General features: G+C 55.5%; 46 protein-coding genes, 1 tRNA gene and 1 pseudogene (2 of these 48 running past the window's edge). 24 read left to right on the top strand and 24 right to left on the bottom strand.

Translation table 11 applies throughout. The features are described 5' to 3' along the window. Nucleotides 1-2,551: the 5' portion of a TonB-dependent receptor gene (locus tag HDF14_RS22645; RefSeq protein ID WP_183981033.1), read on the bottom strand. Its footprint begins 743 nt before the window's first position; 2,551 of the gene's 3,294 nt are visible here — the first part of the coding sequence; the start codon lies at nt 2,549-2,551; its stop codon lies beyond the left edge, outside the window. 686 nt (nt 2,552-3,237) lie between these two features. Between HDF14_RS22645 and HDF14_RS22640 the strand changes: the two genes are divergently transcribed. Further along, complete coding sequence (locus tag HDF14_RS22640) at nt 3,238-3,414, top strand: hypothetical protein (RefSeq protein WP_183981032.1); 177 nt, start codon at nt 3,238-3,240, stop codon at nt 3,412-3,414. A gap of 1,180 nt (nt 3,415-4,594) precedes the next feature. On the opposite strand, the gene HDF14_RS22635 is transcribed toward HDF14_RS22640, so the two are convergent. The 4 genes from HDF14_RS22635 to HDF14_RS22620 all read right to left on the bottom strand — a co-directional run bounded on the left by HDF14_RS22635 (nt 4,595) and on the right by HDF14_RS22620 (nt 11,876). Further along, a complete protein-coding gene (locus HDF14_RS22635) occupies nt 4,595-5,119 on the bottom strand; it encodes a hypothetical protein (RefSeq protein ID WP_183981031.1) in 525 nt (174 codons plus the stop codon). Nucleotides 5,120-5,394: 275 nt separating this feature from the next. Continuing rightward, nucleotides 5,395-6,945: a TolB family protein gene (locus HDF14_RS22630; protein ID WP_221304831.1), complete on the bottom strand. Its 1,551-nt coding sequence runs from the start codon at nt 6,943-6,945 to the stop codon at nt 5,395-5,397. Between the two features lie 137 nt (nt 6,946-7,082). After that, complete coding sequence (locus HDF14_RS22625; protein WP_183981030.1) at nt 7,083-10,526, bottom strand: glycosyl hydrolase 2 galactose-binding domain-containing protein; 3,444 nt, start codon at nt 10,524-10,526, stop codon at nt 7,083-7,085. A 273-nt stretch (nt 10,527-10,799) separates the two neighbouring features. Beyond that, nucleotides 10,800-11,876, bottom strand: coding sequence for a LacI family DNA-binding transcriptional regulator (locus HDF14_RS22620; RefSeq protein ID WP_183981029.1), 1,077 nt, complete (start codon nt 11,874-11,876; stop codon nt 10,800-10,802). Between the two features lie 619 nt (nt 11,877-12,495). Between HDF14_RS22620 and HDF14_RS22615 the strand changes: the two genes are divergently transcribed. Both HDF14_RS22615 and HDF14_RS22610 read left to right on the top strand, forming a co-directional pair. After that, entirely contained in the window at nt 12,496-15,912 is a 3,417-nt protein-coding gene (locus HDF14_RS22615) for a TonB-dependent receptor (RefSeq protein WP_183981028.1), read from the top strand. Between the two features lie 364 nt (nt 15,913-16,276). Next, nucleotides 16,277-19,336 carry a beta-galactosidase gene (locus tag HDF14_RS22610; RefSeq protein ID WP_183981027.1) on the top strand — a complete coding sequence of 1,020 codons (3,060 nt, stop codon included), beginning with the start codon at nt 16,277-16,279 and terminating at the stop codon, nt 19,334-19,336. 847 nt (nt 19,337-20,183) lie between these two features. Here the strand turns inward: HDF14_RS22610 and HDF14_RS22605 are convergent. The 4 genes from HDF14_RS22605 to HDF14_RS22590 all read right to left on the bottom strand — a co-directional run bounded on the left by HDF14_RS22605 (nt 20,184) and on the right by HDF14_RS22590 (nt 24,013). Continuing rightward, on the bottom strand, nt 20,184-21,224 hold the full coding sequence (locus HDF14_RS22605) for an SLAC1 anion channel family protein (RefSeq protein ID WP_183981026.1): 1,041 nt from the start codon (nt 21,222-21,224) through the stop codon (nt 20,184-20,186). An 83-nt stretch (nt 21,225-21,307) separates the two neighbouring features. Next, nucleotides 21,308-21,946 (bottom strand): FMN-dependent NADH-azoreductase, encoded by a 639-nt coding sequence (locus tag HDF14_RS22600; RefSeq protein ID WP_183981025.1) that lies wholly within the window; start codon nt 21,944-21,946, stop codon nt 21,308-21,310. A gap of 39 nt (nt 21,947-21,985) precedes the next feature. Beyond that, complete coding sequence (locus HDF14_RS22595) at nt 21,986-22,759, bottom strand: alpha/beta hydrolase (RefSeq protein ID WP_183981024.1); 774 nt, start codon at nt 22,757-22,759, stop codon at nt 21,986-21,988. Nucleotides 22,760-23,125: 366 nt separating this feature from the next. Next, nucleotides 23,126-24,013, bottom strand: a complete 888-nt coding sequence (locus tag HDF14_RS22590; RefSeq protein ID WP_183981023.1) for a LysR family transcriptional regulator — start codon at nt 24,011-24,013, stop codon at nt 23,126-23,128. 106 nt (nt 24,014-24,119) lie between these two features. Between HDF14_RS22590 and mdcA the strand changes: the two genes are divergently transcribed. The 8 genes from mdcA to mdcH are packed head-to-tail and all read left to right on the top strand — an operon-like array spanning nt 24,120 to nt 30,721. Beyond that, nucleotides 24,120-25,778, top strand: a complete 1,659-nt coding sequence (gene mdcA, locus HDF14_RS22585) for a malonate decarboxylase subunit alpha (RefSeq protein ID WP_260698504.1) — start codon at nt 24,120-24,122, stop codon at nt 25,776-25,778. After that, complete coding sequence (locus tag HDF14_RS22580) at nt 25,778-26,695, top strand: triphosphoribosyl-dephospho-CoA synthase (protein WP_183981022.1); 918 nt, start codon at nt 25,778-25,780, stop codon at nt 26,693-26,695. Before mdcA ends, HDF14_RS22580 begins: the two co-directional genes overlap by 1 nt. Next, entirely contained in the window at nt 26,682-26,978 is a 297-nt protein-coding gene (locus tag HDF14_RS22575; RefSeq protein WP_183981021.1) for a malonate decarboxylase subunit delta, read from the top strand. Before HDF14_RS22580 ends, HDF14_RS22575 begins: the two co-directional genes overlap by 14 nt. Further along, nucleotides 26,975-27,844 (top strand): biotin-independent malonate decarboxylase subunit beta, encoded by an 870-nt coding sequence (locus tag HDF14_RS22570; protein ID WP_221304830.1) that lies wholly within the window; start codon nt 26,975-26,977, stop codon nt 27,842-27,844. Before HDF14_RS22575 ends, HDF14_RS22570 begins: the two co-directional genes overlap by 4 nt. Beyond that, a complete protein-coding gene (mdcE, locus tag HDF14_RS22565) occupies nt 27,841-28,674 on the top strand; it encodes a biotin-independent malonate decarboxylase subunit gamma (RefSeq protein WP_183981020.1) in 834 nt (277 codons plus the stop codon). Before HDF14_RS22570 ends, mdcE begins: the two co-directional genes overlap by 4 nt. A gap of 9 nt (nt 28,675-28,683) precedes the next feature. Next, complete coding sequence (locus tag HDF14_RS22560; RefSeq protein ID WP_183981019.1) at nt 28,684-29,151, top strand: AEC family transporter; 468 nt, start codon at nt 28,684-28,686, stop codon at nt 29,149-29,151. A gap of 9 nt (nt 29,152-29,160) precedes the next feature. Further along, nucleotides 29,161-29,802, top strand: a complete 642-nt coding sequence (locus HDF14_RS22555; RefSeq protein WP_183981018.1) for a malonate decarboxylase holo-ACP synthase — start codon at nt 29,161-29,163, stop codon at nt 29,800-29,802. Between the two features lies 1 nt (nt 29,803). Then, nucleotides 29,804-30,721 (top strand): malonate decarboxylase subunit epsilon, encoded by a 918-nt coding sequence (mdcH, locus tag HDF14_RS22550; protein ID WP_183981017.1) that lies wholly within the window; start codon nt 29,804-29,806, stop codon nt 30,719-30,721. Nucleotides 30,722-30,840: 119 nt separating this feature from the next. Here mdcH and HDF14_RS22545 read toward each other — a convergent pair whose 3' ends face one another. From HDF14_RS22545 to HDF14_RS22530, 3 genes and pseudogenes are all read right to left on the bottom strand, one after another. Continuing rightward, nucleotides 30,841-31,089 carry an SDR family oxidoreductase gene (locus tag HDF14_RS22545; protein WP_313899671.1) on the bottom strand — a complete coding sequence of 83 codons (249 nt, stop codon included), beginning with the start codon at nt 31,087-31,089 and terminating at the stop codon, nt 30,841-30,843. Then, nucleotides 31,067-31,632: pseudogene (locus HDF14_RS27740) on the bottom strand (SDR family NAD(P)-dependent oxidoreductase); the annotation flags it as partial. The pseudogene HDF14_RS27740 and the gene HDF14_RS22545, both read right to left, overlap by 23 nt. A gap of 141 nt (nt 31,633-31,773) precedes the next feature. Continuing rightward, the gene (locus HDF14_RS22530; RefSeq protein WP_221304829.1) at nt 31,774-32,346 is read right to left on the bottom strand and encodes a TetR/AcrR family transcriptional regulator; all 573 of its coding nucleotides are present in this window, start codon (nt 32,344-32,346) and stop codon (nt 31,774-31,776) included. A 313-nt stretch (nt 32,347-32,659) separates the two neighbouring features. On the opposite strand from HDF14_RS22530, the gene HDF14_RS22525 reads away from it, so the two are divergent. The 5 genes from HDF14_RS22525 to HDF14_RS22505 all read left to right on the top strand — a co-directional run bounded on the left by HDF14_RS22525 (nt 32,660) and on the right by HDF14_RS22505 (nt 39,329). Beyond that, a complete protein-coding gene (locus HDF14_RS22525; RefSeq protein ID WP_183981087.1) occupies nt 32,660-33,805 on the top strand; it encodes an efflux RND transporter periplasmic adaptor subunit in 1,146 nt (381 codons plus the stop codon). Between the two features lie 14 nt (nt 33,806-33,819). Further along, nucleotides 33,820-36,996, top strand: a complete 3,177-nt coding sequence (locus HDF14_RS22520; RefSeq protein WP_183981013.1) for an efflux RND transporter permease subunit — start codon at nt 33,820-33,822, stop codon at nt 36,994-36,996. Continuing rightward, on the top strand, nt 36,989-38,428 hold the full coding sequence (locus HDF14_RS22515; protein WP_183981012.1) for an efflux transporter outer membrane subunit: 1,440 nt from the start codon (nt 36,989-36,991) through the stop codon (nt 38,426-38,428). Before HDF14_RS22520 ends, HDF14_RS22515 begins: the two co-directional genes overlap by 8 nt. Before the next feature lie 119 nt (nt 38,429-38,547). Beyond that, complete coding sequence (locus tag HDF14_RS22510; protein ID WP_183981011.1) at nt 38,548-39,144, top strand: zinc-dependent alcohol dehydrogenase family protein; 597 nt, start codon at nt 38,548-38,550, stop codon at nt 39,142-39,144. A 5-nt stretch (nt 39,145-39,149) separates the two neighbouring features. Continuing rightward, nucleotides 39,150-39,329, top strand: a complete 180-nt coding sequence (locus tag HDF14_RS22505) for a hypothetical protein (protein WP_183981010.1) — start codon at nt 39,150-39,152, stop codon at nt 39,327-39,329. Nucleotides 39,330-39,353: 24 nt separating this feature from the next. Here HDF14_RS22505 and HDF14_RS22500 read toward each other — a convergent pair. The 9 genes from HDF14_RS22500 to meaB all read right to left on the bottom strand — a co-directional run bounded on the left by HDF14_RS22500 (nt 39,354) and on the right by meaB (nt 45,976). Next, a tRNA-Leu gene (locus HDF14_RS22500) sits at nt 39,354-39,440 on the bottom strand. Nucleotides 39,441-39,575: 135 nt separating this feature from the next. Next, entirely contained in the window at nt 39,576-40,496 is a 921-nt protein-coding gene (gene mak / locus HDF14_RS22495; protein ID WP_221304827.1) for a fructokinase, read from the bottom strand. Nucleotides 40,497-40,547: 51 nt separating this feature from the next. Further along, nucleotides 40,548-41,603, bottom strand: coding sequence for an Asd/ArgC dimerization domain-containing protein (locus HDF14_RS22490; protein WP_183981009.1), 1,056 nt, complete (start codon nt 41,601-41,603; stop codon nt 40,548-40,550). 67 nt (nt 41,604-41,670) lie between these two features. Continuing rightward, on the bottom strand, nt 41,671-42,486 hold the full coding sequence (gene pssA / locus HDF14_RS22485) for a CDP-diacylglycerol--serine O-phosphatidyltransferase (RefSeq protein ID WP_260698501.1): 816 nt from the start codon (nt 42,484-42,486) through the stop codon (nt 41,671-41,673). Nucleotides 42,487-42,518: 32 nt separating this feature from the next. Then, nucleotides 42,519-43,169 carry a phosphatidylserine decarboxylase gene (locus HDF14_RS22480; protein WP_183981008.1) on the bottom strand — a complete coding sequence of 217 codons (651 nt, stop codon included), beginning with the start codon at nt 43,167-43,169 and terminating at the stop codon, nt 42,519-42,521. 97 nt (nt 43,170-43,266) lie between these two features. Continuing rightward, complete coding sequence (locus HDF14_RS27735; protein ID WP_183981007.1) at nt 43,267-43,488, bottom strand: DUF465 domain-containing protein; 222 nt, start codon at nt 43,486-43,488, stop codon at nt 43,267-43,269. Between the two features lie 81 nt (nt 43,489-43,569). Next, on the bottom strand, nt 43,570-44,067 hold the full coding sequence (locus HDF14_RS22470; RefSeq protein ID WP_183981006.1) for a GNAT family N-acetyltransferase: 498 nt from the start codon (nt 44,065-44,067) through the stop codon (nt 43,570-43,572). Continuing rightward, nucleotides 44,064-44,720 carry a tRNA (adenosine(37)-N6)-threonylcarbamoyltransferase complex dimerization subunit type 1 TsaB gene (tsaB, locus tag HDF14_RS22465; protein ID WP_183981005.1) on the bottom strand — a complete coding sequence of 219 codons (657 nt, stop codon included), beginning with the start codon at nt 44,718-44,720 and terminating at the stop codon, nt 44,064-44,066. Before tsaB ends, HDF14_RS22470 begins: the two co-directional genes overlap by 4 nt. 11 nt (nt 44,721-44,731) lie before the next feature. Continuing rightward, nucleotides 44,732-45,976: a methylmalonyl Co-A mutase-associated GTPase MeaB gene (gene meaB, locus HDF14_RS22460; protein WP_313899666.1), complete on the bottom strand. Its 1,245-nt coding sequence runs from the start codon at nt 45,974-45,976 to the stop codon at nt 44,732-44,734. Nucleotides 45,977-46,240: 264 nt separating this feature from the next. On the opposite strand from meaB, the gene HDF14_RS22455 reads away from it, so the two are divergent. The 4 genes from HDF14_RS22455 to HDF14_RS22440 all read left to right on the top strand — a co-directional run bounded on the left by HDF14_RS22455 (nt 46,241) and on the right by HDF14_RS22440 (nt 51,705). Beyond that, the gene (locus HDF14_RS22455; protein WP_183981004.1) at nt 46,241-47,572 is read left to right on the top strand and encodes an MFS transporter; all 1,332 of its coding nucleotides are present in this window, start codon (nt 46,241-46,243) and stop codon (nt 47,570-47,572) included. Between the two features lie 130 nt (nt 47,573-47,702). Continuing rightward, nucleotides 47,703-48,482: a FadR/GntR family transcriptional regulator gene (locus HDF14_RS22450; RefSeq protein ID WP_313899665.1), complete on the top strand. Its 780-nt coding sequence runs from the start codon at nt 47,703-47,705 to the stop codon at nt 48,480-48,482. A gap of 255 nt (nt 48,483-48,737) precedes the next feature. Then, nucleotides 48,738-51,047 carry a methionine--tRNA ligase gene (gene metG / locus HDF14_RS22445; protein WP_183981003.1) on the top strand — a complete coding sequence of 770 codons (2,310 nt, stop codon included), beginning with the start codon at nt 48,738-48,740 and terminating at the stop codon, nt 51,045-51,047. Nucleotides 51,048-51,141: 94 nt separating this feature from the next. Continuing rightward, the gene (locus HDF14_RS22440) at nt 51,142-51,705 is read left to right on the top strand and encodes a PEP-CTERM sorting domain-containing protein (RefSeq protein WP_183981002.1); all 564 of its coding nucleotides are present in this window, start codon (nt 51,142-51,144) and stop codon (nt 51,703-51,705) included. Nucleotides 51,706-51,723: 18 nt separating this feature from the next. Here the strand turns inward: HDF14_RS22440 and HDF14_RS22435 are convergent, their stop codons facing one another. After that, nucleotides 51,724-52,188, bottom strand: coding sequence for a cupin domain-containing protein (locus tag HDF14_RS22435; RefSeq protein WP_183981001.1), 465 nt, complete (start codon nt 52,186-52,188; stop codon nt 51,724-51,726). 99 nt (nt 52,189-52,287) lie between these two features. Here HDF14_RS22435 and HDF14_RS22430 point away from each other — a divergent pair, with 99 nt between their 5' ends. The 3 genes from HDF14_RS22430 (at nt 52,288) to HDF14_RS22420 (ending at nt 54,835) form a co-directional block, all read left to right on the top strand. Next, a complete protein-coding gene (locus HDF14_RS22430) occupies nt 52,288-53,139 on the top strand; it encodes a TatD family hydrolase (RefSeq protein WP_183981000.1) in 852 nt (283 codons plus the stop codon). A 57-nt stretch (nt 53,140-53,196) separates the two neighbouring features. Further along, the gene (locus HDF14_RS22425; protein ID WP_158943172.1) at nt 53,197-53,697 is read left to right on the top strand and encodes a YajQ family cyclic di-GMP-binding protein; all 501 of its coding nucleotides are present in this window, start codon (nt 53,197-53,199) and stop codon (nt 53,695-53,697) included. Between the two features lie 133 nt (nt 53,698-53,830). Then, nucleotides 53,831-54,835: a polyprenyl synthetase family protein gene (locus HDF14_RS22420; protein WP_183980999.1), complete on the top strand. Its 1,005-nt coding sequence runs from the start codon at nt 53,831-53,833 to the stop codon at nt 54,833-54,835. Between the two features lie 12 nt (nt 54,836-54,847). Here the strand turns inward: HDF14_RS22420 and HDF14_RS22415 are convergent, their stop codons facing one another. Then, the gene (locus HDF14_RS22415) at nt 54,848-55,081 is read right to left on the bottom strand and encodes an exodeoxyribonuclease VII small subunit (RefSeq protein WP_183980998.1); all 234 of its coding nucleotides are present in this window, start codon (nt 55,079-55,081) and stop codon (nt 54,848-54,850) included. Further along, nucleotides 55,081-57,024 (bottom strand): bifunctional homocysteine S-methyltransferase/methylenetetrahydrofolate reductase, encoded by a 1,944-nt coding sequence (locus tag HDF14_RS22410; RefSeq protein WP_183980997.1) that lies wholly within the window; start codon nt 57,022-57,024, stop codon nt 55,081-55,083. The genes HDF14_RS22415 and HDF14_RS22410 overlap by 1 nt, the downstream gene beginning before the upstream one ends. Before the next feature lie 183 nt (nt 57,025-57,207). Between HDF14_RS22410 and HDF14_RS22405 the strand changes: the two genes are divergently transcribed. After that, nucleotides 57,208-57,671, top strand: the beginning of a protein-coding gene (locus HDF14_RS22405; RefSeq protein ID WP_183980996.1) for a hypothetical protein. 1,150 nt of this gene lie beyond the right edge of the window; 464 of the gene's 1,614 nt are visible here — the first part of the coding sequence; its start codon is at nt 57,208-57,210; the stop codon falls past the right edge of the window.

Here is a 57,671-nt window from a genome sequence, read left to right as displayed (position 1 = left end):
TGATGTTAGGTAACGTGCCGTTGAAGGGGCGGACTGACTGGAGTGTCGGCAGCGCGAGGCAGGCAGCGCTATTCGCCGGAGCACAGTTGTCCTGGTATGACTGCGCTGACGGTAGCGGTACGTCAATGTTAGGAATGAACTGCGCCAGATGGCGTCCGATGTCGCTGACGTACGTTATGGTGAGCACATTCGAAGCGATCTGCTGTTCGTACGTCAGACTGGTCTGGTACATGTAGGCATTGCGGAAGTTCGGGTCCATTGCATTGGCGATGGCGCCCTGGGGGTTTGTGATTTGTCCGTTGTCGAGGATCGGAACCGGCAGGCCCTGCGAGATGTTGTACTCGGGAGCTGGCTGAAAATTATAGACGAAGGGCTGATTCTGCCGATCACCTGAGGTGCCGTAGTTGTCTGGAAAGAAACTCATTCCGAAACCACCGCGCAGGACTGCCTTGTGAGGCAGCGTAGCCGCAAAACCGAAACGAGGAGCTAGGTTGCTGTAGTCGGTTTTGACACCTGCTGCGTCATTCACACCGTTTACGCCAGCCAGGATCAACGTTCCTGTCGCCGGATCGAGGTTGGAGAGCCTATTGTGCTTTTCTGTATAAGGCGTGAAGACATCGTAACGAACACCCAGATTGAGTGTCAGCCATGGCAGAGCATGCCAGTTGTCCTGGAAGTAAACGCTCGGCTCCCACGTGCGATAGGAGATGGGAAAGAGTTGGTTGCTTCGTTGAGCGGAAAAGGCTGTTCCTTCAAGCATCGAGATGAGCGTGCAGGTATCCGCCTGTTGATTATTGCATGCACCTAATAGCCCCGCGCTAACCTGGTTCGCCGCAAAGTTATCGTTGAAGGTGAAAGCTCCTGCAGCAAATGCACTCTGAATGTTGGTTGCCTGGCGGCGGATCAGTGTAGCGCCCATTTTCATGCTATGGTTGCCTTTGTTAACCGAGAGCGAACCGTTGTATTGGAAGGTGTTATCAAGATCCTGCAGCGGCAGATACTCTCCATCGCCGACCGATCCATATCCGCTCGGCACAAATGGCGTTAGGAAATGAGACGTCGGATCGCCGTAGTTTGCCCCGGTCAATCCGAACTGGGAAGAAACGGAGCTGCCAAAGTTCAGCGGCAACGATGCATTGTTGATACGGGTGTAACCCGCCTTCAATTCGAGAAGAACAGACGGTGTAAAGACGTGAACATAGTTGAGGGCGATGTTCTGTTCCTGCTGATTCGAGGTTCCGTCTTCGCCGTACACATTGCCGCCCGGTTGGATGCCATTGACAGCGGGAAAGGGTCCTGGGGTGTTAGTGTTGGTCCGATTTATGGAGTAGCGAGCGAAAAAGAGATTGTTCTGATCAAAGTGTTCGTCGAAGCGCACATCGGCGAGTTCCGCGTTTTGTATGTTGTTTGGAGAGCTTACAAAGTTGTTTGAGAAACCTGCTTTATTCGGCGCCGGGTACAGCTTGTAGTAATTGAGCGCAATAGGATCGAGCTGGTTTGGCGTCAAGACCGGGCCACCTGCATCGGAAAAGTTTCCCGGGTTTTGTTCTTCAAAGAGTGTGGGAACAGTCGCAGTACTGGTCGTGCCCTGCACACGGCGCAGCCCTTCAAAGTCAGCGAAAAAGAAGCTCTTGTCGCGGATGATCGGGCCGCCGATGGAACCACCAAACTGGTTCTGACGAAACTCCGGCTTAGAACCTGTCGTGGCAAAGTAATCGCGCGCATCAAGCTTGTCGTTACGCAGGAATTCGTACACCGAGCCGTGGAAGCTATTTGTGCCCGACTTTGTCAGAATATTGACGACTGCGGCGGCCGTGCGGCCCACTTCGGCAGTGTACTGGTTCGTCTCGACGCGGAACTCTTGAATTGCGTCAATCGATGGCCGGATGCCAATGGTTCCGATAATGCGCTCATTGTTGTCGAGGCCGTCGATCTGCTCCGTGTTGACCATCGTGCTCTGGCCGTTCACAGAAACTGCAGAGGTTTCGCGGCGATCGTCAGGGCGTGAGCCGCTGGCGATGGAGTTAGCTGTACCCGAATTGGCACCAGGTACGAGCTGTGCGAGGTTGATAAAGTTGCGACCGTTTGTCGGCAGATTCTGAACAGCATCCTCGCCGATGGTAGTGCCAATTGTTGAATCATCGGTCTGAAGCGAGGGTGGTGCGTCCGTTACGACGATGCGTTCATTCAAAGAGCCTAGCTGCAATTTCGCATCGATGCGTCGGCGGTCTCCTGCCGAGACCGGTATGGGCGACTCGCTAAAAATGGAAAAACCCGATGCCGAAACTCGCAGCGTGTAGGCACCAATCGGCAGCAGAGTGAAGGTATATTCCCCAGTAGAGTTAGTAACGGTCTTTCGGGTTTCGTGTGTGCCCAAATTTTCGATCGCGACTTCCGCATTTGGCACGATGGCACCCGTATTGTCCATGACCGTACCGAGAACGTCAGCGGTGATGTTTTGCGCCTTGGCTAGGCTAGGTATTAGAAGAAGCAGAATGGCGAGGCAGCTGAAAAGTTTCGAAGAAGAATTTCTGCGTGGTATCGTTATCATTTCGGGCCCCAATATCTCGAGATGCCATGCGAAATTGCTGGGATCTCTAGTTGTGATTTAGTTTTTTAAGCGAGCTGAAGATGACAACTGAACCACCGGAAGCGTTCAGCTAAGCCGAAAAGAACGGTGGCAACGGCGCTCGCACTCGGTATTTGGGATCAGAAGGCACAACCTCGGAAATACGTGACTATCAAGTCTTCGTGCGTTCCTTAAATCGAAGACGATAGCTCGTACCAATCTGTTCCAGCCGTTCTCGACAAGACATATGAGCCACGACTTGAGTAATCGGGAAATGGAGTCGAGGGCTGTATCGATCAGTGATCATGATCTCTCGTTTCTCTGATTTTGCATTCAAGGGTTGTGATATCGATATCATGTCATCGTGGACAATATAAAGATGCAAAATAAGAGTTGTCAACTGATGCCCAATTTAGCTTGCCGGGGCTTATACGGCTGCGCGCCCCGAGCACGTGGGGCGCCCGTACTTTCTGATCCGTGCTCGGATGGAAGAAAATGGTGCACCTGCTGCCGCAGGTTTTTCCTGACATCAAACATCAGGATGAAGCCGAACAAAAGCGCCTCGGCGAGATCACCGCTGCCGTCGCTCGGGCACGTCTGCGAAATCACTTTCGCATGATTTTTTACTTGCCCGCGAAGCGCGACGTGTACACGGCCAATATGGCGACTTGGGATATGACCCGGCCGTCGCGGAAGCCGTCTCGAAGGCGACTGCGAGCCTGGACATGATGTCGAAGTATCCCAGCTTTCATTGCTCGACGCTGGTAATCACTGGACATTACGACATGAACGTCGCACCGCTGACTGCGTGGAACATGGCTCACGCCATTCCCGGCGGAAGTTAGTCTACCTTGAATAGAACGGGCACTACCCTCTCATGAAGAGACGGATAAGTATGTGCAGGTTATCGAGGAATTCCTGAAGGGCAAGTAGCCACCTCCTCGACAATGCTGAGGATGACAGGATGTTTAGGATCGTCGTTAAAACCTACCTTATAGCAATGCTGACGATGCAGTTCATATGCTATACCGACATCGGTATGTGAAAAGCACTTCTGTGAATAAGAGGCGGACGGTTCGTCGTATAGATCAAACGTAATTTTGTGTCCCGTCTTACGAATCAATCCCGACCTTTATATTCGGATTATTTCGTGCTTGCCACGGGGCAAGCTATAGAGAAGCTGATCCGCCGACAACTTTGGACCGAGCGACCTTTGAACAGCATCGACAGCCTGTAGTGCCCACTGACGAGCGTTTCGGGTCAGGCTGAAGACTGTGAAGAAGTTTGGACGCTACTCCGCCGATCTTCGCGCGAAGACGACGAAATATCCTGGAGCTGATTGAACTTGGTTGCTCACCTTTTTCCTCCTTGAGGTGTGACCATTTCCATCCTTAGAGGTCTCCCCGTAAAGTGGGCAATAGGCTATTGCACACTTTGTGCGTTTTGAGCCGTTCCCTCCACGGGTTCGGCCAAAGTCCGCTCGGCAATAGACCCCAGATGCCCAAGCTGGTTTCTCGAACAGTCCACACTTGGCTTCCGATTCCGCTAAGCTCTAGAACAACAAACGTTGAGGCGGTAGAGCACGATCCCAACTCGTTGCTGAACTGGCATCGCTCACTCATCACCCTTCAGCGAAGCAATCCGAGCCTTTGCGACGGCCACATGGTTTTCTTGAACCCGGAAGGCCCGAATGTGTTGAGCTTTGTGAAATGCGCCTTCAGGAGGGAAACCGACACCGGTCGCAATGAAACTTGAGTCCAAATACAGCAATGCTTTCGCTCGATCTACATGGCACAGGCATTCGAGCGGCAAACCGAAGACGCTTCTCTCCAATTTGCCAACCCAGTTGGAGTCTACCTTTTGCGTCCGCTAATTTGGCTCCTTTCCAGGTCGATCGGAAGCGTGCAGTGAGGATAGTTTGTGTCTTTGGCTCAGGAGGAACACACACGAGCAGGTAACAGATCTGCCGCACCTAGAGTGTTTGATCGGCTGCCTTATCGAGAACCGCGTCCTTTGCGGCGCGGCTCAGACTGATGCGAAAATCTCCGGCATGACGTAACGCGAACGCAGGCGGTGAAGTTGGGGCGGTAATCGCGAAAAAGTCCGCACGCTCCACATCTCGAGAACGAATGCGGGCCGCCCATCCATTGCCATAGGAGCGATCTCAACATGGCTCATCTCAAGGTGGCGCAGATGTCGCAGGAAAAATCCATGCGCTGGCATGGGACCGAATACACCCGGATCCGGATACTTGTCCACCCCCTCAGGCGGCACGATCTTTCCCTGCTCCGGGCTAATCCCGCCCTTGTGCTGTATGTAGAAGTTTGCGATCTTGATGTCTTCGATCGGGTGGCCCGGAATCCCTGAGAGAATGTTGCCGATGCTCGCGTCTGAGTTATAGGACACGATGTTAGGGACGAGTATGCGACGCAGCGCGCCCACTCCCGTTGAATCTTTCGGTCCGCGAAGTCGCGCACCGAGGCGAAAGAGCAAAGGCCCATAGATCAGGTTGCGCATGCTGATGTTGGAGATGGTAATGTCTTCGCACACAGCTCCATCTTCACTTTCGAGCGAAAGGCTGTTGCAGCCCTCGAAGACGCAGTTTGTGATCGTGATGTTTCTGAATCCGCCATTCGACTCTGTCCCGCACTTGATGCGGCCGGTACGATAGATGTTCTCGCCCGACGGAAAAATTTTGTAGCTTCCGTCGAGTACACTGCCTAACTGGTAGGGGCCCGTGACCGTACACCCTGTGATGATGACGTTGGGCGAGAACGGCTTCTATTGCGTAATCCTTTTGACGCGTCTGAATATCTTTCCTCGGCCTAATGGGTTTTTGAGGTCTGAGATCGGCTCTCTATTCTGATGGATGCAGACCTTGGCAGAAGTTCATAGCTCACGAAGGCGAGCTTCGAGCTATCTGGAGACCAAGATGGCACGTTGATTGTGCCCTGACCACCGAACAGCTTCGCCAACAGATGAACCTTCTTGTCGGCGATCGACATAAGATAGAGCGCTACATCTTTGTTTGGCGGATGACCGTTGACAGTCTTCTCGTAGGCGAGAAAGACCATCCACTTTCCATCGGGTGAGATATGTGGAGACCAGTCATTGGTAGAATCCGAAATCACCTGTTCTTGATTGCTTCCATCTGCGCGCATGCGCCAGATTTGCATCGAACCGGTGCGCTCCGAATTGAAGTAAAGGTATGCCCCATCGGGAGAATATTCAGCCCCATCGTCAAGACCCGGTGCTGTCGTCAGACGAGTCTCAGCTCCACCTTCAACTGGAATTGAGTAAATATCGAATTCGCCGCCGCGCTGCGACGTGAAGGCAAGAGTCTTTCCGTCAGGAGACCATCCATGCCAGTAAGAAGGGCCATCCGAAGTAATTCGCCGAGGCGTGCCGCCATCTATTGGAACGATGTAGATATGAGATTGCTTCCCCTCGCTCTGATCGCTGATTGCGATTAACTTGCCATCAGGAGATAGGCCATGATCGTTATTGCAGCTGTTTTGCGGGGCGGTTGCAATGAGGATGGGTTCGCTCTCGTGAAGGTTCAGCCTGAAAATCTTGCCGTCACGATTGTAGAGAAAATAGCCATCCCTCGACCAGTTCGGCGCTTCAAGGTGCCCCGGAGTGACGTATTCAACATGACGATCGGTGGAGGCAATCGTTACGGTCTCGAGCGTACTAATGAGCGTCGGACTTTCAACTGTCTGCATAAGCTTGCTCAGCTTGACGTTTGAGAAAGTTGCGCGTTCCACGACATCCTTGTCGTGAGCGGAGACGCCGATGCCGATGTAGAACGGTCCGGTGAATCCTAGTTTTGTGGAGGCTCCCGCGGGTTGAAGTTTACCGTCTTTTCCAGAGATGAATGCGTAAAAGTAGTCGCCTCGCTTTTCGAGTCTCACGGTGTGGGGCGCCGACACATTCGATTCCACCTCGTGGGTGTTTCCGCCCGTCTCATCCCGATACTGAAAAGACGTAAGTCCGTCTCCATGTCTCGCAATGTCGACGGCCTTTGAGTTGCCATCGAGACTCTGTCGGATCATCAGAACAGCCTTCCGATGATTGTTACCGGCTGTGCCCAGGAAAGCGATATCCGCCGTGATGGAAATGTCGCCGGATATCTTGGTCCAAACGAAGTGAAAATCGTCTTCGCCGAACCACATGTTCTCTCCGCTTCCCGCAATCGTATAGCTATGGTTCGTGGGATAGTACTCTGCCGACCCAGCATGAAGCACGGTTCCGACATCCTGATGTCCTTCGAATATGCCGAGAGTTTGTGCTTTGGCGAAGACGCGGGAACCCGACAACGCAAGTGCTACAACGCAGCTCGGAAGCATGAACAATCGACGAAACGCTATCTTCATTTCTTCCATCCTATGTGCGGTATCTTCAGCACTGGCTTGTCTTTTGCAGATGAGATCTGGAGCTTAGCAATCTAGCGAGGTGCCAGTTTGTTACAGCGTTTTTCCTGATCCGTTCGCAAACGATGAAACGTCAGATGTTATCCTCTGGCTCTCGCGTGTCTGGCGGACCGATCTGTCTTGTCGTCCGTTACCTTCACCGTCTGTGTAGTGGCGTTCCAACCGCGAATTACAATCTCCGCTTTATCCTTCAAGGCTCCCGCTGGGCACTCGATCTCGACGAGTCTCGTCTCGCCAGGAAGGAGGGAGATATAGTTATCGGAGAAATACGCGGGCAGAATGCGTGTCTTATCTTTGACCGAGATGAGGGTGAGTTTGTTGGCGAGGCTGACGACACTACCTGGATTTGTCAGCTGTACCCTAAACTGTGCCATCTCATCTTTCGTAGCCGAAGTGGCACTCGCCTGCAAAGTAGATTTACTCAAGCGCGTCAACTCGCGATAAGAAGAAGCCTTTTCGCCAAGCCAATAGATATTCTGCGATACCACTTTGCCTGTGGAGTCAGACAACTCCAACTTAACTATCACCATTCCTCGACCGAGCAGAGGAGCGAGATCCAGCTTGAGGCTACCCGCAGATGCATCCACACTCACATCCTTCTTTTCCTTCGCTTGAACGAGAAGAGTGTTTGCCAGGGAATATACCTTTGCGCTAACAGTCATAGCTTTCTGCGAATCTCTGGTCGTGTTGATAACGTCAACCTGGTAGTTCAACAGATTGAGTTGAACGTGCAGCGGTTCGCAGGCTTTCATCGTTCCGTAGAAAGACGCTTGGGTGTCATAATCGGAGCTCAATATCTGCCACATGGTGCTTGGCCAGGCAGGCTGCGTCATCCACAAGAGCCGTCCGCTGTTTGGCGTCCATAGGTTCGCATTCATCCCTTCGAAGATGGCCCGGTGATTGACGTAGTTCAACATCTGCGCCTTACGCTCAAAGTCTTCAAGACTGACGGGAGCGCCGAATTCGGATTGAATCTCCGCCATGAACGATGCGACGTCGCCATTTCCGCTCTGATGCCAATCGTGATAAGCCCATGCATCACCGATGGGCCACTGATCCTCTTTCGCTGTCGTGCTTTCGAAAGATTCAAGGGTAGACATCGAAGGCGTGCCTGTCTCCACCGAAAAGCCGCGATTGAGTGAAGAGAAGTAGAGTGCGGGCGACTGGTAGCTATACGGCCCGCTTCCCTGCAGGTTGACCTGATTAGAGCTAGGCGAATAATACCGGGTTCCATCGAGCGTGCGAACCAACTCGTCAAGACCCATATTGATGATTGGCTGAGGCACTCCTTCATTTCGCCCGCACCACAAGACGATCGAAGGATGATTTCGGAAGCGCTTGATCGTGTCGCTTGCGTTTGCGAGAAAGAGCGCGGGGTCTTCGGCTTCGATGTTGTAGTTCTGAGTCGACTCCCAGAAGTCGTTCCAGACAAGCATGCCGTACTCGTCTGCCAAGTCATAGAATGTCTCTTCTGTACTTTGTCCAACCCAGTTACGAATGATGTTGAGATGAGCATCGCGGTTGAGTCGGAAGAATGGCTCCAGGTGTTCGCGTGAGACGCGCTTGCGCGAATCATCCATTCCCCAGTTTCCACCTCGAGCCGCAATGCGAACTCCGTTCACTTTGAGGACGAGATACGGGCCGGCACCGGTTTCGGCAATGGATTGGATGGAAGGCGAAAGCTCCGATCCCGTTGCAAGCGAAGCTACATGGGACTGATACCTACCAATGTTATCGTCCGGAATATGAAGCGCTGCAGCATCGGCGGAGGGAATCTCCCGCATTCCTTCATGGCTTACGTCGATCATCGGTTTCGCTATTCCGCGAGCAGCGGTCGGCGAAAACTCAACGCGACGAAGATGTCCAGCACTGTCAAGGAGACTAAGTTCGTAGCTTATCTCACGGACGCCAAAACGAACATCTTTGAAATCGGATATGCCGGTGTCTCCAGTATTGCGAAGTGAGAGATTCAAGTGATAGAGGTACGGCTCGCCGTAGCCGTTTGGCCACCACAGGTGAGGATGCTGCATGACAAGTTGAGGAAACTCTGCCGGTAGAAACCGAACTTCGTTTTCACCTGGGGCCAGCGTTACCGTCTTATGAAGATAGATATCTTTGATGGAAGCGTCCACTATCGCCTCTATCGGTTGGCTTAGGCGATTCGTGACGGGTACATCGATCTCGACTGCAGCGTGCGAAATATCGTGATTCTCGAAAGAGGTCACAACCTGAGCATCACCCAACTTCAGACTCCCGGTCACAGTGAGTGTCACAGGCTGCCATATGCCGCTGTTTCGATCCCTGATGGCTGGAATCCAATCCCAGCCTTCAGTCGCCAGAAAGGTTGGACCGTCTAGTTCCATCGTTCCACCGTTTTCGCCGGGGCCGCCCAAAACCGATTGCTCCTGGGGTATACCAGGATGTGGAGGGGGGGAGATCCGAATGACTAAAACATTTTTTGTGCCAGGCTTCAGCAAAGAGGTCACGTCAAATGTGCCGCGGCAAAAAGCTCCCTTCACAGAGCCGAGGAGGGTTCCGTTTAGCCACACCAAAGCTTTGTAGTTGATTCCCTGAAAGGTGAGTTCCACGTGATGGGCGCCGTGGTCTCTTAAGTCACTTAGGGAAGCCGGAAGAATAAATTCGTTGCGATACCAGTAGTCCTGCTTATTAAGTGACTCGGGAATAGCCAGGTTATTGAGGCCGAAGTCAGGGTCGGGATAGATCCCATCGTCGATCATCGTCGTGAGCACGGTGCCCGGCACAGTAGCCCGCATCCAATCGGCCCCATTGTAAGTGGCCTTAGCAAGGGTTGCACCATCGGCTTCAACCTTGGGAGCTTCGCGTAATGTCCACCCATCCGAGAAGGCCCACTGCTGCGAGGCCGTCTGGATGAGAGAGTCGCCTACGGGTGCTCTCAGCTTGACAGTAGGACGAGAAAAAGAAGCACGGCTTCTGGGCAAAGTAGAGGGGTCTTGGGGTGCGCGATATCCCGCCTGGGCGCGAGTCTGGAGCGGCCACGGCTTCGAACCTTCTTCGAAGTTGATCAACGAGAAGTCAGGTGGCATTTCATGAAATTGATGAATTTCGGCATCTAAGAGCGCACGTCGGGCGACGGTGAACGCAGCGATCTCTCCTCCGAAGTGTTTTCCCGAAGACTCTACGGCGAAGGACGGGGCCATCTGCAACAGAGGTTTTACGCTGCCGAGGACCAGATCACCGGTCGCAACCGATTGTCCATCGCTGTAGAGATGAAACTGATGGCCATCAAACGTTGCAGCAATCAGATGCCACTCGCCTACGGTTGCTTTCATCGCTCCCACGAGAAGACTGCCGCTGCCGACGCTTAATGTTACTTTGCCTGCATCTATGCCCAAGTAGCGATACGATTCATCCGTTGTTGCTCCAAGCCCGGCAACAAACTCAGGTCCCTCGACCGGTTCCGCTGTCTTGATCCAGCAGTATAGAGACCAAGGAGAATCCGCAAGCAGGATAGAGTCATGGGTGTTGCTGATTGGCTTTCTCAAGCCAACTCCGTCGGCAAGAAAGACTCCGCTATACGGTCCGTACTGTGGGGGATCGTTTGAGGTTACAGACTGCGCGAGAACATTTCCAGGGAGCACACAAAGAACAACCGCCAAAATGAGAAGCTGCGATCTTCTTCGCGCACAAGCAAGAGAGGAAGGCTTGGATCGAAAGGTTTTAGGAGTGGTACGCATCATTAAGGGTGAACTCCTTAGGCGCGATAACGATATCATAAGTTCTGAGCGCTTTGCTTGGGAACTCACGGCTAAGCTGCACTAAGAGAAAGACGCTGAATTTTTGTGGATCGCACGTGGTTTAGCAATGTCCCGACGGTTGCAGCCGCACGACTGCCGAATCACCAAATCTACCGGCATCACGATTTGTTGTCCGGAGAGAGACACTTCCTTATGTTCCAGTCTCGCAAACAGCAGCTCGGCTGCCACCCGGCCGAGCTCATGTGAGGGCTGGCGAACCACGGTAATAGCAGGCACGAAGATGTCAGCCATTTCCAGATCATCAAAGCCGATGAGAGCAACGTCATCCGGAATCCGGATGTTCAGTTTAGAAAACGCATGCAGTGCATGTCTCATGACAAAGTTATTGCTCACGAAGAACGCTGTAGGCTTTTTGCGTCCCGACATCGCTTTTTGGATGAGGATCCGGGTAGCCTCTTCGGTAACAGCCCCAAAGTACTGATCCGGGGTCAGGTTAAACTGCAACATCGCTTTTTTATAACCTTCGTGGCGTGCCCGGATGGTGTAGAGCTTGTCGGAGAGTCCAAGACAACAGATTCTTTTATGTCCATGATCGATCAGGTGTTTTACCGCCTCAATCGCACCTTGCTGATTTTCCACCAAAACACTATTGAAGCGATGGCCTCGAATTGGCCGATCAAGAGTGACGATATGAGTTGAGTGGAACTCCGGGCGATCAAAACAGGACTTTCCAATCGCTGCGGGGATGACGGCAAGTCCCTCCACATGGTTCAAAACCATCAAGTTGGCTTCTGTAAATTCGATATTAGCGTCCTCATCGGAGGTGCTTACGCTGACGGAGTATTGGTGTTGTTTAGCAACAAGACTGATCGCATGAGCGCACGTCGAGAAAAAGGGGTCGTAAAAGTTCGGAACAATGATGCCGATGGAGTTCGACTTGGCCTGGCGTAGCGAACGCGCAATCGGGTTCGGCTGATAATTAAGCTTTTTGATCGCCTGGTAGACGCGCGTCTTGGTTGCTTCATTGACAGGGGCACTCCCGTTAAGGACGCGAGACACAGTCATCGTGCCCACGCCTGCCAACTTTGCCACATCACTCATCTTTGCTTTTTTGGCGAGCAATCGAACCTCTTTCAAAGTGGCTCCAGACTAACGTGTGTCTGCGCTTCGCGTTAAGAAAAAAAGCTGGGACGCGCTAAAAATCGCAGGCGGCGGTCGACAAACAGCTTGCCGTCCCAGGAAAGCTGTCACGTTTTCTCTCCACCTCCCAATGCGAGTGACCGGTAAGGACCTTGATACAACTCGACTTTGTCAGACTATCGATATCGATATCACGGTCTGGGCTTCTGAGGAGATCTTTACCGACCGAGCCTTGAAATGGAATTCTGGTTATATATTTCGCCTGCGCTGAGGTCGGAAATTCCTCATGAGACAGCTAGTTCGTGTGAAATTCGTCGACTTTGACTTTTTAGGACCAAAGGTTTTCATTGTCCACTAAAAAATAATTAGACATTTTTATTGACAGAAATCTGCTTCAGGTTCTATCGTTCGTCGGTCTCCTGATATCGATATCATGAAAAGTCCTAATCGGATGACGAAGAAAGAACGACGGGACGACCGTTTACTTACTGGCTCCCGCAACAGATGCAACAGAAACTGTGAGGACAGAGATGACAATCAGAAAGCTAGTGCTGTTGAGCGCCTGCTGTGCGCACCGATGTTTGGCCAAAGCCCCACCGGGGCTCTTGAGGGTGTCGTGTCCGATAGCACGGGCGCTGTTATTCCCGACGCGAAAGTGACTGTAACTAATACGGCCACCAACTCTTCCAAAGTGCTCTCCACCGACAGGAGTGGGCGTTTCCAGGTGCCTCTTCTTCCTCCCGGGACATATAGCGTTCAAGTTTCCGCGCCCGGATTCAAACAAGGACGACAAGACAACATCAATGTTGAAGTGTCCGAAAATCATCCCGTTGACTTTGCATTGTCTCCGGGGGGAGCTAACCAGACGGTTGAGGTCAGCACCACTGCGAACCTTGAGATAGACACGTCCTCGACCGGAGCGGTCATCACCGAGAAGAGAATTGTCGATCTGCCCCTTAATGGTCGAAATCCTTTTGATTTTGCTGGACTCGCGCCTGGCGTGAATATCACAGGTAACTCGAATGGCGCTTCGACGCCCCACATCTCGGGTTCACGTAATGCAAACAATGAACAGCTTTTGGACGGACAAACGAATATTCTGCCCGAGAACAACGTCGGCAATAGTTCCAGCGCCTACACGCCTATCGTCGACTCCGTGCAGGAATTCAACGTGCAGACGAGCGTACTACCCGCCGAATATGGGAGATTTTCAGGAGGTGTCATCAGCCTCATCACGAAATCCGGCACCAACCAGCTTCACGGCACGGGCTTCATCTTTGCGAGAAATTCAGTGTTTGATGCCCGGAACTACTACAACAATGGCGACGTGCCGCCAGTAAGTCGCTACCAGGAGGGAGGAACTTTAGGCGGTCCATTGGTTATTCCTCACGTATACAACGGTCATAACCGTACCTTTTTCTTCGTTGCCTACGAAAAATCGAATCTCACTCATGGGGACACTGCGAACTTCCTGGTGCCGACGGAGGCAGAACGCGCTGGCGACTTCTCGGCCTCGGGCTCAACTATCTACGACCCGACCACAGTAACCTCCTCAATCGACCCAAAAACTGGAGCTACGGTCTTCAATCGCACCCCCTTCTCGTATCAAGGCAGGAAGAATGTGATCGATCCGGCTCGATTTAGCAAAGTCGCGATCAGCTCGCTCGCTTACTATCCAAAACCAAATGTGGCCGGGAACGGATACAACTTCACATCCACCGGAACCGACACTGACAGCTACTATCACTTCGACACGAAGATCGATCATAATTGGACGCCCAACTGGCACACCTTCGTTCGCTTTTCTCATTACGCGGACTTCAATGTACCGTTCAGCGACTTTAATAATGTTGCCTCTGAAGGATACGGAGGTCCGACGACTTCAGGCTCTTACAGTCTTTCTTACGACAACACCTTTACCTTCTCGCCCACACTTTTGGGAGAAATTCGCTATGGCTTGAGCCGTTCGTCTTCAGTGCGCTTACCCTTCGGAGGGTCGTTCCCGCTTACCAGCCTCGGTTTCCCGCAAAACCTTGCTGATGTCGCTAACGTTCAGGTCTTTCCTAACTACAACTTCGGCAATGGCTTCTCGAGTCTCGGTTCGAGTGGCTATGTTGCATTGCTCGAAAATCCGCTTGCGCACGATGTGAACGCTAGCATCATCAAGATCACCCATGGCAACTCACTCAAATTTGGCGGCGAGTTTCGCAAACTGTTTCTCAACTTCCACCAGTACGCTCAGCCTTCCGGCAGTTACACCTTTGGACAAAGCTGGACGCAGGCGCAACTCAATAACAATCAGGGCAGTTCCGACGGGAACAGTTTTGCAGACTTCCTGCTTGGGCTGCCGGAGAACGGATATATAACGCATGACATCACGACCGCACAGGCATCCTCGTACTTCGCTCTGTACGCACAAGACGACTATAAAGTGAACAGCCGACTTACGCTCAACGCTGGTCTGCGTTGGGATGTCGAACGTCCTCGAACCGAAAGGCATAATCAGTTCTCTTATTGGGACATCAATGCGCAGTCTCCTATTCAAGGAGCGGTCTCAGCAACCGGAGTGTCGGCTGCCCTTTGTCCGGCATGTTCTAATCTCCGCGGAGCGCTAAACTTCGTTGATCAGCCCGGTTCACCCTATGGACGCAGGCAAGCTCCCACGCAATGGAAGGGATTTGCTCCCCGAGTTGGGGCGTCGTTTTCTGCTAACGAAAAGACTGTCATCCGTGCTGGGTTTGGGATCGTCTATGCTCCTTCTTCTCTGCAGGCGGCAGGCACTACAGGAGATGCGGGCACACAGGGGTTTGCGGGTCAAACTAACTTCTCCTTCACCCACGATCAAGAACAGACCATCAACACGACCCTGGACAATCCAGCCAAAGATGGATTCAGCTTGCCGCAGGGTGTCGCCGGCGGCCCGGGCACTTACCTTGGAAATGCGATAGGGGATTCGTTCTTTAGTTCCGTGCGCAACCCATATTCGATCCAGACGAACTTCAACGTGCAAAGGTCGTTGCCGCTCAACACCGTTCTCGAGGTTGGCTACGTTGGTAATCGCGGCCTCTTCCTTCCCGACGGCGATCCCGGTACGCCCTACGATCAACTCACCACAAACTACCTTACGCTCGGCGATCATCTGTTCGATCAGGTCGCGAACCCCTTCTACGGAATCATCACAACCGCTGGCTCGAACCTTTCGAATCCCACTGTCTCCCGGAATCAATTGCTTCGCCCATTTCCGCAGTACTCCAATGTATCGTCGGTGCGCAAACCGGATAAGCAGTCGAACTATCAGGCTCTCACGGTGAAGGTCGACAAACGGTTCTCACAAGGTCTTACCGTCTTAATCGCATTTACGGGATCGAAGACCCTAGATACCGCTTCGGCAGCTGTAAATTATCTTGGGCCTCAAAGCGCCACCTTCGCAAATCAATACAATCCGAACGGAGAGTACGCGGTATCAGCCTATGATGTATCCCGGCAGCTGGTCTCGAGCTTCTCTTATGAGCTGCCGTTCGGGCGCGGGCGTCACTTCCTCTCAGGGTTGAACGGAATCGGCAACGTGTTGCTCAGCGGATTCCAGGTCGATGGAATTGTCAACTGGAACACTGGTACACCCGTGGTGCTTGGTGCGCTGTCGTCGGATAAGACTGGTCTCCTTGGGGGAGGTCAACGCCCAAATCAGGTGCTCCGGAGTGCTAAGCTCTCTCATCAAACAAATAGTGAGTGGTTCAACACGGCGGCATTTGCACTCCCAGACCAGTTTGTCATTGGCAACGCACCTCGCACGTTGCCGAATGTACGCAATCCGGGCTTTACCAATGCGGATCTCTCGATCTTCAAAAACACTTACATTGGCGGGAAAGAGCATTACAACCTGCAGCTTAGGCTTGAAGCGTTCAACGCGCTCAACCATCCCTACTTCGCAGCTCCGGATGCAACCTTTACAGACGGTTCGAACTTCGGCAAGGTTACAGGCACCAACGGCGATCCACGCGATGTTCAACTTGCAGCGAAATTCATCTTCTGAAACTAGGCAGCAGGCTGGCCCCGATAAAATTTCCCTTGGGGCCAGCCTAATCGCTACTTATCCCAAAGCCACACTCCATACTCGATTCGAGAAACAAAATTCAATCTATGGTCTCAGAAGCATTTCAGTCGCGTTTAGTCAATCATTGCGAGTTTGCTGGTCAGCGATGCAATCTCGATCGCCGTCAAGTCATCTCTTCAGGGCAGCCTTCCGGTCTGCCCTCCTTTTGATAGCCATTACATTTCGCTGCAAGCGGCTATGGTCGCATAAACGACACGCATGCTTCACATGCGCATGTGCGCTGCCATCTCAACTGGCTCGTGAAAGACAGCATCATCGCAGAGCGGTATTCAGGAGGCTGGTGTTGAAGAGCATCTTTCGAGTTTGTGTTCTTGCGTTGTTTTCCAGTGTTCTTCATGCGAAGACCGTTGTATTTTGGCAACCGGGCTTTCCTACTGTGGCCAGCGAACCAGTGGACCAGGCTTCTCTGCGCACGACCCTCAGCGAGATGAGTCCAGTGTTCGCAGACATCTCTGTCCTGAAGGAACCAAGCACTCTATTAAACGCGGACCTGCTCGTTCTACCGTACGGCTCTGCGGTACCGGCAGATGCCTGGAAGACTATTCAGAAGTATCTCGAAACTGGAGGCAACTTGCTGCTTCTGGGGGGAGAACCGCTTCATGTACCGGTGAGCATGACCGCTCAGGGCTATGAGGCATCAAGACCGCAGGATAGCTATGCGCGCGTGCTCGGACTGCGCCATGTCTACGAAGTTCCGATGCCAGTGGAAGCCTTCTTTACCTGGAGATCGGGCTATAATTTTGGATCTCCGCCCCAGGTAAAAGCGAAGCGTTTCTTCGCCGTTGAAGGTCGCCTGAACGGTCTTGGTTACATGAAAGATTCTGCCGGCCAGCTTGTCGCCGCTCCAGTGATCGTGATCGATCATACGAACGGCCCAATGCGCGGAAGCCGAAGTGTTGCATTGGACTTCACTCCGGAGCCCGGCTACTGGTCTAGTACTGACGGGATGGCACTCATTCGACAGTCTGCCGACTACGCGCGTCACGGAGCAACTGATTTCTCCGTGGAATCTCTCTTCTCTCTGCTACGTCCTGGAGAGTCGCCGCAGCTGAGCTTGCATCTTCATCGCCACGCCGCGAACCTAGAAGATGGTGAGGCAAAAGTGGAACTCCTATCGAACGGCAAGGCTATCGAATCTGCTACGCTTCATCTTTCCGAAGCGGACATCATCGAGATGCCCGTCTCCTTTCATACGCCGCTTGCTCCCGGCTTCTATCAAATCTCGGCTACTTACACTCAGCATCAGCAGCTTCGCGAGTTCTACCAGAACGGCGTATGGGTGTCGCCTCCAGATGCGTTGCAAGGCGGTCCCTCCTTGGGAGTGCACGGCGACTTTTTGACAAAAGATGGAGTGCCTTTCTTTCCGGTCGGGACGAACTACTTCACTACAGAAGAGAATGGCTGGGACTTCTCGGGCCCACGAAATGCCGCGGTATGGGAGCGCGACTTCGCAGAGATGGAGGCACACGGTGTTAGTTTCGTAAGAACTGGTGTGTGGATGCCTAATGCCAGGTTTATCGATGGCGATCTCGGAGGCGCAAATGAGCGCTTTCTACGCAATCTTGAAGCGTATCTGCTCTCCGCGCAGCGACACAAGATCGCAGTCAATTTCACATTCTTCGCATTCTCGCCAAAGTCGGGGAACCAGAGGCAGGACAACAGTACCGCTACGGCTCCCAATCCATTCCTCAACACAGATTCCGTGCGCGCTCAGCAAGCGTATGTCCGCTCGGTCGTGGAGCGTTTTCGCGATGTTCCCTGGCTCTCCTGGGATCTGATCAACGAGCCTAGCTTCTCCAATCCAAGCCATATCTTCAAGGGAAACTATCCGAACAACGATCCCGATGAGATCGCCGCATGGCACAGTTGGCTTCGACAACACTATGCAACTCTCTCAGCGCTGGCAGACGCCTGGTCGGTCACACCAGAGCAGCTTGGAGCGTTCGACAATATCCCGCTTCCATCGATAGCAGACACGACCTATGAGAGATACGGAAATCAAGCGCAGGTCCGAGCGCTCGACTACAACCTCTTCGCACAGGACTCCTTCAGCAGTTGGGTAAGATCGCTTGTCTCTACCATTCGAAAAACAGGAAGCACCCAACTGATTGATGTTGGGCAGGACGAAGGTGGCGTCACTGATCGCGTCCTCAATCAGTTCTATGCCGACGCCGGAGTTTCGTTTACGACAAACCATACTTACTGGCGCGATGATGCGTTGCTTTGGGACTCCGTCGTCGCAAAACTTCCCGGCATGCCGAATATCACCGGAGAGACGGGCTATCAGCCGGCGTGGACACCAGATGGAACATGGCGCTACGACGAGCTCACAGGAGTTGGCTTGACGGAGCGCAAGTGGGCACTTGGATTTGCCGACGGTAGCAGCGGAGCCATGCAGTGGGATTGGGCGAGAGAGGTGGACTTTGGCATGCACCGCAGCGACGGATCGGCCAAGATCTGGGAAAACATGATGCGCGATCTGGGACGGTTTAGCGAGGCGGCGTCCCCCCATGCAACCGCCCTAATTCCACCGCAAATCGCGCTCGTCCTTCCCCAATCCATGCAGATGTCCGTTCTGAACTCGTATGCGCTCGAGGCTCAACAAACCGCTGTTCGTGCCCTTTATCAACAGGCTCACGGGCAAGCGTATGCCGTCGGTGAGTATCAGATCGACAAGCTGGGAGATCCAAAACTCATCTTGCTTCCCTCGCCGATGGGTCTCACGGAACAGGCATGGAGCGTCATAGAACAAAAAGTACGGGAAGGGGCAACGTTGCTGGTCACGGGACCGTTTGATGGCGATGCTCATCTTCATCCCACCCATCGTCAAGACGAAGTTGGCTTGCACTACACCACGGAGCCGCTGGGTCTGAGGGAGCAGAGAGTGCGTTGGCCGGGCGGCGACGATCTCTACAGCTTCGGCGGTCAACTAACGACCGTGCTGATGAATGCGAGGCTCGACGATGGACAAGATTGGGACGAGGTGCCGCTCGGAAAGGGGACCATACTCTTCTCTTCCCTTCCGTTGGAGCTTGGCGGAAATCTACAAGCGCTCGGTCGCGTATACTCTTATGCGATGCAGAAGGCGAAGGTTTCGCCGTCCTACACAATTGCTCAGAACGATCCAGGGATTTTGATCTGTCCGACGTCTTATCTGGACGCCACCCTTTATGTTCTTACATCCGAAACACGAGAGCGCGTTGTTGTGTTTCGAGATGTCCGGAGCGGGAAAGAGTTTTCGGGTCAGTTGGCCGCTGGACGGGCGGCTCTCTTTTTGGTGGGAACTGACGGAAAATTGATCGCAAGCTATCACTGGTCACCCGTACCTCCAAACGGGAAATGAGCTACCTAAGATACACCGGCCTGCTTGTTTAACTAGAACCCTCGTTTTAAGCGCAACATATTTTTCGTGAAGCCGATAGTCCGTTGCGCACCCCTTATATTAGCGAGTGGGCGGAAACGCACCAAATTACGCAAGTTATTCAAATAAAAATAAATAAGATGCTGACTGCACCGTATTTGCATCGCGACGAACTCAGTTCGGGTCGCTTCCCTGATCTCAAATCATTGAAAACAAATCGGATACTTGGTGCCGGGATGGGAATCGAACCCCCATGGAATTGCTTTTGACGGATTTTGAGTTCCGGAGATACCGTATGTCTATGATAATAAGCGTAATCGAGCGTAATTAGCGAACCAGCTAAACCCATTCCTACCTGTAATTTAGCGTAGCTTGCCGAAATTAGTGCGAACTGACGTCTGTACCCGAGATATTGGCTACGACGACGAAGCTTCTTCAGAGAAAAGTTCTCCTCGTCATCTTAGCGAGCGAGAAGCTTCCTGCTTGTCGGAGATTTGCCCGCGAGGACGTGTTCCGCGAACCCTGTCACAGCCATACGAGCCATCTCGCGTTCTCCGGCACTCGGGTTGACACTTGCTTGCGCCCCGTATCGCGATTCCAGCTGCTTCGCGACCTCCGATCCCCCAGCCCGATCGTCGCCAGCGCCCCTGCACTTCGCACGATAAATCTTCGTCTGTCCATGCTCTCCTATCCACTGCCATGGGACCAACTCCGCAGCTAAGCTAAATCCCTCAGATCCAAGCACGAACGATCAGCCACAGATTCAAAGACAAGCGTACGGAACCTTACCTTTCTTGAGCTGCCCCCATGCCGGTTGAGCACGGTTTCCTCACTTGCTCGATACAGCGTTAGATGTTCGAGCAGAACCCGGTGGATCTGCTGAATGATCAGGCCGGCCCCGGACCGAAAGCCACAATCTCAGTGAGCAGCTTCTCAATGAAATAAGTCCCACGCCGGCTACAGCGATCGTGGTCAATGCGAGACCGGCCCACGCTAGAAGTCTCTCGCCAACCCCTGGAACATGCTGGCAATAACGAATCAGAGCAGAAGCGAGCGCCGCACTGGGAAAGGTGTAAGCCCACCAGGCGACCGATACAGGAAGTGCTCGCACCGCAAGCTGCCATAAGCGCAACACAAGCAGGGCGAAAAACAGGGCCGTGAACAAGATGAACCGATAGACCGCGTCCACGCGGCCCGTAAGTTGCAGCCAGGACAGACACCCGACCGCGGGCGAGGCGACAAAGATCGCTAAGCTCGGGGAGAGACGCTGCGGCAACTTGTCCTCACAGAAGATAAGCCGGTGAAGCAACAGGGGCAGGAAGGCGATCCAGGAGACAAGTCCAACGGTTAGCAAAAACCAGGACGTCTCGTGAAACCCAAGTGGCACACCCGGCAAAGTAGCAGTCACATTGCCGACGATTGGAACCAGCCAAGCCGGCGTGGCGTGCAGAATTTCAGTAGGCTCAGCAATCCATCGCCCCACGAGGGTCAGGAAGAGCACAAGCTGACCGCCTGTGCCTAATGCCCAAAGGAACAGTGCCGCAGATGGCGCTTGGGGAAGGATGGCAGCAGCAACAATCACGACCGCGACCGTGATACAGGCGAAGTTGCTGGCCGACCTGGGATCCCGAAATTCCGCGACTACAATGCTTGGATCGCGTACTGTCTTGATGCCGTACAAGGCGGAGAGGGCGATGAAGAGCATTACGCCGACCGCGATCAACCACTCGCCAATCGCGCGTGGAGCGCCGAGCACGTGACCTGCCGCGCGCCAGGACAGCCCGAGACCGCAGATACCCATAACTGAGCTAAAAGCGATCGCTGGCGGATTGGTGGGGGCGTGCTCGTCCGGTCTTGTTAATGTTTCCATAAGACTCCTAATTCCACCTGGGTTGGATACGAGTCACGCCGCTCATACAACCTTGAGCCGCCGCGTACGGCTGAGGCCTGCTACTAGCTAAGAAACCACCCAACCAATTGTTCCAGAGTCTCTTTGCCCTTTGCCAGGCTCACTTCTGATTCCTGACGATCTCGATTCCACGCGTTGTCAACAATCACGGTCCGAAGATCTCGAACACCTACAAGCTGCAACCAAAAGTCCAAATAGGTTGCTTGGTGATCGAATCGCGACGGCGGTATCGGAGTACCCTCCAGAAAACGTGAACCGCGTGTATAGACGACGATTGCCTTTTCCACATTCAAGATAGGGCCGTACTGTTTGCCGTCGTAGGTAAACAGATAGTTTCGCTGCGATACGAGATCAATCAATTGTTTGAGCTTGTAAGGCAGGCCGAAGTTCCACATTGGAGTTCCTAAGACGATTCGATCGGCGTTCTGAAAGCGCTGGATCAACGATTGAATACGCTCCCATACGTTGGACTCTGCCTCAGTCATCGTTTCGTGCTTCACTGCTTTGTACTTCGCTCCAATTGCCTCGTAGTCGAACTCTGGTAGCCGTTCATGCCAGACGTTCAACGTATCCACAACGATCGAGGTGTTGTCGAATTTGCATGCCTCGATGAATGATTTGGTGAGGCTGATCGAATCGGAAGATTCGCCTCTTGGTGACGACTGAATTTCGAGAAGTTTCACTTGCTCCCTCCGGGTGTGGGACTCCGTGTGGAGTCCGAGTTACTTCGATATCGCACGTGCTGCTTCTTCGATCACAGCAGCAACTTCCTTCGAATGCGAGACGTAGACTGAATGGCTGGCGCCTGCGACTTCTACCGTGTGGCTATGAGCTCGCTTGGCATAAAACCGTTCGAGGTCGGGGTTGATCTTTCTATCCGCCCCCGCGACGACCATCCAACTCGGTTTTTCTCTCCATGCAGGCGTGGTGATTACTGCCTTGAAATTATCCGCGGCATTCGGTACCTGCGACCGCGCCATGAAAGCGGCCTGCTCCACAGAAAGATCGGCTGCAAAGTACTCATGGAACTGGGTGGGATCGAGGTACGTAAAACCATCTGCCGTCTTCTTTATCGCACCAGACTTGCTGAGGTCGCTCGGGAATCGCTTTCCGTCGTCCGCTTCGTTCTCTCCAGCGTCTGGCATGTGCGCTGCAACATACACCAATCCGGCAACCGATGGATCCGTGCCCGCTTCTGTAATTACGGCTCCCCCATAGCTGTGCGCGACAAGGATGCTCGGTCCGGCTTGCAGTGCGAGGACGCGCTTCACGGCGGTCACACCATCATGGAAGGACGTCTCCGGCTCTTGAACGATGCTGACTTTGAAGCCATCCTTGACAAGGTTGTCGTAAACACCCCTCCAGCCCGAACCGTCCGCCCAGGCACCGTGGACGAGGACGATATTTTTCACTTCGGACTGCTGTGCCTGCAGGTTTTGTGTGCTCGATAGGGCAGCACACAACACTGTGGTAAATACGGCGAATCGATTGAACATACTTAACCGCTGTTTCCTTTCTTGTTAAGTTCTGCGGTGCGTTTCAAAGACCAAGAACCGTCACAGCTGGTTGAGGCTGTCATCCAGAGGATGTGTTTCTGTCCTTACGCAACGTTGGACTCTCGGAGCGCGATTTGCGACGCTGATTTGTTCTTATGACCGTGATAGGTGCCGCTAATCAAGGTTGTGGCGGCCTGCGGGGCAATTGGAATCGAAGACATTGGGTCGTGTCTTGCGAAATGCGCAAGACACCCCCATCTTGAAGAGAACGGAATTAAGTTCGAACGATGTCAATCGCGAGTATCTGACGGAAGAGTGAGGCAGCGAAGACACTATGATTACTGTCGCCACCCGTTCACCTGAACACTAATGCTCCAGCGACGTCCGAGCGAATTCACAAAATCGGCGTACAACTGCTGCACTGTTATGACGTGCGAGGGCCAAGCCAATCTCGGATTCCGGCAGTTGATCCGCAATTGCACACACGGCCACCTTAGAGACGATTCTTTTTGCGGCAGATGCTGGGATAATCGAGACGCCCACACCGGCATCGACGAGGGAGATGAGTGTAGGCATCTCTCCTGCTGTTTGGACCACTTTAGGGACGACTCCAGCGCTGCTCAGAATTCCACTCAAAAGATCATGGAATCCAGGAGCGTGCTCCCGCGCATACATGACAAATGGATTCCCTTTGAGTTCGCGCAGACGAATCTCTTTCTTGGCGGAAAGCGAGTGCCATGAAGGTAAGATCGCGACAAATGGTTCCCTGTGAACCGTTGTCACCTCGATCCCTTTGCGATTTTCAATGGGAAGACGAAGAAAGCCTACGTCTAACAGACCATCGTCGATCATTTCCAGTTGAGCGCCGGTCAAGATGTTTCTTATGGAAAATTCAACATCTGGATAGCTCTTCCGAAAGCGTCGCATCAAGTTCGGGACGATCTCAAAACCGGCAGTTGATATAAAACCGATGCGAATATGGCCGAGTTTGCCTGCTGACGCCCACTGAGCTTTCCTCTTGGCAAATTCAAGTTTTTCCAGAGCGACCGCCGCGTCTTCCCGAAACGCCTGTCCAGCCTCTGTAAGCACCGTGCCCTGTCGGTTCCGACTTAGGAGTCGGATACCCAATTCGTCCTCAAGGGCTTTGATTTGAAGGCTAAGTGCCGGTTGGCTCAAGTTGAGGAGCCGAGCGCTTCGGCCGAAATGCAGAGTGTCGGCGACAGACAAGAATGAGCGGATGTGACGGAATTCCATACGATCTCCTGATTAGCTGACGCTATCACGATTATAAAAACACTTCATCGCCGTAAATGATGAGTCAGTATCAAATCATTTGTGCAGGCAAGAGAGGAGAACAGAGATGATGAGCGAGCAAAGGTTGCAACGGGCATCCTCGTGGACTAGGCGGCGTGACGAGAAAGAAGGCCGAATGCAGGCGGTGATGCGGTGGATGAGCGGGCCCGTACTTCCTACCGACAAGACAGTTGAAGCCCTTGAAGCCCTGGTCGTGGCAGAAGATCGCATTGTCTTGGAAGGAGACAATCAAAAACAGGCGGATTTTCTTTCGCGTTCCCTCGCTAAGGTAAATCCGAAGAAGATTCACGATCTTCATCTCATCATTTCAAGCATCAGCCGCCCGGAGCATTTAACGATCTTTGAACTGGGTATCGCGAAAAAGGTAGATTTCGCATTTGCCGGTCCACAAAGCTTGCGGGTCGCGCAACTTCTCGAAGATGGTGTTCTCGAAATTGGTGCTATTCATACATACGTCGAGCTATACGCCCGCTTACTAGTGGACCTTATCCCGAACGTGGTACTGGTTTGCGCAGAGCAGGCGGATCAGGAAGGCAATCTGTTCACTGGGCCCAACACCGAGGATACCCCGGTGATTGTTGAGGCCGCCGCCTTCCACAACGCAATTGTGATCGTGCAGGTCAACAAGATCGTCGACACATTGCCAAGAGTAGACATCCCCGGTTCCTGGGTCGATATAGTGGTCGAGGCCGACAACCCATACGCGGTCGAACCTCTCTTTACTCGCGATCCTCGCCACATCACCGATCTGCAGATTTTGACCGGGATGATGGTTATCCGCGGCATTTATGAGAGACATCAGGTCCAGTCGCTCAATCACGGAATTGGCTTTGACACGGCTGCCATTGAACTTCTTCTCCCTACCTATGGCGAGGCGCTCGGTCTTCGCGGAAAGATCTGCAAGCACTTTGCGCTCAATCCACACCCCACACTGATTCCGGCCATCGAGAGTGGATGGGTCGAGAGCGTTCACTCGTTCGGAAGCGAAGTAGGAATGGATGAATATATCCGTGCTCGCCCCGATATCTTCTTCACTGGCCGGGATGGAAGCCTGCGCTCTAACCGTGTTCTTTGTCAGCTTGCTGGTCAGTATGCCGTGGACGCCTTCATTGGAGCAACGCTTCAGATGGACGGGGATGCCAATTCCTCCACGGTAACGACCGGACGCCTTGCAGGCTTCGGAGGTGCGCCGAATATGGGGCATGACCCGCATGGGCGTCGCCATTCGTCTCCAGCTTGGTTAGATCTCAAGACCAATGCAGATCCAACCCTTCCGGGCCGCAAGCTTGTGGTTCAGACGCTCGAAACCTTTGCCAAAGGTGGCGAACCGGCTTTCGTCGAAACTCTGGATGCAGTTGAAGTTGGCAAGAAGGCTGGCATGCCGATCGCACCCATCATGATCTATGGTCAGGACGTCAGCCATGTTGTTACGGAAGAGGGGATTGCTTATCTGTACAGGACCGAAGGCATTGAAGAGCGCCGCCGGGCTTTGGCTGCGGTAGCAGGCATCAGTCCCGTCGGTCTTAAGGCAAAAGCCAATGAAACAGCCGAACTTCGTCGTCGCGGCATCGTTGCCTTTCCTGAAGATATTGGAGTACAGCGTCTCCAGGCCACTCGCTCCTTACTCGCTGCACGGAGTATGGAAGACCTTGTCGCATGGTCTGGAGGCCTCTATCAGCCCCCAGCCAAGTTCAGGAGCTGGTAATGGCACAGCTAAATCCAGTCACGAAATCCTCGAGGCAACTCAACACTTTGGCCCGGTCTGAGTGGCTTTCAGAACTCGCCAAACAATCGTTGATTGCCGAAGCAGAACTCACACCTAAACCAGGGCTGGTTGACGGTAGAGGGTCAGGATCGCATACGGACCTCTCCCTCGATCTGATGAGGAGATCTGCGAACACGATTGCCCCGTACTTTACCCGGATGGCTCTGGTATCCGCCGAAGCCCAGATGAATACCAGTCTGCGTGCAGAGGTTGCAAGTATCGGTAGAGAAGCCGAGGCGGCGATGCTTGGCGCGACCTCAGGCAGCAATGCGCACAAAGGTGCAATATGGGTTCTGGGATTGCTGGTTTGCGCTGCAAGTCTGAGCGAGGGCTCCCTTGCGGACTTTGTAGCCGAGGCCGCAGGGTATTTCGCTCGTTTGCCCGATCGTGCAAGACCGCTGGCGGTGTCTCATGGAGATGTCGTCCTTGAACGATATGGGGCCACCGGCGCTCGCGGCGAAGCCTATGTGAACTTTCCGCACGTGGTCAAAATTGGGCTTCCTGCACTGAAGGCAGCTCGCAAGAGCGGCCGAACAGAGCAGGACAGTCGGCTCGCCGCCCTACTTGCGATCATGTCGCACCTCGACGACACCTGTGTTCTCCATCGAGGCGGACCTGAGGCGCAAAGGATCGTGCACGAGGGTGCCGCTCAAGTCATCGAGATTGGCGGCCCGGGAAGCCCAAAGGGAAATGCAGCATTGATTGCACTGGGGCAAGAGCTTGTCGGTCTGCGCATCTCTCCCGGCGGTAGCGCCGATCTTCTCGCGGCCACGCTCTTTTTGGATGCTCTAGAACGCGGCCTCGAACGAGTGGAAAAGGACAACAGTCTAGTGGAGGAAAACGATGGAGAAAATTGAGTTCAACTATCCTGAGGCGAAACGTCTCATCACGAAGAGAGCGCACGTTGGTGTAGTGGGCTCGGGTGACATGGAAGTTCTTCTCGAACCGAATAGTGAGGAAGGAGCCCGTGTCTTCATCACGACCAGCGTCAACGGCTTTGGTAATGCGTGGAAGGCGGTCTTCGATCGTTTCTTCTCGAAGTTCGATGGGGCGGTCCGTATCTACATTAACGATGCCGGCGCAACACCCGGAAGTGTGTTGCTTCGTCTCGAACAGGCAGTGGAGGTGATTGAGCAATGAACACGCCAGTTCTCATTTCCGATTTCGTCAATCGTAAGAGCTTTATCGAGTTGGACGCTCGCGCCCGCGCTCAGAGCCTCTTCGATGAGGGTACTTACAAGGAGCTCGTCGGCCCCTTCGATCGCATCGAGTCTCCATGGCTTGCTAAGCAAGGCATCGCTCCACAATCTGATGATGGCTGCATCGTAATCAAGGGGAAAATCGGCGGATCGCCGGCAGTCGCCATTGCGTTTGAAGGAGCCTTCCAGGGTGGCAGCGTCGGCGAGGTATCGGGTGCCAAGATGACGGCTGCCCTGGATCTCGCCGCGAAAGATTCCGAGGCGGGAAAATCGACAGCTGCAGTTCTTTTGCTCGAAACAGGCGGTGTGCGCCTTCAGGAAGCAAACCTTGGTTTGGCAGCTGTTGCCGAGATTATCTCTTCAGCTCTCGTCCTTCGTCGGCATGCCCCGGTGATCACAATCGTTGCAGGCACTGTCGGCTGTTTCGGAGGCATGTCTCTTGTGGCTGGCGTATCCAGCTACACAATCATGACGCGCGAAGCCCGACTTGGATTGAACGGCCCAGAGGTAATTGAGCAGGAGTCCGGCATCGATGAGTTTGACTCCTCCGATCGAGCACTCATCTGGGCAATTCATGGTGGAGAGCAACGTGTCGGCATGGGACTCGCTGATTCGCTCGTCGAAGATGATGCCGACAAGATAGCCGCGGCCGTACGTGATTCTGTCCACAAGGGCGTGCCAGACAAGCACCGGACCGAGCAGGTGGAACTCTATCGCGCTCGCATCGCGGCGCTCGATACGTCCAGCCAGATTGATCCTGCAACATTACGGCAACAGTGGGCTAACCCCAAGGGAGTTGTGCGATGAGTGAACAAGTTGGATTGCGCGGCAAAGCATGGTTCAAAGCCCTGACCGGAAGCGACACGTCGAATAATGGTGATCCGAACTCCGTGCTAACCACAACTGCAGCTGTTGGAAATGAGTCAGCCCTGTTCCTCTGCGTCGTACGTGACAAGGACAGCCGTTTTCCTTGTGTCCGCGACGGGCAGGTTGGACTCGAAGAAGCATTCACTCTCGCAACCCATGTTCGAGCAGTTATCGCCGAAGATCGCGATAAACCCCGACCCGCGAAGCGTCCCATCATTGCAATCGTTGATGTCAAAAGCCAGGCCTACGGGCGTCGTGAGGAGACGGCCGGTATATTCTTCGCGGCGGCCACGTCGGCAGATGCATACGCATCGGCAAGGATGGCAGGACATCCCGTTATTTCGTTGGTAGCCGGGCATGCATTCAGCGGTGGATTTCTCACTCACGGCTATCAAGCCAATCGCATTCTGGCATTCGATGATGCTGGGATTACGATCCATGCAATGCACAAAGAGGCAGCAGCCAGGATTACGAGAAGGTCTGTTGCGGAACTCGAAAAGCTGGGACACGAGATCGCTCCCATGTCGTATGACGTCCGGGATTATGCGAAACTCGGTCTCCTGTTCAAGCTGTTGCACGCCGACGACCCACGACACCCGACGTCGAATGAGGTTGCCGAAGTGAGGAGAGCAATCACTGAAGCAATTGCCGATGCACGTAAAGGCAAGCTCGATCTGAATAACAGGTGGGAGTCGGACGCCGCAAAGGAAACGCGGAAAGGCACCCTTGCAGTGCGAGCTGCTCTGGAAGCGCAATGGTTCAACGAGTAAGAGGTCGCAATGACTCTGATTCTTCTAAATGCGTTGCTTCCGATTTTCGTCGGCCTGATATTGGGATACATAGCAGGCCGGCGCGGAGTCATGGATAACCTGAATGTTCAAAATCTAATCGTGCTCGTGATGGACTTCGCCATCCCATGTGCGCTATTCTCCACGATCACAAGCACATCATGGCCTGTGCTCCGGGAACAATGGGAAACGGGAGTGATGATCGCTGTGGTATTTGTGGCCTCATATGCTGCCAGCTATATCTGGGCAAGAAAAACTCTCAAAATGTCCATCTCCGATGCTTCTGTACTTGCACGGACAGCGGGCTTTCCAAATTCTGCAGCCGTAGCTTTGCCGTTGCTGACCACCGCGTATGGCCCTAGTACTCCTGAAACCGCCGGCTCAGCGCTGATTGCTTCCTATGGTGTAGGGGCATTTTCTCTGGCTGGCTCGATGCTCGTACTCACGAAGTATTTTTGAGGGAATCCAATGGTTGGCACGCTGCATGTCCACGATCTCATTGTCCTGAGAACAGAGTCGGCGGTGATCTCAACTCAAAGCGATCCAGCGTGCCCATACCTCAATCCCAACCAGCGTCCTTGGGTTGTTGTGCGGAGAGGCCGCATCTCAGATGGATCGATCCTCGTGGGAGTGCGTGGGTCGCAAAGGCACGAACGCTGCGCAGGATTCACAAGATTGAGTGAAGTGGTGGAGACTCGGCGTCCGGACCAGCTGCGGCTGCTGTTCGCGGAGAATTCACGCCGGAAATTGCAGGCTTTCCGAACTTTGTCCTATCTCGAAAGCCACCTCGCAGGGTTGGATATGAGCTGGGGTCCGGGCGGGAGTTTGGGTTATGAACTGGCCTCGGGAATACCTGCTGTCCGCGCTGACAGTGATTTAGACTTCATACTTTTCGCGCCCAGAAAGCTCGAGATTACAGAAGCACAGGATTTGTGGCGCATGATCAGCGGTGCTCCGGGAAAGGTCGATGCATTGGTAGAGACACCGTTCTGTGGTTTTTCGTTACAGGAATTCGTAACAACATCGCCCGGTAAGATTTTGCTCCGCACCAGTGATGGCCGCGTTCTCGGCTCCAAACCATGGGATCTGTCGAAGGGGGAGCATAGCTAGCGTGAACACCGCATTTTTCTTTCCGGGACAAGGAGCACAGAAACCCGGCATGCTTCATGAACTCGTTGATGATCCTGCCGTCCAAGTGACACTAGACGAGATCAGCGACGTTTTGAGGTCCGACGTTCGTCTGTTGGACTCGCCTGAGGCACTGAATTCCACTATATCGGTTCAACTGGCTCTTCTAGCTTCCGGAGTCGCTACGGCCAGAGCTTTGCAAAGACACGGCGTCACCTGTTGTGCAGTTGCAGGTTTATCTGTGGGCGCCTTTGCAGCAGCTGTCGTTGCCGAAGCGATCGCATTAACGGATGCGGTAATTCTGGTTCGTTCCCGCGCAGAGAAAATGGAACAGCTATATCCAGCAGGATACGGATTGGCTGCCATCGTCGGTCTTAACGAGCGACAGGTTACTGCCATTGTCGAGTCAGTTCACAAGCCTGCGACTCCGGTGTTCGTAGGAAACATCAACGCACCAAGGCAGATCGTAATTGCGGGCTCCATAGAAGGGATGCAGAAGGTTTTAGAAGATGCGCGCCGGCACGGCGCCAGAAAGGCTGAGCTCCTGCACGTTTCAGTGCCGTCCCACTGTCCTCTACTTTCATCCGTTGCTGACTCACTTCGGCTTCAGATAAATTCTATGCAGCTAAAAGCGCCAAAATTTCCCTATATTGCGAATGTGAATGCACGAGCTGGGCGCTCCGCGTCGGCAGTAGCAACGGATCTGGCGGACAACATCGCCCACGGAGTCCGCTGGCATGATGCGACGATAGTCGCGGAGGAATTGGGCTGTAACCTCTTTCTTGAAATGCCGCCGGGCCACACCTTGGCGGACCTCGCGGAAGAAAATGTCCCCGGCGTCACCGCTTCTGTCGTCACACCGGACCTTTTCAGACACGTTTTGCAACTCGCCGCCACTTAAGGTCTGATGTGAAGGGTCTGGCTATCCCCACCCTGGATGATTAATACCGGAATAATTCGGCTTAGGACCTAATGGTCAATCGGCTTCGAGATATAGAAGGACGTGGGGTCTAAAAAGATTCAGATGTTTTCAAGGCCCACTCGCCATTTCTCATCGCGGGCATTCTGAGAGAGTTTGTCGCTGGCGGGTTGCGTCACGTACGGGCGCTGCGCCGTGAGACCGCCGTCAAGGGTCAAGGACTGTCCCGTGTAATAAGATGGTCGGTCCGAAAACAGCCATGCAACTGCATCGGCGATCTCCTCCGGGCGTCCAATCCGGCCAATGGGATCCACCGCACTCATTTCCTCAGTGCCTCTTCGGTGCCAAATACGTCGAGCAACATCTCAGTCCTAACCGCGCAGGACTCACTGCGTTCACTCGAATACCATATCGCCCACATTCGATTGCGGCAGTCTTGGTTAAGCCAAGCACGGCGTGTTTGCTGGCCACGTAGGGCCGGCGGTTGGAAATGCTAACCGGCCGCCGACTGAGGCAGTATTGACGAACAAGCCCCCCTGTCCTTTTGTCATCATCTGCCTGACCTCGTCCTGGAGCAGAAGAAACAGGGTTTTTACGTTCACAGCGAAGACGCGGTCAAAAGTTTTCTCAGTCTGATTTGTGAGCAACCGGTTTTCACCGGAGATCCCAGCATTGTTAAATGCGTAGTCGAGCCGTCCGAAGGTTTTGAGAGTGAATGGTACGATCCGCTTCACCTGTTCGGGTTGGCTGAGGTCTGCCTGGATGAACGCCGCAGATCCGCTGTTGCGTTTGGTGTCCTTGACGAGCAGTCGCCCCTCGCTTTGCCGCCTTCCTGTGACGACTACCTGAGCACCTAGCTCAGCTACAGGCTTTGCAGTCGCAGCGCCAATGCCACTGTTTCCACCCGGTCGTCGTGGAAATCAATTGAGCGGATCACCCGGCCATCCGCATTGCGAATGGCCGATCTGCTAGATCGCGTATCCAGAATTTGCTCAAATTAGGCGCTCATCTCCGCCGGCGTGAAGAACCGGCCCCTAGCGTTTAGGCGGCTTGAGCACAGACTCCAGGTAGCGCGCCAGCATTTGATTCAAGGCGTCGATCATTCGCGACCGGTCAGATGTCTTGCGACCTGCCAGGGCGGGCAGGAAACCTATCAAGGCGGTGTGGACAATTTCTGCGCTCCACAAAGCGTCTTGCCTATCGAGTTTTGGATTTCTTATACTTAGCATCTTGGAAACGATGTCGATGAAGGTTTGAACAAGGAGGCGCTTTTGTTCGGCGGTGTCCTTCGAAAGAGGAGCCTCTGCATATAAAGTACGAAATGCAGGATGCCTCCGATGAAACTCAATCACGACTCCGGTGACCTGCCGGATGGCCTCTTCCAAAGACGCTGACGCAAGTTTCTGTGTGTCCGCAGCTCGCTCCTCTTTCGCCAGATCCACCGCGTAGCGGGCCACGAGCGCATTGGCGATAGCTTCCTTATCTGGAAAGAACTGATACAGCGTTGCCGGGGAAACCTTCGCTCCGGCAGCAATGGCGTTCGTGGTTGCCGCGTGGTAGCCAAGCTCTCCGAAAATGCCGCCGGCCACGTCGAGCAGACTTGCCACACGGCGTTCTCCCCGAACGTTTCGCTTCCGATCTGGGACAAAAACTGACATGTATTGATGTTCTCACATTTTCCAACTAAATACTTGCATCCTTTCTAGATTGCAAGTATCTACTTATATGTCGCTGGGGTCGATGCTCCAGAAGAGATAGGCGAGGAGGCAGGCAATGAGCAAGTTGAATGCAAAACAGCAAGGAACCGCGGTCGTGACGGGGATTTCGTCGGGAATTGTCTCCGACACGGCAAGACGACGCCTGGTCGAATGGGGTTTCTTCGCACGTCGAACTCCGTCCAGGCATTTTCTGCTTGTCTGCATGTGTGCGGTGAGTGTGGCGATCTCCCTTGCGGGATGTAGACAATCTCCCGACAAGAGGTCGTTTTCACCGGCAGCAGTAGAAGTTGCGGCGGTTGTGCCCAAACCAATTCATCTGTCTGACGAGTTCAACGGCCGTGTCGCATCCATCAATTCCGTAGATGTGCGAGCCAGGGTAACAGGCTACGTGGATAACGTTGCCTATCGAGAGGGAGACAGCGTAAAGCGCGGTGACCCGCTCTTCGTCATTGATCCGCGGCCTTACCGCGATGCTCTCGATAGTGCAAAGGCAAGCCTGGAACGAGAGAAGGCCGCGGCGGCATTCGCCAATATTCAGGCGAAAAGGGCGCAAACACTGAATGCTTCCAACGCGATTTCGCAGGAAGAATATCAGAATCGTGACTCTGATCTCTCTCAGAGCATTGCTCGCGTGCATGAAGCAGAAGCTGCCGTTGCAACGGCAGAGCTCAATCTGTCCTTTACGGAAGTACGATCACCGGTTGATGGACGAACCAGCCGAGCCCAGCTCACGCGCGGAAATCTTGCACAAGCCGATCAAACGGTGCTGACCACCGTCGTGTCACAAGACCCTGTCTATGTGTACTTCGATTGCGATGAGCAGAGTTATTTGCGCTTTCAGGAGAGAGTTCATCGCGGAAGCGGAGTGAGTTCGGCGAACCCCGTGCGTGTCGCGCTGGCGAATGAGACCGGCTTTCCCCATGTCGGCAGGGTTGATTTTCTCGACAACCAGGTCACTCCATCGACCGGAACAATTCGCGCCCGCGTCGTGCTCCCCAATCCTGATCACCTTCTCGTTCCAGGCCTCTATGCTCGCGTTCAGCTTGAAAGCTCCGGCACCGTGCAGGCGCTTCTGGTGGATGACAGAGCGATTCTTACCGATCAGGAGCAGAAGTATGTGTACGTGGTCGGCCCAGGTAATGTGGCGCAGCGCAAAGATGTCGTAACTGGAAGCATGGCGGACGGCCTGCGCCTGATTCGAACCGGTCTTTCCCCAGGAGACAAAGTGATCGTCAGCGGATTGCAGCAGATCTACTTCCCCGGCGCCCCTGTCGCTCCCACAGAAGTCGCCATGGGATTGGTAACTGCCAGCATTACCCCCACTCCCGCTCAAGAAGCGCAGAAATAAGGAAGAGGCAGATCATGGATTTCTCAAAATTCTTTATCGACCGGCCGATCTTCGCAATCGTCTTGTCCATCATCATCTTTTCTCTCGGATTGATTGTCATTCCTCTCCTTCCATCCGGGGAATATCCCGAAGTGGTCCCTCCGAGCGTGGTCGTCCGTGCCACCTATCCCGGTGCCAATCCGAAAGAGATCGCCGAGTCGGTGGCGGAGCCGCTTGAAGAGGCGATCAACGGTGTGGAAGGTATTATGTACATGAAGTCTGTCGCCGGCTCCGATGGCAGTCTTCAGGTCGTGGTCACCTTCCGGCCTGGGGTCGATCCCGATACTGCGGCCGTACGTGTGCAAAACAGGGTCAGTGAGGCACTGTCTCGGTTACCTGATGAGGTGCGCCAGTTTGGCGTAACCACGCAGAAACAATCGCCCACACCGCTCATGTACGTGAGCTTGTATTCTCCCGACAATCGTTACGACTCACTGTACCTGCGCAACTACGCGGTCCTGCATATCAAGGACGAGTTGTCGCGCCTACCCGGTATTGGTGATGTTCAGTTGATAGGTTCTGGCGATTATGCCATGCGTCTCTGGCTCAACCCGAACCAACTTGCCTCGCGCGGTCTTACCGCCGCCGACGTGGTCAACGCTGTGCGCGAGCAGAACGTGCAAGTGTCAGCAGGACAGCTCGGCGCCGAGCCCTCGCCGAAGACCACCGAGCTTCTAATCCCGATCAACGTGCAAGGACGCCTCCGCAGCGAAAAGGAGTTTGGCGACATTGTGCTCAAAGATGGTGCGGACGGCCAAATCGTACATCTCTCCGATGTTGCACGGGTTGAACTTGGCGCCAGCGACTACACCATGGATATGTACCACGACAACAAAAAGGGTGTGGCAATCGGGATATTTCTTACCCCCGGAGCCAATGCCCTGGGGGTTGCCACTTCGGTGTATGCACAGTTGCACAAGTTGTCTGTAGAGTTCCCTGCCGGCATGGTCTACAAGCCAAACTGGGACCCAACCGTATTCGTGCGCGAATCGATCCGCGCGGTTGAGCATACATTGATCGAGGCCGTAGTGTTGGTGGTGCTGGTAGTGATTCTGTTCTTGCAGACGTGGCGCGCCTCCATCATTCCGCTCGTTGCGGTGCCAGTCTCGGTGGTGGGCACATTCGCGTTTCTGTATCTCTTGGGTTACTCGATTAACACACTGACCTTGTTCGGCCTGGTACTTGCGATCGGCATCGTCGTCGACGACGCCATTGTTGTGGTCGAGAATGTCGAGCGCAATATCCAGGAGGGCTTAAGCCCGCGTGACGCTGCCCACCAGGCGATGAAAGAGGTATCCGGTCCCATCGTTGCGATCGCGCTCGTGCTCTGCGCTGTGTTCGTGCCTATGGCCTTCCTTTCCGGCGTCACCGGCCAGTTCTACAGACAGTTCGCGGTAACCATCGCGATCTCGACCGTGATATCTGCGATCAACTCCCTGACTTTGTCGCCAGCGCTCGCAGCAAAGTTACTCAAAGGGCACGATGCGCCCAAAGATGTACTGGCGCGAGGCATCGAACGCACGTTCGGCTGGCTGTTTCATCCGTTCAATCGCTTCTTTGAGCGTAGTTCGGAGAACTATCACGGTACGGTGGGACGCACTCTACGTCACCGAGGAGTCGTGTACGCGGTCTATGCGGTTCTGCTCGCCGCGACCGCACTGTTGTTCATCAAAGTGCCGGGAGGATTCATTCCAACCCAGGACAAACTCTATCTTTTCGCCGGGGCCAAGCTGCCTGAAGGTGCTTCGCATGCCCGTACCGGCGCGGTCTCACGGAGGCTGATCGACGTGGCGCACAGCGTGGATGGTGTCGATATGGTGGTCGACCTCTCAGGCTTTAATGGCTTGCAGCAAATCAATACGCCCAATAATACAGTTGCCTACGTTATCCTCAAGCCGTTTGATGAGCGCCGTCGCAGTGCAGCGGAGATCAACACAGAACTTAACGCCAAGTTTGCGAACATCAAGGATGGCTACTCCTACGCGTTGATGCCGCCACCGATTCAAGGTCTCGGCAACGGTTCGGGTTATTCGCTTTATTTGGAAGATCGAGCAGGGCTCGGGTATGGTGCTCTGCAGAATGCGTTGAGCGCCTTCCAGGGCGCCGTCGCGCAAACACCAGGAATGACTTTTCCCGTCAGTTCCTACCAGGCCAACATCCCACAACTCGAAGTGAAGGTCGATCGGATTAAGGCTAAGGCGCAGGGGGTTGCGTTATCCGATCTATTCGACACCCTGCAGACCTATCTTGGTTCGGTCTATATCAACGACTTCAATGCTTTCGGACGCGTCTACCGGGTCATGGCGCAGGCCGATAGCACCCATCGCCAGCGAGTGGAGGACATCGGCAATCTGCGTGTGCGCAATGCGCGCGGTGAAATGGTGCCTATAGGCTCGATTGTGACGGTAGTACCGAGCTATGGACCTGATCCGGTTATGCGTTATAACGGCTACCCGGCCGCCGATCTTATCGGCGATTCCGATCCCAAAAAGCTCTCATCTGGACAGGTTGTTACAAAACTGACGGAGATCGCCGACAAGGTGCTGCCCCGTGGCATCGTACTCGAGTGGACAGACTTGAGCTATCAGCAGGCGACACAAAGCCACGCAGCCGCTGTAGTATTTCCACTTGCTGTAATGCTAGCCTTCCTTGTGCTTGCCGCCCTTTATGAGAGCTGGACGCTGCCGCTGGCGGTAATTTTGATTGTGCCCGTGTGCATGTGTGCGGCACTTCTTGGCGTATGGCTCACGGGTGGCGACAACAATGTATTCGTGCAGGTGGGCTTAGTGGTTTTGATGGGCCTGGCCTGCAAGAACGCAATCCTCATCGTCGAGTTTGCTCGAGAATTAGAGCTTCAGGGCAAAAGCATCGTGGAGGCTGCGCTCGAAGCGTGTCGCATGCGTCTGCGTCCGATCGTGATGACCTCGATCGCATTTATCGCCGGTTCGGTTCCATTGCTCCTGGGGCACGGCGCCGGCAGCGAAGTTCGCGCAGCGACTGGCATTACGGTCTTCTCTGGAATGCTCGGTGTGACACTGTTTGGTCTCTTTCTGACTCCAGTGTTCTATGTAGCCCTGCGTACATGGGCGAAGAAAGAGTTTCGCGAAGAATGGGAAGAAGTTGCCGAGGAATTGGAGGAGAAAAATGCTTAATCGCAAATCAATTCTGGCGACGGTGCTCTCTCTTGGGCTTACCGCATGTTCCGTCGGTCCCCATTACAAACAGCCAGCGCTCGGACTTCCGCAGCAGTTCACCGCACCTGATACAACGACCGTTGTCGTCAGCCCCCATGCGGACGCGAGTGATCCGGAGTTCTGGCATAGTTTCAATGACCCAGAACTCAGCTCGCTTGTGCAGCGTGCGCTTACCTCGAATAACGATCTGCGCTCCGCGCTGGCCCATTACGACAGCGCCAATGCCTTATTGCGTGAAGCAAAATTCGACCGCTATCCCACAGTAACGATGAGCACGAGCGTCGGTAGGCAGAAATTCAGTGCAGACCAGGCATTTGGCTATCCGCGAAATAATCGCTTTTTCAACCCAGAGATCAATGCAAGTTGGGAACTCGATTTCTTTGGTCGCGTTCGTCACAACATAGAGGCGCAACGCCAGCTTGCTCTCGCTGATGCAAGTGGCCTTGCTGCGATACAGGTTACCGTAGTTGGAGAAGTGGCTGGCACTTATATAGATCTCCGTGGACGACAGGAACTTCTTCGGATAACGCGGGAGAATGTTAAGAACGAGCAGGAAACGGTACGGCTGGTTGATGCGGCTTACTCAGCCGGTAGAGGTACAGAGTTCGATACGGCGAGAGCACGCGCTCTTCTCGAGACAACGGCCTCGCGTATTCCAGAGCTGCTCTCTACAATCGCGCTCGATGAACATCGCCTTGCTGTATTGTGCGGGCTTCCTCCAGATGCTTTCGTCTCTCAGCTTGAAGTGGCAAGGCCACTACCCGACCTTCCTAATCGTATCGATCCCGGAACACCGGCCGATCTTATACGCCGTCGCCCCGACGTAAGCGCGTCGGAGGAACGCCTGCATGCCGCGACAGAACGAATAGGTATTGCCACCGCTGACCTTTTCCCGCGTGTCAACTACGCGGGCCTTATTGGACTGAACGAGTTTCATGGGGATACGCCATTTGACGGAGTCAGTGCTGTGAACCTGGCGGCATTGAACATCGACTGGTCCTTCCTCGACCGAGGAAGAGTTCGCGCTCGCATCGCAGCCAGCCAGGCCGAAGGCGATGCGCAACTTGCCCAGTATCAGCAGTCGGTTCTCCTGGCTCTCGAGGATGTTGAGAACGCTCTTGTGAGCTATGCGAGGTCGCAGCAACGCGACGTTCAGCTTCAACTCGCCGCCAAGGATGGTAAACGTGCAGCCGATCTCGCCAGCGTTCGTTTTAGGAATGGAGCGACCGGCTTACTGGACCTGCTGGACGCGCAGAGAGTAGAACTGCAGGCCGAAGATGCTTATGCGGAAAGCCATTCCAACAGCGCCCGTTCTGCCGTTCTACTCTACAAATCGCTCGCTGGCGGATGGCCACAACATCCTCCGGCTCCGAAAGGCGGAAGACCTTGAGGCGTGCGCACTCTTTTTATCGCAACCTATGAAACAAACTTCCTCTCTGGGGCAAAGAGTCGAATAGTGCCCCGCGATCAGGAACAATTCGCACGATAACTCAATCATCGGAGAACTGTATGAAGAGCTGGCAGTTGAAGAAAAGCGGAAATGAAAACCTTCACCTTATCGAGAGTCCGACGCCCCAGCCGCAGACTGGCCAAATTCTCGTTCGCACCAAGGCCGTATCGCTGAACTATCGCGATAAGCTCGTGATTGAACACAAATATCCAGTGCCCATGTTGTACCTTCTAGTGCTTGGATCGGACCTGGCGGGCAAAGTTGTCGCAGTCGGTTCCGGGGTATCTCGCCTCAAAGCGGGCGACCAGGTGATTTCCCTCTTTAGACCGAAGTGGCTCCGTGGAGTGCCTTCGCGCGAGGCGATGCGCGAAAACCTCGGTGGCCCACTTCCGGGCGTGTTCGCCGAATATGTCTTGCTCTCTGAACAAGGCGCGCTCGTCTATCCCGATTATCTGACACCAGCAGAAGCATCAACGCTGCCGGTGGCTGCAATTACTGCTTGGGTTGCGTTGTTCAAGCACGACAATCTGAAGCCGGTAGAGACGGTTCTGCTCCAAGGAAGCGGCGGTGTCTCGCTGTTCGCTCTGCAATTGGCGGTGGCACATGGCGCTCGCGTGTTGGTAACTTCCAGAAGCCAGGCAAGATTGCGCGCCTGAAACAATTGGGAGCGGCAGAGGTAATCGATACGAGTACGAACGCAACATGGGATGAGGTCGTACTCGAGCTCACCCATGGACTCGGTGTCGACCACGTCCTCGATGTCATCGGAGGGGACAGTAATTTTCGGGTGGATCGCAGCGAATTCACTGCCACGATCGCTTATCTCAAAGCCATGATTTAAATCGACTTATACTTGCTTTTGTTTTGGTGCCGGGAGGGGGGGTCGAACCCCCACGACCTTGCGATCGGCGGATTTTGAGTCCGCTGCGTCTGCCAGTTCCGCCATCCCGGCTACATTTGCAACTTCTGAGAGACTTTTCTAGCTCTCCAGTACTCAGTGCGACCCCCTAGAGCGCCGAAGATCGGCCTGCTAAATCAGTGCCTCACGCCTCTAGTATCGCATAGCATTTCGTCTACCGACACACTCTCAACCGCGTCGGTTAGGCCAAAGCCACGCAGCCCCACGGACGCCGCTGGAGTCTCCGTACTTTGCCTGAACTATCGGTGTCGAGGCCTCCCCTCCAAACACATATTGCGGCAGCAACTTAGGTAGCACTGCATAAATATGGTCCAGCCTGGATACCCCACCTCCAACCACAATCACATCTGGATCAAGAATGTTGATCACGTTCGACAACCCGCGTGCCAGACGATCTTCGAACCGCTCGATGGTCTCTGAGGCCACCCGATCGCCCGCTGTGAAATCTGCAACAATCTCCCGCGTGGTCTTCGCCGTGCCCGTCACATTTTTATAGTCCCGCGCAATTCCCGTGCCCGAGACCCACATCTCCATACATCCTCGCTTCCCGCAGTAGCATGCAGGCCCAGGAGACTCCTCAGGTTTCGGCCAAGGGAGCGGATTGTGTCCCCACTCACCTGCAACTCCGTTCGGTCCATCGTGGACGCACCCTTCCAAAGCCACTCCGCCTCCGCATCCAGTCCCCAGAATCACGCCATACACAAAACGTACCCCAGCGGCCGCGCCATCCGTCGCCTCTGACACCGCTAGGCAATTTGCATCGTTAGCGACCCGCACCTCACGACCAAGCGCCGCAGTCAGATCTGTGTGAAATGGTTGGCCATTCAGCCACGTTGAATTGGCGTTCTTAACACGCCCTGTAACCCTTGAAATGGTTCCTGGAATTCCTGCTCCCACCGTGCCTGTATTACCAGTCTCCGCTTCCATGCGGTGAACAAGCGCAATGATTGCCTTGATCGTTGCCTCATAATCGTCTCGCGGCGTATCCACGCGGTGCCGAGCCAACTCTGTACCGCGATCGTCGATAGCCAATGCCTCAATTTTCGTCCCACCAAGATCAATCCCGATGCGCATTCCACTCTCTGTCATTGAACCTTCCAATATTCTCACTTGACCTTCTAAAAATGGGGTACAACGAACCTACTGAACCTTGCCAAAGGGACGCAACCGTCGCAGCTCCGTGCCACACGCAATCGCGTTTAGCGCCGCTAGCTTCAGGTTGTCTGCGGCTAGCCAAAGCCAGAAGCGTCTTCCCCGCTCTCCCTCACCGGCGTCGTTACTTACTCGTACCATGACTTCCTCTTGTCCAGCCGCACTTAGGTTGCTAGGCGGGTCAGACTCCTCACTTACGACGTCGACATGTTCCCCGACAAGCACTGCTTCCACCGCTTCCTTCGTACTGTCTGCGGCGAGTTCCACCAGCATCGAAACAACATATCCATGAAACACGGGAGCCTGCACAATCTGCAGCGCAAGTGCCGGAAGCTCAGAGTCAGCCAGTCCCGCGTAGTGTTTGCGAATGCGCCCTTCAGTGGCACGCAACTTCACCTTCGCGGCATCGCCCAGCGAAGGCAGTAGATTGAACGCCACTTGCGCATCATACTGTTCCCGCGGCAGCGTCTGAAACGAAAGCAGCGTGACTGTCTGCTGATGCAATTCATCCATCGCAGCGCGACCATACTCCGACGCTGGCTCCATGACAGTTGCAGCAACACTCGTCAAAGGCAACCTCTCTTGCACCCTTCCCGCAACCAAGGCAAGCATCACGGCAACCGGATGTGCCGTCACAACGGCAGGCGTCTTCAGGTCCGGTTCCGGTCCACCTTGTCGGCTTTTGTTTGCTAAGACCTCCGTCACCCACGGCGCTCGCACCAGTACATCCTTCTCGCCCTCTAAGGCATAGGTCAGGTCGACAATACTAGCCCCTGCACGCCGTGCAGCCTGCCAATATTTCTTCGTCACCTCTGCGCCACCGGCAAAGAAGACAAAGTCCATCCGATCGAAGGAAGACGCCTCCAGCCGCTGTATAAACGCGACCTCATCCCCAGCCGCAGTCACTTGACCCGCCGCCTCCTCTTCGTCGAGCAGCACAAAGTCCGAAGCTCCCAGCAACGACTGACCCAATTCTTCACTCAGCTCTTTACCGGCAAGCGAGGATGCGCCAACAATTCCAATTCGATACGTTCTGTCCGTCATGTTTTCCTGAGATGCGTCTTGATGGCGTCTGGAACGCCAGATGTTTATCTTATCCGCTCAGGGTGCATCACTGAAGGACACCACTGGAGTGCCGTCGCGCTCTGCCCCACGAATACGCCAGCCGAGCCACCACGCCAGATACCAGATACGCCATCGCGATAATAATCAGCATGTATTGGTGATACAGCGCAATCGACGCACCGACCACCGCTATGACCGCAAAGAGCCTGTAGGGATGTCGCGCTCCAACCGTAATCTCCTTTGCGCTCCAGAAGCGCCAGTTGCTCACCATTAAAAAGCTGGTGAACAACAACAGGCAAAGCCACACCACTGAAACCCACGGGTTGTCGATTGGCGATCCGCGCTGAAAGTGAACCACCGAACTGATCACGCCCGCACCCGCTGGAATCGGCATCCCCACAAAATACTTCTTGCCTGGACGCCCCGGGTTGCGCGGCTGCGGATTGATGCTGATGTTGAATCTCGCCAGCCGGCTGGCACCGCAGATCAAAAAAATAAAGCATACAAAGACTCCAATATGCACAATCTGCTGTCGCGCCTCCGGATGCGCCATCGACGGCAACATGCGGAAGCCCCAAATGTAAGCCAGTAAACTCGGTGCGACGCCAAACGTAATCACATCCGCAAGTGAATCGAGTTCCCTGCCAAAATCACTCGTCGTATTCGTCATCCTTGCGATGATGCCGTCCAGCCCATCAAACAGCACCGCAATTCCAAGCGCGAGTGCAGCTCGGTCAAAGTAACTCTGGTCCGCCACCGACCCTTGAATGCTCTGCGTAATCGCATAGTATCCCGCAGCCATGTTGCCCGCCGTAAACAGTGACGGCAACACATACATCCCACGACTGGGCTGACGCCTCATCTTCCCGTCAGTTCCTATCTGTGCATCCTCCATCAAGCCACCACTGCCGATGCTTCATTGAGCGCCTGCTCTGGAAGCACAGCCAGTACGGTCGATCCACCCTTCACGCGAGCTCCCGTCTTCACCTTCAGGTTCGCCGCAGCAGGAATCAGAACATCTACCCGCGACCCAAATTTAATGAGGCCGATTCTCTGTCCGCGCTCCACCCGGTCACCCACCTTCAGATTACAAACTATGCGTCGCGCCAACAGCCCCGCAATCTGTTTAAAGCTGACCTCGTATCCGCCGGCATCGATCGTAATCAAAGTCTGCTCGTTATTGAGCACCGACTCCGGCTTCATCGCATTCATAAATTCGCCTTTGCGAAACTCGCACACCTTCACCACACCGCCTACAGGCGAGCGGTTCACATGCACGTCAAAGACATTCAGAAAGATGCTAAGCCGTAACCGGCTTCCACTAATCGTCTCGATCCACTCAGCTTCCGTAACCACGCCGTCCCCGGGAGACACAATCTGGCCCGGCGCCTGAGGAATCGTTCTGTTCGGATCACGAAAAAACCACAAAAAGAAAGCCGCCAGCACCACCGGCAACGCCACCAGCGCAATCGGCATATTCAAATACCAGAGCACTGCCGCAACAACACCAAGCCCTAAGGCATAGAAGAAACCGTCTCGCACCATAAGTGACTCGATTATAAGGCCACGTACACCTCGGACTTGAGCGCGATTTCGCCCCAGTCGGTAGCCACCGTACACTTGGAGCCTTGTCTCTTGGACCTTAGGATGCCACTCCCAGCCGCCGAAGCCGCTCGATCTCATCCTTCAGTCTAAGCTTCAATTTCTTCAACCGTACCTCTTCCAGTTGTTCCGAATCAGTCAGAAACAACTTGGATCGCAACGTATCCAGCCTGCGATCATACAAACTATGTTCTTGTATCAATTGTTGAATGGAAGGAAACGACGCAGGGTGGGGCAGCTCGGTGAACTTGCCAGTTTGCACGTGAGAATACCTCCAGCTACAAACAACAACGCACTGATGGCCGACAAACTATCACAGCGCAATCAACACGAGCAATGTGGATTACATACCTTCCGCTAACTTCAACTGCATCAGCAACGCGTCCTCGGCCGGATCTCGATAGTATCCAGTACGTTCACCGACGGCAACGAATCCCAGCCCTCTGTAAAGCGCAATCGCCCCCGTACTCCCCGCCCTAACCTCGAGTTCCAACTCCGTCGCGCCCCGCTCCACACACCAGCGAATGACCGCCTCGCAAAGCATCCTGCCAACCCCAGATCGCCTCATCGACACGCCCACCGCTACGCTTTCAAGCTCCCCCAGACTCACAGCCTCTGAAACCAGAACCTTCCCCACGGCAAACCCCAGCAACCCCGCCTCGCCCTCCACAACGAAAAGGCGCCGTCTCACTGCACCATTAGCAAATCCGCCCGAATCCACAATTGCCTCATACTCAGCCGCAGTCCAATGCGGAGCCTCCGCAGTCTCCTGTTCGAGCCGCATCACCCCCACAAGATCCGCAGCGGCACCCTCGCGGACGCGATAGTCAGCAACACTCATCGAGCCGGTCTCGGCAGAGCAGGCTTCGCAAAAATCTCAGCATCCGTCCGCCGTAGATAATTCGCATCCAGCGTAGACGCATCGTCGAACTCCCCCGACGCAACCCGCTCCACCGCAAACGGCAAAGCATCGGCCGCCGACGGCTCCTCCACCAGCCGCAGACGCAACGACGCCAAACTCTCCGCAACCTTCGCCTCACACACCACCACCAACCCACCCGAAGCCGCGGCAATCACATCCTGCGCGCTCATCAAAACCTCCCGCACACATCTTCGCCCGACATACTCTCCGTAATAAAACTCACCCCGCCCCGCATCGAGCACCACGTGCACCTTCTCACCGTCATCACCGACGGAACCGGCAAGCAGCGCCAGACGCGACACCGCGACCAGCGGCACACCGCCCGCCTCGCTCAGCCCCTTCGCCGCGCTCACCCCTACTCTTACCCCAGTAAAAGATCCAGGTCCATGCACCACCACCACGGCCGCCAGTTCACTCAGCTTCCATCCGCTTGCCTGCATCAGACGACGCACTGCCGGGACCAGCCGCTCCGACGAAGTCCTCCCCGGCAACACCTCAGTCGCAACAATCGTCTGCGCCGCGTCTGCATCTCCCAGTGCGACGCTCCCCTCCGCACCAGCTGTATGAATCATCAAAAACCGCATCACTCCCCACCCTGACGCGGCTCAGCATCTCCTACAATCTCCAGCAATACGCCCCCTGTACTCGCGGGATGCACAAAGAAATATCGATGCCCACCTGCCCCTACTCGCACAGCATCGCTCGCCAATCTCACTCCCTGTTGGATCAGCCGGGCAAACATCGCATCGATCGCATCCACATGAACAGCAATGTGATGCAGCCCCTCACCGCGTTTCGCTAAAAATCTCCCAATCGCGGAATCTTCCTCGGTCGCCTCCAGCAGCTCAATCCGGCTCTCGCCAAGCGGCAGCATCGCCGTCTTTACCTGTTCATGTTCCACAGTCTCCTCGTGACTAACCACCAGCCCTAACGCTTCATAAAATTCTCGCGCCCCTGCAATACTCTTCACCGCAACACCCAGATGATCAAGCCGCAATCCATCCTGCCGCACAGCACTCAGCCCCGCAGCGCCGTCGATCCTCACCATTCGCGCTCCCTTCTCCACTGCGCATCGCCTTACCGTCTCCATCAATTCCTGCACCCCTTCCCCTGTCGTCGCAACGGTCCGCACAACCGGTGGCACCCAACCATCTCGGTTCGCTGCCAAACCCTGCATCGCGACAATCTCCTGCTCTACCAGCTCTGCCCCCCCACGGTCGCGCTTATTGACGACGAACACATCCGCAACCTCCATCACCCCGGCCTTAAGACTCTGCACCTCATCCCCCATCCCCGGCACCAGCACGAGCACAGTCACATCTGCGAGCCCGATCACATCTACCTCATCCTGGCCTACCCCCACCGTCTCAATCAGAATCGTCTGCCTCCCGGCCGCCTCCATCACCGCGCAGACATCCGCAGCAGCACGAGTCACACCGCCCATCGCTCCCCGCGAAGCCATACTGCGTATAAACACCCCATCATCGCCGGCAAAGCCCTGCATCCGAATCCTGTCCCCCAGCAGCGCTCCACCCGTGAAGGGGCTCGACGGGTCGACCGCTACCACGCCAACGCTGTGCCCCTGCTGCCTCAGCCATCTCACCATCTGGTCCACCAGCGTGCTCTTCCCTGCCCCCGGCGGCCCGGTCACTCCCACCCGTAGCGAGTTCTCCGCAAACTCACGGCAAGCCTCAATCAACGCATCTGCCGCCCCGCCGCCACCCTCCACGAACGACAACGCCCGAGCCAGGGCGCGCACATCGCCCGACCGCATCCGCGACACCATCTCCGCGACCTTTGTTCCGTCCGTATTGAAAACCTCATTCACGTCAGCGATGATACCGTGCCTCAGGTTCGCCTACCACCGGCCGCACCAAGCGCAAATCTTCTGAGTTCACACACGGCCATGGCCTCGGCGTTCGGCTAGATATTTTGTAACCGAGAATGATCGAAAAAAACGCCATAATGTCGCTTGACACCTACAGCCCGGCACAGACTATCCTCTTCCTCAACACCCCTTGCACCGAATTTGCTGTAACAGGAGCAATCCGGGGCACGGGTCAGACCAACATTTACGCTGGAGTTGCAACTAATGTCGATCAACACTGCCAGCCTGCCTGACTCGGGCTTCTCCGCCTCCACCCCGGACAAATCGAATATCCGCTGGGTCGTCTGTGGACTTCTGTTTCTCGCTACCACCATCAACTATATGGACCGCTCGGTCTTCTCCCTCATCGAGCCGCTCCTCCATCTCGACTTCATGGGCTGGGTTCCCGGCGTCGATGCCGCCCACCAAACCGCCTACAACCTCAACTTCGGCCGCGTCCTCATCTGCTTCCAGATCGCTTACGGCGTCGGATTTCTCTTCGCTGGCCGCATCATCGACAAGCTCGGCACCAAAACCGGCTACGCTCTCGCCATCCTGATCTGGGGATGCGCCTCGATTAGCCACTCCCTTGTCACCAGCGTTGCCGGATTCTGCATCGCCCGTGTCTTCCTCGGTCTCGGCGAGTCCGGCAACTTTCCCGCCGCCATCAAAGCCACCACAGAGTGGTTTCCCTCCGAGGAGCGCGCCCTCGCCACCGGGCTCTTCAACTCAGGCTCGAACGCATCTGCTTTCATCGCCCCCGTCCTCATCGCAGCCGTTGCCGCCCGCTGGGGATGGCACGCCGCCTTTATCTGCACCGGCTCCATGGGACTCGTCTGGGCGATCATCTGGATCATCTTCCCCTACAACAAGCTCCGCCGCGGCGCGACGCAAACCCAAGCCAACCTCGCTCCCGTCACACAGGGCGGCGGCTCCATCTATCCGATTCTGCTCCGCCACCGCGGCTTCTGGGCTTTCTGCATCGCCAAAGGCATCACCGATCCCATATGGTGGTTCTATCTCTTCTATCTGCCGAAGTTTCTGAACGATAACTACGGGCTCAATCTAAGCCACGTAAAGTATCCGCTCATCGTCATCTACACCGCCGCAAGCGTGGGCTCCATCGCCGGCGGCTGGCTCTCCGGATTCCGCATGAAACACGGTCACAGCGTCGACTCCGGGCGCAAGTTCGCTCTTCTGATCTGCGCCATCTGCGTGCTTCCCATCATGCTCGTTCCGCACATGCATACCCTGTTCCCCAACAATGCATGGCCGGCCATTAGCCTGTTCTGCCTCGCCACGGCCGCTCACCAGGGCTGGTCCGCGAACCTCTTCTCCACGCCAACGGACATGTTTCCATCCACCAGCGTCAGCACCGTTGTAGGCATCGGCGGCGCGGCAGGAGCCCTCGGAGGCGCGTGCTTCACCTGGCTGGTCTCTCATTTCTTCTCCCTCCACCCCTTGCTTATCTTCATGATGGCAGGCCTCGCATACGTGACCGCTCTCCTCATCTTCCAAGCACTCGTGCCCCGTCTCGGCGTCCGGCAGACCATCTAAGTCTCGCCTTACCCACGACCTGACGAAGTGTTGCTTAACCGCGCGTGCGGCTCCGTCGCCTCTCCCACAACACGCGCCTTTATCGCCGTGTTACTCTTCATCAAATCCCGCTCAAGGAGAGTCGCGTAGCGTGAAGAAAGAGGCAAAAGAGCAGTTCGACGAGGTCTCTGGACATAGCCAGCTCACCATGCACGTCGTCGAGCACATTCGGTCTCTCATCAGCTCGGGCGAGGTTCGGCCGGGCGACCGCCTCCCTCCCGAACGCGATCTCGCTCGTCAGCTTAAGATCAGCCGCTCCAGCCTCCGGTCCGGCATTGGATTTCTTGCCGCCATGGGGGTGCTCAAGAGCCGCCACGGCGCCGGAACTTTCGTCGCCTCCGGGCCCCCCTCGTTTGATTCCAGTTCCTTCTCCGTCCTGGGAGCTCTGCACGGGTTTCATCCATGGCAGATGTTTGAAGCCCGCATCGTCATTGAGTCTAACGTTGCAGCACTCGCCGCAGAGCGCGCCACTGACGAGCACATCGCCGAGTTGGCTGAGGAAGTGGCTGAAATGTATGCTTCCCTCGAGGACCCGCAGCAGTACCTGATCCACGACGTTCGATTCCATCGCACGATTGCCAAAGCATCCGGCAACCCCATCCTGGGTGCGCTGATGGAGACGCTCACCGCCAGCCTCTATCAGCTTCGCAGCAAGACCATACAAAACGCCGTCGATCTGAAAGAATCCTCCGAGATGCATCGCGAGATCTACCGCGCCATCCGCACTCACAACCCCGCGCTGGCCCGTCGCGCCATGGAGCAGCACCTGAACCTCGCCCGGCTCGCCCAGGCCTCCGAAACCGAACATGTGGAGCCTCCCGTTGAGGAGGTTCCGGCTCCAGTGGACGAAGTAATCCATCCGGATCGATAGACTTTTCGGGATTTTTTTAATTTCGTGGTGGATCGTCGTTTTTGCAGGGGGTTTTTGGCAAAAAGCGCGTTTTGGACGTGGTTTTTTGCTGGTGTGGGTGTGGTGATTTGCGTGGTATACGTGGTGTTTTAGCAGTCACTTTTTCGGCTCTGAAAAATACGCCAACTTTTTGAGATTTGTTTTTCCGGGTGCGGCTTCCGACGGCGCGGCCGCGCGAAGGCGCTCCAGCCATCCTGCTAAACTTAGCTCTGGCCCATGCCCGAAAAAAAGTTCTACCTCACTACCCCTATTTACTATGTCAACGCACGCCCTCACATAGGCCATGCGTACTCGACCATTGCGGCCGACGTGATCGCGCGTCGCCACCGCCTGCTCGGCGACGATACCTTCTTCCTGACCGGAACCGATGAACACGGACAGAAGGTTGAGCGCTCCGCCGCCGCCGCGGGCATTCCGCCGCTTCAGTTCGCCGACCAGGTCTCGGCCACCTTCCGTGCCCTCTGGGATCGCATGGGCATCACCTACGACGATTACATTCGCACCACCGAGCCTCGTCATATCGAGGCCGTCCAGAAGCTCTTTCAGCTTCTTCTCGACCGCGACAAGATCTTCCTGAGCAGCTACACCGGCCAGTACTCGATCGGCGAGGAGATGTTCGTCGACGGACCTCCCGGCACTATCGGCCCCGACGGCAAGCCGACCGAAACCATCACCGAAGAGAACTACTTCTTCCGCCTCTCGGAGTATCAGCTCCCCCTCATCGACCTGATCGAGAGCGAGGACCCCGAGAACCGTCTCCTGATCCAGCCCGAGTCAAGCCGCAACGAAGTCCTCAGCTTCCTTCGCGGCAACGTCGCCGAAGCCACCGACCGCGGTGAGGTCCTCGAACTTTCGGCCCTCGGAAAGGCCTATGTCCCCGGCGCCCTCAAAGACCTCTCCATCTCGCGCACCAGCTTCAAGTGGGGCATCCCTGTACCGGGGAATGAGAAGCACGTCATCTACGTCTGGCTCGACGCTCTGATCAACTATCTGACCGGTATCGGCTACGGCAGTGACAATCCAGCCGACCAGGAAAGATTCAACCGCTACTGGCCCGCCGACCTGCACCTCGTAGGCAAGGAGATCACGCGCTTCCATTGCGTCTATTGGCCCGCAGTCCTGCTCGCTGCAGGGATCCCCACGCCAAAGTCAGTCGTCGCCAACGGCTGGCTGCTCTTCGACGACAGCAAGATGTCGAAGTCCAAGGGCAACGTCGTCCGCACCGAGACCATCCTCGACGCCTTCGGCACAGAGGTCTACAAAAAACAGTTCCCCGACAGCACGAAGAAAGAACAAGATCTCTTCGGCGCCGACGTTCTCCGCTACTTCCTTCTCCGCGAGATTCCATTCGGACAAGACGGCAGCTTCAGCTTCGATGCAATGATCACCCGCTACAACGCAGACCTAGCCAACGGCTACGGCAACCTCGTCAGCCGCACGCTGAGCATGATTGAAAAGTATTTCGGAGGCTTAATCCCGGAAGGTACCGTGGACCCGGAACTTGGCCAGCGACTAGAAGCGAGCGTGGTTCTTGGATCGCAAAATTTTCACGCCTATGGCTTCTCCAATTTGTTGGAAATCCTTATGGCAAGCATTAAGGCCATTGATGGCTATATAACCTTTCATGCTCCATGGAAGCAGGCCGCCGTTGGCGATGAGAAATCGAACGCTGACTTGCGGGACACTTTGCATACAGCATTTGAATCTATTCGAATCCTTACAGTCCTGCTCTACCCGATCCTTCCGTGCGTCACCGCCAAAGTCTGGGCTCAGCTGGGTCTCGGCGATATTGAACAAGCAGCTAAGAGCGGCGAACTAAACAATCTCGAATGGGGCGGACTGAAACCCGGTACGAAGCTCGGCGCACTCGCCCCTATCTTTCCACGAGCAGACAAAGGACTCGCGCAGGTCATGATCGATATGGAAAATCCCACCTCTACTCCTCAGAAGCCCGAACACCCAAAACCCTCGAAGTTCGTGGACGAGACGACGACGCACACCTCCGCCGCGCCGACCGATCCTACCGATCCCGCAGCGGCCCCCCGAACTTCGTCGCTGGCGGAGCCAGCGCCGGGAATGACGGTCGGAGGCAGTTACGCCATCTCCACTGAACGCCCCGGCACTCCGTCCCACACAGAAGCACGTGCCTCCGGGGTCTTCGCCAATTCGGCGGCTCGATCGGATATTCCCGATACTCCGCAGATCGTCATCGACGACTTCGTCAAGATCGATCTTCGCGTTGCGCAGATTATCGTTGCCGAGCGCATTCCGAAGGCCGACAAGCTGCTTCGCCTCGAGGTCGATCTCGGCTACGAAAAGCGCCAGATCCTCTCGGGGATCGCCGAGTGGTACACGCCGGAGGAGCTTCTCGGCAAAAAGATCGTCGTCATCGCAAACCTCGCTCCCCGCAAGATGCGCGGCCTGGAGTCTCATGGCATGCTGCTGGCCGCCTCGCACGGCGACGATGGTAAACCCGTCCTCGCGACGTTTGCCGAAGACATCCCCGTCGGCTCGAGATTGAAATAGACTTCAGGGCTAAGAAATCTGCTTGACAACTCATCCCGGCAGACGCATGCTTGTGCGTAAATTTATCCAGAGCACTGGAAAGAAGCTCTCACCGATGAGAAAGATTGTCTTCCCCCTTACCCTGCTCGCCTCTGCCTTGGTTCTTCCTCTCACCGCCCGCGCCGACACAATCGACGATTTCGTCATCACCGGCAATGGCCTCGATGTCACGTTTTCCCTGCCAGCTTCACCTCCAGGGAATGAGAGTACCTGCCCCACCGGCATCATCACCTCATGCCTGCCCGGTTCAGAGACAGCTTTTATCGTCTCCACGCTGGTCACCACGAATGGGGTCAGTGCTATGGAATCCATTGATTTTCCAACGCTCCGCTTCGGCGGCGGCTTGAGTCTTGGCCTGGTCCCTGGAAGACTCTTCGGCCCTACGCTCTTCGCGCCTGACGCGGCCAATCCCACCTTCCTGACGGGGACCTTTGACCTGGGTGCGATCAACCCTAAGGGCGATCCACCTGTCCTCGACTACAGCCTCAGCATCACGCCGGAGACGACTGCGCAGACGCCTGAACCGTCCACGCTCGGTCTGTTCGGCACCGGGGTGCTGGGTCTGATCGGCATTGCGCGGAAGAGGCTTGGGTCGGGTTCCGGTTCGGCAGCGAACTGACTCCGCGGCTGACTCCCTTTAGACGATAACCTTCTGCACGCCGACTGCGACGACGAAGTAGTTTGCCATGACGTCGCCGACGTTCTTCAAGCTGTGCAACACGCCGGACGCGGTGAAGATGACTCCGCCGGGCTCGACGATGCCCGTCTTGCCGTCGCTGGTGGCTTCGAGTTTTCCTTCGCGGATGAGCAGGAACTCCGAGTGCGTGTGCCGGTGCGGCGGATGCGGCATCTGGCCCGGCGGCAACGCGGTCTCATGGACCTCGACAAACTCGCCTGTGGCCAGACGGCCCTGAATCACTGCGCGGCTGGCCATGCCGTTCGCGGAGGCGTGTACCGGCAGCTTGTCGAAGGGGAATATCTCGGAGTGGGCGAGCACCGGCTCTGCACCGGCCGCGTTATTTTGTCCCTCGGCCACGGCACCGCCCATCGCTGCAAGAGCCGATAGAGCAACACAAAGTTCGCGACGGTTCAAATTTTTCATGCAGACATACTACGCGGTCCGAACTAAATCAGTCATCAACTACTTTGTCGTGCTTGGGGCAGGATTGCGGTTGCTCGCTCATGCGATACCCTGAAAGAGATGCCTCTGATTGACTCTCACGCCCACCTCGACTTTTACAACGAGACTCCGACCGAGCGCGAGGAGGTGCTGCGCCGCGCCTACGCTGCAGGGGTTCATACGGTTCTCGCAATCGGTATTGGCGACGGACCTGCGACGATGCACCAGGCGCTTGAGATTGCTGAAACGACCTCGGGTGAGGGGCTTCCTCAGGTCTTTGCGAGCGCTGGGATTCACCCGCAGGAGGCGGCTCACGCGGGGCGCGAGGCTCTTGAAAAGCTGGCGGCGTTGGGCGGGCGGGAACGATGCGTTGCCGTCGGAGAGATCGGCCTCGACTACTACCATGTTGAGAATCCCGACATTGCCACGCAGCAGGAGGCGTTCATCGCGCAGATGCGGATCGCGGCGGAGTTGCGTAAACCGATTCTGATCCACTGCCGCACCAGCGAACTGGCGACGGCGCAGGCTAAGGAAAAGTATGGCGAGGCTGATGCATGGGAGGATCTGCTTGCGTTGATCAACGAGTATTGGACGCCGCATGCGCTGCCCGGGATTATGCATTGCTTTTCCGGCACTCCGGCTGAGGCGGAACGGTCTCTCGCGGCGGGCTTTTATCTTTCTTTCGCGGGGAACCTGACGTATCCGAAGGCGCAGGGGATTCGCGATGCCGCCGTGGGCGCACCGGCTGACCGGATTCTGGTCGAGACGGACGCGCCATTTCTTGCGCCCATCCCGCTTCGGAGGCAGCGCAACGAACCTGCTTTTGTCACGCATACGGCGGTAGCCCTGGCGGAGCTTCGCGGCATCACACCAGAAGAGCTTGCGGACCTGACAACCGCTAACTTCAAAAATCTCTTCCCCTCGACGCGCTAAACACGCGAGCGCTGACATAATAGAGAGCGACAAAGTTACAGACGAAGGAACACACCCATGGCATCCGATAACAGCTTCGACGTAGTCAGCAAAGTAGAGCTTCAGGAAGTAAAAAACGCCATCGACCAGGCCTCGAAAGAGGTTCATGCCCGCTTCGACCTCAAGGACTCGAAGTCGAAGATCGAGCTCGAAGGCACAGACACGATTCAGCTTGCGTCACAGGATGAGTACAAGCTTCAGGCGGTGACTGAGATTCTTTCGCAGAAGCTGGTTAAGCGTGGTGTGTCCCTTAAGAATCTTGAGTTTGAGAAGATTGAGCCGGCGGCGAACTCGAGCGTGCGGCAGAAGATCAAGCTGGTGCAGGGTATTCCGTCCGAGAAGGCAAAGATTATCGTCGCGGCGATCAAAGACTCGAAGAAGAAGGCGCAGGCCAGCATTCAGGGCGACACTGTGCGCGTCGTCAGCAAGGACCGCGACGTTTTGCAGGAGGTCATGGCGCTGCTCAAGGGCAAAGATATCGGCGTCGAGCTTCAGTTTACGAACTTCCGCTCGAACTAAGCCTGACTGTCATTGCGCGGCGGCAGCCAATTCCGCTGCCGCCTCGCCAAACCGTTGCTGCGATCAAAAATCTTACTTACTTTTTCGAGCCCACTCTGAAGCCAAATCCACATCCTGATACTCTGACTAGTAAGTGAGTACGCTCTCCATCGCGACGGCAGCCGAGGTGTTCGACCTCCTGCGTGACGATTTAGCCGCCATTGAGCAGGAGTTCTCCCGCCAATCGGCGTCGAACGTCGAGGTCATCACCGACATCGCACGCTACCTGATCGCAGGTGGCGGCAAGCGGATTCGTCCGCTTCTGCTGCTGCTTTCGGCGAAGGCGCTTGGCTGCACGAGTGAGAGCCGTATTCGCTTGGGCGCTGTCGTGGAGATGCTTCACACCGCAACGCTCGTCCACGACGACATCATCGATGAAGCTGACACGCGCCGTGGGCGGCCCTCCTCGAACACTACCTGGGGCAACGCCAAGTGCGTCCTGGCAGGCGACTGGCTTTACATGCAGTCGTTTTCGACGGCGCTTGAGGAGCGCAACTTCCGCGTCCTCGAACTGCTCATCTCGCTCACTCAGCAGATGGTCGAAGGCGAACTTCTCCAGATCGAAAAGCTTGGTCACCTCATCAACGAAGAAGAGTATTTCGACCTCATCTTCCGCAAGACCGCGTGCCTCTTCAAAGTCTCCATGCAGCTCGGCGCTGCCGTCACGCCATCCCACGAATTTGGCGATCCCGAAGAGATTGAAGCTCAGCTTGGCGAGTATGGCCGCAATCTCGGCCTCGCTTTCCAGATCGTCGACGACGTTCTCGATCTCACGGCCGCCGAAGACGTGCTCGGGAAACCCGTAGCCTCAGACCTTCGCGAGGGCAAGGCTACGCTTGCCGTCATTCATGCGCTGGAGCGTGGCACGGGAGCCGATCGCGAAGCCATCCGCACCGTTCTCGCCGACCGGAGCTTCACGCGAGTCTCTCACCCGCAGATTCTTGAGATCCTTCAGCGTCATGGCTCGATCGACTACGCGATGGATACAGCCTGCGCCTACGCGGAAGCAGCCCGGCTCACCATCGCCGATCTGCCCGATTCCGAAGCCAAGCGCGCCCTCCTCTGGGTCCCCGGCTTCGTCACCTCGCGCGACCGCTAGATCGCAGCAGATCTATTCCTCGGCACCCGTTTCGACGTCCAGGTTTACCACCCGCATCGCATTTCTGCCCTGCTCCACCAGCACCTGGATTCTGCCCTCTGCCGCCTCCAACTCCTTCTTGCACGCGTTCGAGAGCTTCACGCCCTCCTCAAACAGATGCACCGACTCATCGAGCGAAAGCTCCCCCCGCTCGAGCTTCTCGACCACCGACTCCAAGGCCATCAACTGCTCTTCAAAGTTTGCCATCACACTACCTCGACTTCGGCCAGCCCCAGCACATCGGCCGCGACGCCGTACCGGCCAAATGGCGCGCTGACCTGAACGCCCTGAACCATCGGCCGCGCCTCGGCCAACATCTCCTGCGCGATCTTTACGCCTTCCATTCTGCCCGCTTCAGGCGAGGCCGCCGCGGCCATCCGCGCCATGATCTCTTCCGGCATGCTGACTCGCAGGTCGTTCTTCATAAACTCCGCGTTGCGCAGGCTGGTCAACGGCCAGATCCCCGCGATCACCGGAATGCGGAAGCTTTCGATTCTGCGCAGGAACTCCTCGAGTACACGCAGGTCAAACACCGGCTGCGTAATAGCGAATTCTGCGCCCGCCTCCACCTTGTACGCAAACCGGCGCACCTCCTGGTCCATATCCTGAACGCCGGGGTTCGCCGCTACCGAGATCGTAAATCCGGTCGAGTCGCCGATAGGGTTCTTCCCGATATCCAAGCCATAGTTTAAATTGTGGACGATGTTCACCAGCCCGATCGCATCGACATCGAACACCGCCGTCGCGTTGGGATAGTTGCCGAGCTTCGGCGGATCGCCGGTCAGGCAGAGAATATTTTTGAGCCCGATCGACGACGCTCCCAGCAGATCGCTCTGGATGCTCAGCACGTTCCGGTCGCGGCAGGTGTAGTGCAGAATCGTCTCGATTCCAACATGCTGCTGAATCTGCACGCACAGGCTCTGCGCGCTCATCCTTGCGCTGGCGCGCGGCGAATCCGGCACATTGATCGCATCGACACCCAGCCGATGCAGTTGTGCCGCGCCATCAAGTTCCTTGCTGCAGTCGATCCCCTTTGGCGGCACGATCTCTACCATCGTCACAAAGTCGCCCGCCGCTACCATCGAGCCGATCTTCGACCGGTCGGCCAGCGGAGGGGGTGAAACCTTGCTCTCCTTGATGGTCGTCGCCTTGCCGGGACGAGCGTTTTCCATCACCTCGATGCCGCCCTCCATCGCACCTAAGGCGCGCAACGAACTCTTCATCGCCCGCGTGTAGCTCGGCGTCGTTCCGCAGCACCCGCCAACGATGCTCGCTCCAGCTTTCACCAGCTTGCGGGTAAAGCTGGCCATGTACTCGGGCGAGGTCAGATAGATCGTGCGACCCTCGACTGCGCGCGGAATCCCTGCGTTCGGCATCGCAGACAGCGGCAGCGTCGTCACCGGGCGCATCCGCTCGATCACGCTTAATACCGTTGCAGGCCCTGCGCTGCAGTTACATCCCACTGCATCTGCGCCCCACTCGGTCAGTTTGATCGCGGCAACCTCAGCCGAGGCGCCGTCCAGGCAGTTCCCGTCTTCATCGACGGTCATCATCACGACCACGCGAATCCCCGGAGCCACGCTCCGCGCTGCCAGAATCGCCTGCTCGGCCTCGGCCAGCGAGGTCATCGTCTCTACAATCAGCAGATCCACGCCTACGCCCGGCCCACCCTCTACGAGCGCCCGAATCTGCTCCTCGAAAGCTTCACGCGCTTCTTCGAGGCTCAGCTTGCCGAGTGGCTCCAATCGCACGCCCAGCGGCCCCATGGATCCGGCTACGAACGCCTCGCATGCCTGCTTGTCGCGGATCTGGTTCACCGACTCCCGCGCCAGCTTCACGCCCGCCACATTGATCGCGCGCACCTGATCCTGCAGCCCATGCTGCCCCAGCCGAAACCGGTTGCCGCCAAACGTATTGGTCTCGACAACCTCTGCGCCTGCCTGCAGATACTCGGCATGGATCTCCCGCACCATCTCCGGCTGCGATAGGTTCAGCTCGTCGTAGCACCGGTTGATGAAGACGCCTCGCGCGTAGAGCATCGTGCCCATGGCTCCATCGCACAGCACAGTTCTGCCGCCTTCAAACAGACAGTCGGCAGCCGCGTATCCTGCAACAGAGACCGAGTTCGCACCACTTACTGCATCCGCCATAAACGTCTCCAAGTGTTCTTACCATCTTAAGCCAATGGACGGACCTGCTCCAAACCAATAAAATTCAAGCCTTTGCTGCTTGCTTCCAAACCGTGGCCTGGCGCGTCCTTTGTTATACTCGGCACATAGCCGGTGGCCCCTAAAAAATATTTGCCGCAGCGCTCAGGTTGGAGTTAGTTACCGTTGACGAATCGAAGTCTCTCTACCCAGTCTCTCCGTGCCCAGATCTTCTGCGGCCTCCTGATCGCCGCTGTCACGCTGGGACTTACAGCCTGCGGTCAGCAGCTGTACAAGTTTCCTCAATTTACCTTCGCTAACCGGCCCATTCCTCCCAGCAAGCTCGCCACCCGCGTCATGGTCGGCGTTACAGCCAACGGTGGAACCACCGGCAGCCTGCAGATTCTCGATGCCAACCGCGATCTCCGCAATAACGTACAGAACACCAAAATGTCGTTCTCCATCAGCGGCTATTCCTCCGGCTTTCCGAATCTGATCCTCAACTTCCCCTCAGAGATCACCGGCTACGTCTACTCCAACACGCTGGGTGACGTACAGGCGATTAACTACGGAACAGAAGCCGTATCCGGCCCTGTCGGACCCTTCCCCGCGAAGTCCACCAGCATCGCCGTTCCGCCGACCTTCGCCCA

Origin of the sequence: Tunturiibacter gelidiferens, assembly GCF_014201335.1 — a bacterium.
GTDB classification, from domain to species: domain Bacteria; phylum Acidobacteriota; class Terriglobia; order Terriglobales; family Acidobacteriaceae; genus Edaphobacter; species Edaphobacter lichenicola_E.
This window is presented reverse-complemented; position numbering and strand designations above follow the sequence as displayed.

Excerpts from the sequence above, each read along its gene's own strand:
- HDF14_RS22630 (WP_221304831.1), bottom strand. The coding sequence starts at position 6,945 with ATGAAGATAGCGTTTCGTCGATTGTTCATGCTTCCGAGCTGCGTTGTA.
- HDF14_RS22605 (WP_183981026.1), bottom strand. The coding sequence starts at position 21,224 with ATGGAAACATTAACAAGACCGGACGAGCACGCCCCCACCAATCCGCCA.
- HDF14_RS22595 (WP_183981024.1), bottom strand. The coding sequence starts at position 22,759 with ATGTTCAATCGATTCGCCGTATTTACCACAGTGTTGTGTGCTGCCCTA.
- HDF14_RS22590 (WP_183981023.1), bottom strand. The coding sequence starts at position 24,013 with ATGGAATTCCGTCACATCCGCTCATTCTTGTCTGTCGCCGACACTCTG.
- mdcA (WP_260698504.1), top strand. The coding sequence starts at position 24,120 with ATGATGAGCGAGCAAAGGTTGCAACGGGCATCCTCGTGGACTAGGCGG.
- HDF14_RS22580 (WP_183981022.1), top strand. The coding sequence starts at position 25,778 with ATGGCACAGCTAAATCCAGTCACGAAATCCTCGAGGCAACTCAACACT.
- HDF14_RS22575 (WP_183981021.1), top strand. The coding sequence starts at position 26,682 with ATGGAGAAAATTGAGTTCAACTATCCTGAGGCGAAACGTCTCATCACG.
- HDF14_RS22570 (WP_221304830.1), top strand. The coding sequence starts at position 26,975 with ATGAACACGCCAGTTCTCATTTCCGATTTCGTCAATCGTAAGAGCTTT.
- mdcE (WP_183981020.1), top strand. The coding sequence starts at position 27,841 with ATGAGTGAACAAGTTGGATTGCGCGGCAAAGCATGGTTCAAAGCCCTG.
- HDF14_RS22560 (WP_183981019.1), top strand. The coding sequence starts at position 28,684 with ATGACTCTGATTCTTCTAAATGCGTTGCTTCCGATTTTCGTCGGCCTG.
- HDF14_RS22555 (WP_183981018.1), top strand. The coding sequence starts at position 29,161 with ATGGTTGGCACGCTGCATGTCCACGATCTCATTGTCCTGAGAACAGAG.
- HDF14_RS22525 (WP_183981087.1), top strand. The coding sequence starts at position 32,660 with ATGTGTGCGGTGAGTGTGGCGATCTCCCTTGCGGGATGTAGACAATCT.
- HDF14_RS22520 (WP_183981013.1), top strand. The coding sequence starts at position 33,820 with ATGGATTTCTCAAAATTCTTTATCGACCGGCCGATCTTCGCAATCGTC.
- HDF14_RS22515 (WP_183981012.1), top strand. The coding sequence starts at position 36,989 with ATGCTTAATCGCAAATCAATTCTGGCGACGGTGCTCTCTCTTGGGCTT.
- HDF14_RS22510 (WP_183981011.1), top strand. The coding sequence starts at position 38,548 with ATGAAGAGCTGGCAGTTGAAGAAAAGCGGAAATGAAAACCTTCACCTT.
- mak (WP_221304827.1), bottom strand. The coding sequence starts at position 40,496 with ATGACAGAGAGTGGAATGCGCATCGGGATTGATCTTGGTGGGACGAAA.
- HDF14_RS22490 (WP_183981009.1), bottom strand. The coding sequence starts at position 41,603 with ATGACGGACAGAACGTATCGAATTGGAATTGTTGGCGCATCCTCGCTT.
- pssA (WP_260698501.1), bottom strand. The coding sequence starts at position 42,486 with ATGAGGCGTCAGCCCAGTCGTGGGATGTATGTGTTGCCGTCACTGTTT.
- HDF14_RS22480 (WP_183981008.1), bottom strand. The coding sequence starts at position 43,169 with ATGGTGCGAGACGGTTTCTTCTATGCCTTAGGGCTTGGTGTTGTTGCG.
- HDF14_RS22470 (WP_183981006.1), bottom strand. The coding sequence starts at position 44,067 with ATGAGTGTTGCTGACTATCGCGTCCGCGAGGGTGCCGCTGCGGATCTT.
- tsaB (WP_183981005.1), bottom strand. The coding sequence starts at position 44,720 with ATGATTCATACAGCTGGTGCGGAGGGGAGCGTCGCACTGGGAGATGCA.
- HDF14_RS22455 (WP_183981004.1), top strand. The coding sequence starts at position 46,241 with ATGTCGATCAACACTGCCAGCCTGCCTGACTCGGGCTTCTCCGCCTCC.
- metG (WP_183981003.1), top strand. The coding sequence starts at position 48,738 with ATGCCCGAAAAAAAGTTCTACCTCACTACCCCTATTTACTATGTCAAC.
- HDF14_RS22440 (WP_183981002.1), top strand. The coding sequence starts at position 51,142 with ATGAGAAAGATTGTCTTCCCCCTTACCCTGCTCGCCTCTGCCTTGGTT.
- HDF14_RS22435 (WP_183981001.1), bottom strand. The coding sequence starts at position 52,188 with ATGAAAAATTTGAACCGTCGCGAACTTTGTGTTGCTCTATCGGCTCTT.
- HDF14_RS22430 (WP_183981000.1), top strand. The coding sequence starts at position 52,288 with ATGCCTCTGATTGACTCTCACGCCCACCTCGACTTTTACAACGAGACT.
- HDF14_RS22425 (WP_158943172.1), top strand. The coding sequence starts at position 53,197 with ATGGCATCCGATAACAGCTTCGACGTAGTCAGCAAAGTAGAGCTTCAG.
- HDF14_RS22415 (WP_183980998.1), bottom strand. The coding sequence starts at position 55,081 with ATGGCAAACTTTGAAGAGCAGTTGATGGCCTTGGAGTCGGTGGTCGAG.
- HDF14_RS22410 (WP_183980997.1), bottom strand. The coding sequence starts at position 57,024 with ATGGCGGATGCAGTAAGTGGTGCGAACTCGGTCTCTGTTGCAGGATAC.